At 72.7% G+C, this 57671-nt stretch carries 46 protein-coding genes and 2 tRNA genes (2 of these 48 cut by a window edge); 27 read left to right on the top strand and 21 right to left on the bottom strand.

Translation table 11 applies throughout. From position 1 onward, the window contains the following. A protein-coding gene (tig, locus tag ABTY59_RS05465; protein ID WP_352017585.1) for a trigger factor crosses the window boundary here: on the bottom strand, window positions 1-1080 show its 5' portion. 309 nt of this gene lie to the left of the window's left edge; the window shows 1080 of its 1389 coding nt (coding positions 1-1080); it begins with the start codon at window positions 1078-1080; its stop codon lies beyond the left edge, outside the window. A 171-nt stretch (window positions 1081-1251) separates the two neighbouring features. Beyond that, window positions 1252-1328, bottom strand: a tRNA-Pro gene (locus tag ABTY59_RS05460). A gap of 132 nt (window positions 1329-1460) precedes the next feature. On the opposite strand from ABTY59_RS05460, the gene ABTY59_RS05455 reads away from it, so the two are divergent. Continuing rightward, window positions 1461-1531, top strand: a tRNA-Gly gene (locus tag ABTY59_RS05455). A gap of 56 nt (window positions 1532-1587) precedes the next feature. On the opposite strand, the gene ABTY59_RS05450 is transcribed toward ABTY59_RS05455, so the two are convergent. Next, window positions 1588-1782 carry a hypothetical protein gene (locus tag ABTY59_RS05450; protein ID WP_030684996.1) on the bottom strand — a complete coding sequence of 65 codons (195 nt, stop codon included), beginning with the start codon at window positions 1780-1782 and terminating at the stop codon, window positions 1588-1590. Window positions 1783-2081: 299 nt separating this feature from the next. Here ABTY59_RS05450 and ABTY59_RS05445 point away from each other — a divergent pair, with 299 nt between their 5' ends. Then, window positions 2082-3176, top strand: coding sequence for an acyltransferase family protein (locus ABTY59_RS05445; RefSeq protein WP_352017584.1), 1095 nt, complete (start codon window positions 2082-2084; stop codon window positions 3174-3176). Here the strand turns inward: ABTY59_RS05445 and ABTY59_RS05440 are convergent. Next, window positions 3133-4278: a PP2C family protein-serine/threonine phosphatase gene (locus tag ABTY59_RS05440; RefSeq protein WP_352017583.1), complete on the bottom strand. Its 1146-nt coding sequence runs from the start codon at window positions 4276-4278 to the stop codon at window positions 3133-3135. The genes ABTY59_RS05445 and ABTY59_RS05440 overlap by 44 nt on opposite strands. Window positions 4279-4384: 106 nt before the next feature. On the opposite strand from ABTY59_RS05440, the gene ABTY59_RS05435 reads away from it, so the two are divergent. Continuing rightward, a complete protein-coding gene (locus ABTY59_RS05435; protein WP_352017582.1) occupies window positions 4385-5614 on the top strand; it encodes a GNAT family N-acetyltransferase in 1230 nt (409 codons plus the stop codon). 10 nt (window positions 5615-5624) lie between these two features. On the opposite strand, the gene ABTY59_RS05430 is transcribed toward ABTY59_RS05435, so the two are convergent. Further along, window positions 5625-6434 carry an Fpg/Nei family DNA glycosylase gene (locus tag ABTY59_RS05430; RefSeq protein ID WP_352017581.1) on the bottom strand — a complete coding sequence of 270 codons (810 nt, stop codon included), beginning with the start codon at window positions 6432-6434 and terminating at the stop codon, window positions 5625-5627. Further along, a complete protein-coding gene (locus ABTY59_RS05425; protein WP_352017580.1) occupies window positions 6434-6928 on the bottom strand; it encodes a ribose-5-phosphate isomerase in 495 nt (164 codons plus the stop codon). The genes ABTY59_RS05430 and ABTY59_RS05425 overlap by 1 nt, the downstream gene beginning before the upstream one ends. Before the next feature lie 196 nt (window positions 6929-7124). Between ABTY59_RS05425 and ABTY59_RS05420 the strand changes: the two genes are divergently transcribed. After that, window positions 7125-8579: an amino acid permease gene (locus tag ABTY59_RS05420; protein ID WP_352017579.1), complete on the top strand. Its 1455-nt coding sequence runs from the start codon at window positions 7125-7127 to the stop codon at window positions 8577-8579. A gap of 70 nt (window positions 8580-8649) precedes the next feature. Here ABTY59_RS05420 and ABTY59_RS05415 read toward each other — a convergent pair whose 3' ends face one another. Next, window positions 8650-9243, bottom strand: coding sequence for a biotin transporter BioY (locus ABTY59_RS05415; protein WP_352017578.1), 594 nt, complete (start codon window positions 9241-9243; stop codon window positions 8650-8652). A 265-nt stretch (window positions 9244-9508) separates the two neighbouring features. Between ABTY59_RS05415 and ABTY59_RS05410 the strand changes: the two genes are divergently transcribed. From ABTY59_RS05410 to ABTY59_RS05400, 3 genes are all read left to right on the top strand, one after another. Further along, window positions 9509-10891 (top strand): amino acid permease, encoded by a 1383-nt coding sequence (locus ABTY59_RS05410; protein WP_352017577.1) that lies wholly within the window; start codon window positions 9509-9511, stop codon window positions 10889-10891. 116 nt (window positions 10892-11007) lie between these two features. Further along, window positions 11008-12420, top strand: coding sequence for an amino acid permease (locus ABTY59_RS05405; protein ID WP_352017576.1), 1413 nt, complete (start codon window positions 11008-11010; stop codon window positions 12418-12420). Window positions 12421-12587: 167 nt separating this feature from the next. Then, entirely contained in the window at window positions 12588-13232 is a 645-nt protein-coding gene (locus ABTY59_RS05400; protein ID WP_352017575.1) for a superoxide dismutase, read from the top strand. 107 nt (window positions 13233-13339) lie between these two features. Here the strand turns inward: ABTY59_RS05400 and ABTY59_RS05395 are convergent, their stop codons facing one another. Next, entirely contained in the window at window positions 13340-13975 is a 636-nt protein-coding gene (locus ABTY59_RS05395) for a mycothiol-dependent nitroreductase Rv2466c family protein (RefSeq protein WP_352017574.1), read from the bottom strand. Window positions 13976-14122: 147 nt separating this feature from the next. Between ABTY59_RS05395 and pepN (ABTY59_RS05390) the strand changes: the two genes are divergently transcribed. Further along, window positions 14123-16672, top strand: a complete 2550-nt coding sequence (gene pepN, locus ABTY59_RS05390) for an aminopeptidase N (RefSeq protein ID WP_352017573.1) — start codon at window positions 14123-14125, stop codon at window positions 16670-16672. 145 nt (window positions 16673-16817) lie between these two features. Then, window positions 16818-17822, top strand: a complete 1005-nt coding sequence (locus ABTY59_RS05385; protein WP_352017572.1) for a hypothetical protein — start codon at window positions 16818-16820, stop codon at window positions 17820-17822. A gap of 4 nt (window positions 17823-17826) precedes the next feature. Here the strand turns inward: ABTY59_RS05385 and ABTY59_RS05380 are convergent, their stop codons facing one another. From ABTY59_RS05380 to ABTY59_RS05360, 5 genes are all read right to left on the bottom strand, one after another. Next, window positions 17827-19047 (bottom strand): serine hydrolase domain-containing protein, encoded by a 1221-nt coding sequence (locus ABTY59_RS05380; protein ID WP_352017571.1) that lies wholly within the window; start codon window positions 19045-19047, stop codon window positions 17827-17829. Between the two features lie 101 nt (window positions 19048-19148). Continuing rightward, a complete protein-coding gene (locus tag ABTY59_RS05375) occupies window positions 19149-19616 on the bottom strand; it encodes an NUDIX hydrolase (RefSeq protein ID WP_352017570.1) in 468 nt (155 codons plus the stop codon). Window positions 19617-19625: 9 nt separating this feature from the next. Beyond that, on the bottom strand, window positions 19626-20129 hold the full coding sequence (locus ABTY59_RS05370; RefSeq protein WP_502995338.1) for an HPP family protein: 504 nt from the start codon (window positions 20127-20129) through the stop codon (window positions 19626-19628). Between the two features lie 275 nt (window positions 20130-20404). Next, window positions 20405-21268: a pyridoxamine 5'-phosphate oxidase family protein gene (locus tag ABTY59_RS05365; RefSeq protein WP_352017569.1), complete on the bottom strand. Its 864-nt coding sequence runs from the start codon at window positions 21266-21268 to the stop codon at window positions 20405-20407. Window positions 21269-21316: 48 nt separating this feature from the next. Continuing rightward, entirely contained in the window at window positions 21317-21772 is a 456-nt protein-coding gene (locus tag ABTY59_RS05360; RefSeq protein WP_352017568.1) for a VOC family protein, read from the bottom strand. A 129-nt stretch (window positions 21773-21901) separates the two neighbouring features. On the opposite strand from ABTY59_RS05360, the gene ABTY59_RS05355 reads away from it, so the two are divergent. From ABTY59_RS05355 to pepN (ABTY59_RS05335), 5 genes are all read left to right on the top strand, one after another. Continuing rightward, window positions 21902-22444, top strand: coding sequence for a CGNR zinc finger domain-containing protein (locus tag ABTY59_RS05355; RefSeq protein ID WP_352017567.1), 543 nt, complete (start codon window positions 21902-21904; stop codon window positions 22442-22444). A gap of 193 nt (window positions 22445-22637) precedes the next feature. Further along, on the top strand, window positions 22638-25958 hold the full coding sequence (locus ABTY59_RS05350; RefSeq protein ID WP_352017566.1) for a S8 family serine peptidase: 3321 nt from the start codon (window positions 22638-22640) through the stop codon (window positions 25956-25958). Window positions 25959-26139: 181 nt separating this feature from the next. After that, window positions 26140-27156 carry an aspartate-semialdehyde dehydrogenase gene (locus ABTY59_RS05345; RefSeq protein WP_352017565.1) on the top strand — a complete coding sequence of 339 codons (1017 nt, stop codon included), beginning with the start codon at window positions 26140-26142 and terminating at the stop codon, window positions 27154-27156. 86 nt (window positions 27157-27242) lie between these two features. After that, window positions 27243-28427 carry a TerD family protein gene (locus tag ABTY59_RS05340; protein WP_352017564.1) on the top strand — a complete coding sequence of 395 codons (1185 nt, stop codon included), beginning with the start codon at window positions 27243-27245 and terminating at the stop codon, window positions 28425-28427. Between the two features lie 52 nt (window positions 28428-28479). Continuing rightward, complete coding sequence (gene pepN, locus ABTY59_RS05335; RefSeq protein ID WP_352017563.1) at window positions 28480-31056, top strand: aminopeptidase N; 2577 nt, start codon at window positions 28480-28482, stop codon at window positions 31054-31056. Between the two features lie 142 nt (window positions 31057-31198). Here pepN (ABTY59_RS05335) and alc read toward each other — a convergent pair whose 3' ends face one another. The 4 genes from alc to ABTY59_RS05315 are packed head-to-tail and all read right to left on the bottom strand — an operon-like array spanning window position 31199 to window position 35253. After that, entirely contained in the window at window positions 31199-32323 is a 1125-nt protein-coding gene (alc, locus tag ABTY59_RS05330) for an allantoicase (RefSeq protein WP_352017562.1), read from the bottom strand. Between the two features lie 60 nt (window positions 32324-32383). Then, a complete protein-coding gene (locus ABTY59_RS05325; RefSeq protein WP_352017561.1) occupies window positions 32384-33310 on the bottom strand; it encodes a LysR family transcriptional regulator in 927 nt (308 codons plus the stop codon). Window positions 33311-33334: 24 nt separating this feature from the next. Further along, window positions 33335-34273 carry a DMT family transporter gene (locus tag ABTY59_RS05320; protein WP_352017560.1) on the bottom strand — a complete coding sequence of 313 codons (939 nt, stop codon included), beginning with the start codon at window positions 34271-34273 and terminating at the stop codon, window positions 33335-33337. Between the two features lie 5 nt (window positions 34274-34278). Next, window positions 34279-35253, bottom strand: a complete 975-nt coding sequence (locus ABTY59_RS05315; RefSeq protein WP_352017559.1) for an EamA family transporter — start codon at window positions 35251-35253, stop codon at window positions 34279-34281. A gap of 164 nt (window positions 35254-35417) precedes the next feature. On the opposite strand from ABTY59_RS05315, the gene ABTY59_RS05310 reads away from it, so the two are divergent. Next, the gene (locus tag ABTY59_RS05310) at window positions 35418-35924 is read left to right on the top strand and encodes a MarR family winged helix-turn-helix transcriptional regulator (protein ID WP_352017558.1); all 507 of its coding nucleotides are present in this window, start codon (window positions 35418-35420) and stop codon (window positions 35922-35924) included. Between the two features lie 76 nt (window positions 35925-36000). Here ABTY59_RS05310 and ABTY59_RS05305 read toward each other — a convergent pair whose 3' ends face one another. The 3 genes from ABTY59_RS05305 to ABTY59_RS05295 are packed head-to-tail and all read right to left on the bottom strand — an operon-like array spanning window position 36001 to window position 38550. Then, on the bottom strand, window positions 36001-36228 hold the full coding sequence (locus ABTY59_RS05305) for a hypothetical protein (RefSeq protein WP_352017557.1): 228 nt from the start codon (window positions 36226-36228) through the stop codon (window positions 36001-36003). 20 nt (window positions 36229-36248) lie between these two features. Continuing rightward, window positions 36249-38348, bottom strand: a complete 2100-nt coding sequence (malQ, locus tag ABTY59_RS05300) for a 4-alpha-glucanotransferase (RefSeq protein WP_352017556.1) — start codon at window positions 38346-38348, stop codon at window positions 36249-36251. Window position 38349: 1 nt separating this feature from the next. After that, window positions 38350-38550 (bottom strand): hypothetical protein, encoded by a 201-nt coding sequence (locus ABTY59_RS05295; RefSeq protein WP_352017939.1) that lies wholly within the window; start codon window positions 38548-38550, stop codon window positions 38350-38352. Between the two features lie 233 nt (window positions 38551-38783). Between ABTY59_RS05295 and ABTY59_RS05290 the strand changes: the two genes are divergently transcribed. Then, window positions 38784-41948 (top strand): glycoside hydrolase family 84 protein, encoded by a 3165-nt coding sequence (locus ABTY59_RS05290; protein WP_352017555.1) that lies wholly within the window; start codon window positions 38784-38786, stop codon window positions 41946-41948. A 51-nt stretch (window positions 41949-41999) separates the two neighbouring features. On the opposite strand, the gene ABTY59_RS05285 is transcribed toward ABTY59_RS05290, so the two are convergent. Beyond that, the gene (locus ABTY59_RS05285) at window positions 42000-42563 is read right to left on the bottom strand and encodes an HNH endonuclease (protein ID WP_352017554.1); all 564 of its coding nucleotides are present in this window, start codon (window positions 42561-42563) and stop codon (window positions 42000-42002) included. Between the two features lie 239 nt (window positions 42564-42802). Here ABTY59_RS05285 and ABTY59_RS05280 point away from each other — a divergent pair, with 239 nt between their 5' ends. The 11 genes from ABTY59_RS05280 to ABTY59_RS05230 all read left to right on the top strand — a co-directional run. Further along, window positions 42803-43882: a mechanosensitive ion channel family protein gene (locus ABTY59_RS05280; RefSeq protein WP_403533653.1), complete on the top strand. Its 1080-nt coding sequence runs from the start codon at window positions 42803-42805 to the stop codon at window positions 43880-43882. A gap of 164 nt (window positions 43883-44046) precedes the next feature. Next, complete coding sequence (locus tag ABTY59_RS05275) at window positions 44047-45261, top strand: ROK family transcriptional regulator (protein WP_352017553.1); 1215 nt, start codon at window positions 44047-44049, stop codon at window positions 45259-45261. Between the two features lie 49 nt (window positions 45262-45310). After that, entirely contained in the window at window positions 45311-46657 is a 1347-nt protein-coding gene (locus ABTY59_RS05270; RefSeq protein ID WP_352017552.1) for an ABC transporter substrate-binding protein, read from the top strand. Window positions 46658-46790: 133 nt separating this feature from the next. Further along, the gene (locus ABTY59_RS05265; protein WP_352017918.1) at window positions 46791-47672 is read left to right on the top strand and encodes a carbohydrate ABC transporter permease; all 882 of its coding nucleotides are present in this window, start codon (window positions 46791-46793) and stop codon (window positions 47670-47672) included. 2 nt (window positions 47673-47674) lie between these two features. Then, window positions 47675-48559 (top strand): carbohydrate ABC transporter permease, encoded by an 885-nt coding sequence (locus ABTY59_RS05260; protein ID WP_352017551.1) that lies wholly within the window; start codon window positions 47675-47677, stop codon window positions 48557-48559. 7 nt (window positions 48560-48566) lie between these two features. Next, entirely contained in the window at window positions 48567-49832 is a 1266-nt protein-coding gene (locus tag ABTY59_RS05255; protein ID WP_352017550.1) for a 6-phospho-beta-glucosidase, read from the top strand. Further along, entirely contained in the window at window positions 49829-50803 is a 975-nt protein-coding gene (locus ABTY59_RS05250) for an N-acetylglucosamine kinase (RefSeq protein WP_502995337.1), read from the top strand. Before ABTY59_RS05255 ends, ABTY59_RS05250 begins: the two co-directional genes overlap by 4 nt. A 297-nt stretch (window positions 50804-51100) precedes the next feature. Next, the gene (locus ABTY59_RS05245) at window positions 51101-52528 is read left to right on the top strand and encodes a GlnX family signal transduction membrane protein (protein WP_352017548.1); all 1428 of its coding nucleotides are present in this window, start codon (window positions 51101-51103) and stop codon (window positions 52526-52528) included. Window positions 52529-52779: 251 nt separating this feature from the next. Continuing rightward, a complete protein-coding gene (locus ABTY59_RS05240) occupies window positions 52780-53739 on the top strand; it encodes a glutamate ABC transporter substrate-binding protein (RefSeq protein WP_502995336.1) in 960 nt (319 codons plus the stop codon). Between the two features lie 53 nt (window positions 53740-53792). After that, complete coding sequence (locus ABTY59_RS05235; RefSeq protein ID WP_352017546.1) at window positions 53793-55088, top strand: coiled-coil domain-containing protein; 1296 nt, start codon at window positions 53793-53795, stop codon at window positions 55086-55088. Between the two features lie 59 nt (window positions 55089-55147). Next, a protein-coding gene (locus tag ABTY59_RS05230; RefSeq protein ID WP_352017917.1) for a serine/threonine-protein kinase crosses the window boundary here: on the top strand, window positions 55148-57671 show its 5' portion. The gene runs 8 nt beyond the window's last position; 2524 of the gene's 2532 nt are visible here — the first part of the coding sequence; its start codon is at window positions 55148-55150; its stop codon lies off the right edge, out of view.

The raw sequence follows: 57671 nt of genomic DNA, 5'->3' as shown, positions 1-57671 counted from the left end.
CTCATCGAGGATGAACTGCGTCTTGATGCCCTTCTCGGCCTGCTCCTTGGTCTCGGCCAGGAACTCCTCCTCGGTCTTGCCCTGGATCTCCAGGTACTTCGCGAGGTCGAGGCCCATCTGGCCGAGCTGGTGGTGCTCCAGGTTGTGCTTGCGGGTGTTGATCTCGTCCTCGAGAAGCTTCTCGGGCATCGGGACCTCGACCAGCTTGAGGAGCTCGTCGAGGACGCGCTCCTGGGCCTGGGTGGCCTGGTCGAACTGCTTCATGTTCTCGAGGCGCTTGCGGCTGTCGGCCTTGAGCTCGTCGAGGGTGTCGAACTCCGACGCCATCTGCGCGAACTCGTCGTCGAGCTCGGGGAGCTCACGGGCGGCGACGGTGGTGACCTTGACGGTGACCTCCGCGTCCTTGCCCTCGGCGGAGCCGCCCTTCAGCTGCGAGGTGAAGGTGGCCTCGCCGCCGGCCTCCAGGCCCTTGACGGCCTCGTCGATGCCGTCGAGCAGCTCGCCGGAGCCGATGGTGTACGAGACGTCGCTGGCGACACCGTCGGGCAGGACCTCGCCGTCGACCTTGGCCTCGAGGTCGATGGTGACGACGTCGCCGTCCTGGGCGGCGCGCTCGACCGGGGAGGTCGACGCGAAGCGCTCGCGGAGCTGCTCCACGGACTTCTCGATGTCCTCGTCGGTGACCTCGACGGCGTCGACGGTGACCTCGATGCCCGAGTAGTCCGGGATCTCGATCGCCGGACGGATGTCGACCTCGGCGGTGAAGGCCAGCAGCTCGCCGTCCTTCAGCTCCGTGATGTCGACCTCGGGCTGACCCAGCGGGTTGACCTCGGCCTCGTTGACGGCCTCGGTGTAGAACTTCGGGAGCGCGTCGTTGACGGCCTCCTCCAGCACGGCGCCGCGGCCGAACCGCTGGTCGATCACGCGAGCCGGGATCTTGCCCTTGCGGAAGCCCTTGACCGTGACCTGCTGGTTGATCTTCTTGTACGCCGCGTCGAGGCTGTCCTTGAGCTCCTCGAAGGGCACCTCGACAGTGAGCCGAACCCGGGTCGGGTTCAGGGTCTCCACGGCGCTCTTCACGGTTCGGTCTCCTTGGTGGCTGATTCCTGGAATCCACCGGGCCGCGTGCAGCGGTTCCGGCGGGTCGGCCCGGTCAGAAAGACACACGGGCACGCAGCTTGCATAGTAACCGCTAGCGGGATGACGCCCACAACGTGATCAAGGAGGCGCGAGGTCCGCGCGTGATCGTCATGGTCGGGGTGGCGGGATTTGAACCCACGGCCTTCCGCTCCCAAAGCGGACGCGCTACCAAGCTGCGCCACACCCCGTCGGTGCGACACGTAGGGTACATGCACGGAGACTGTGCGGCGCCCCCTGTTTTCGGGGTGTGCGCGAAGGGCCACGGACCGGCTACCATGCTCTTCGTGCCGCGGTCCTCGTGACCTGCGGCGCGATGCCGTGCGGGTGTAGCTCAATGGTAGAGCACTAGTCTTCCAAACTAGCTACGCGGGTTCGATTCCCGTCACCCGCTCTTTCATACGGTCCGGGCCCGGTTCCTCGTCGAGGAACCGGGCCCGAGTCGTCTGCTCAGAACTTTATGGACCCCACGGTCTGCGTGATCGAGTCCAGGAAGCGCTGGATGTCGTCGGCCATGCCGGTGGAGGCGAGGAAGAAGCCGAAGAGGACCGCGACCACGGCGGGGCCGCCCTTGAGGTTCCCCCCTCGGATCAACACCACCAGGATGATTGCCAACAGCAACACCACAGACAGCGAAATGGCCACAACTGATCACACCCTCGGTCGGTCCCGCCTTGCCCACCAGGGAGCCCCTGTCTCGGAACACCCCCCGCTGTCTCCATCGTGCCACCAACCCCCTTGCCCCCGCTGCCGGGTGACGAATCGTCGGCGGTGTGCATCGCGAGGGGAGAGCATTGCCACATCCGTACAACCAGAGGGCGATTGCGGTGTTATAGGGCTTTCGCGAGGCCTCACACCGCCCTCTCTTCCACCCTTTTGTCCTTGAGTGAGCGCTATGCTCCCCCTCCTTTTCGGACAGCGGACTCACAGCTAGCGTCTCGGCAATGTCGTCCACCACTCACCCGGGAATCACCGCCGCTCCCCTGCGGACCGTGCCCGTCACCGTCGCCGCGCGGCGGCGTGACCCGTACTTCGACAACGCGAAGTACCTCGCCGTCCTGCTCGTGGCCGTCGGCCACGTGCTCCCCGTGGTGGTGGAGGGAAGCCGGGCGACCCGGGCCCTCTACATGCTGGTGTACGCGTTCCACATGCCGGCCTTCGTACTGATATCGGGCCACCTCTCGCGCAGCTACACCGGGCGGCCCGACCAGCTCCGGCGGCTGGTCACCGGGGTCGTCGTGCCGTACCTCGTCTTCGAGGTCGCGTACACGCTGCTGATCCGGTGGGGAGCGCAGCCCGAGCGGCCGTACAGCCTGCTCCACCCCTCGTACCTGATGTGGTTCCTGCTCGCGCTGTTCGTCTGGCGGGTGACGGCCCCGTTCTGGTCGGTCATCCGCATGCCCGTGGCCGTGTCCGTCGTGATCGCGGCGCTCGCGTCGATCACCCCCGGCCTCGACGGGGTCATCGGCATGCAGCGGGTGCTGCAGTTCCTGCCGTTCTTCGTGATCGGGCTGCGCATGCGGCCGGAGCACTTCCGGTTCCTGCGGCGGCGGCCGGTGCGGATCGTGGCCGCCCTGGTCCTCGCCGGCGCCGTGCCCTTCACGTACTGGGCGACCGCCAGCATCTACATGACCTGGTTCTACCGGACGGTGAGCGCCCAGGAGATGGGCGTGGCCTGGTGGCCCGGACTCGTCAGGGTCGGCGCCCTGTTCGTCTGCGCGCTGATCCTCACGGCGGCCTTCCTCGCGCTGGTGCCCGCCCGGAGGCTGTGGTGCACGGTGCTGGGGTCCGGGACCATCTGCGGCTATCTGCTGCACGGCCTCCTCATCCGGGGCGGGCAGTACTCGGGCCTCTTCGACCGCTGTCCGTCCCTGGGCACGCCGGGCGGCCGGGTCTTCCTGACGGTGACGGCGCTCGTGGTGATGACGCTGCTGTGCACCCCCGTGGTGCGCCGGATCACGAAGCCGTTGACGGAGCCTGAGCTGGCCTGGGCGTTCAGGAAGGACGGGACAGGAGCAGCAGGGCCCGGTCGTCGTTGACGTCCTTGGCGACGGCCTCGATCAGGTGCCAGGCGACGCCCTCGAAGCCTTCGGCGACACAGCGGTCGGCCTCGCCGGTGAGGCGGTCGATGCCCTCGGCGATGTCCCGGTCGGCGGCCTCGACGAGGCCGTCCGTGAAGAGCATCAGGACGTCGCCGGGGCGCAGCGAGCCCTTGACGGGGTGGAACTCGGCCCCGTCGTAGACGCCGAGGAGGGGTCCTTCGGCGGCCTTCTCCTCCCAGCGTCCGCTGCCCGCGTGGAGCTGGAGGGCGGGCAGGTGTCCGGCCGAGAAGAGTTCGTAGTCGCCGGACTCCAGGTCGAGGACGAGGTGGATCGAGGTGGCGAAGCCCTCGTCCCAGTTCTGGCGGAGGAGGTAGCCGTTCGCCGCCGGGAGGAAGCCGTGCGGCGGGAGCGAGCCGAGGAGTCCGCCGAAGGCGCCGGAGAGCAGCAGGGAGCGGGAGGCCGCGTCCATGCCCTTGCCGGAGACGTCGGTGAGGACGACTTCCAGGGTGCGTCCGCCGTGGGTGCGGGCGGCGACGACGAAGTCGCCCGAGAAGGACTGGCCGCCGGCCGGGCGCAGCGCCATCTCGCGGTGCCAGCCCTGGGGGAGCCGGGGCAGGGCGCTCTGGACGCGGATGCGCTCGCGCAGGTCGAAGAGCATGGTGCCGCCGCGCCGCCAGGGGACGCCGACCCGGGCGCGGAACTGGGCGATGAGCAGCCCGAAGAGTCCGCAGGCGGCGACGACCAGGACGGTGCCGGGGGTGACCCGGGCCGGGCCCTGGGTGTAGGGGCCGAGGACGACGGACTCGACGATGAGGGCGCCCGCTGCCGCCGCGTACAGGCCGAGCAGGCTGGCGGGGCGCAGCAGCAGGCCGCCCGCCACGATGGGCAGGACGAGCGCGGCCGGCGCGCACCAGACGGGGTCGAGGAGGGTCGCGCACGCGATGGCGGGGATCGTCAGGAGGAGTCCGGCGAGGGCGAGCCAGTCCGCGCCGTCGCCGCGGAAGTAGTCGACTCCGGATCTGCGCAGCGCGACGCGGGCCCGGCGCACGCGCCTGCGTGTCCGGGCCGCGTACGTGTTCATTCCGGCTCGCTGTCCCATTGGCCTGGACCCTATCCATCCCGTCGGACATCGTGCAGGGGTACCCCCGTGACAAGGTGCGTGAAATCGGGTCGCCTCGGGCGGGCGCCGCTGATATCGATGGCATATGACGACTGAACTGCGGGTTCTCGACCCGTCGGAGTGGGACCGCTGGTACGGGGTGCTGGAGCTCGCCTTCGGCGGTGTGCCGGAGGCGCCGGAGGAGCGGCAGCTGTGGCGCGACCTGACCGAGTTCGACCGTTCTCTGGGTGTCTGGGACGGCGAGCTGTGCGTGGGGACGGCGGGGGCGTTCAGCTTCCGGCTCACGGTGCCGGGCGGGGCGTCGGTCCCGGCGGGCGGGGTGACGATGGTGAGCGTGGCGGGCACGCACCGCCGGCGCGGGATCCTGACCTCGATGATGCGGCGGCAGCTGGACGACCTGCGGGCGGCGGGCGAGTGCCTGGCCGTGCTGACGGCGTCGGAGCCGGAGATCTACGGGCGGTTCGGCTACGGCGTCGGGGCGTACTCGGTGCACGCGGCGATCGACACGACCCGGGTGCGGCTGACGGTGCCGGAGGGCACGGACGGGGTCTCGCTGCGCCTCGCCGACCTGACGGAGTCCTCGGCGGTGTGCGAGGAGATCTACGCGAAGCGGGTGCCGGAGCGGCCCGGGATGCTCGCGCGGCTGCCGGAGTGGGAGCGACTGCCGCTGATGGACCCGGCGGGCGAGCGGGAGGGCGCGTCGCCCCGGCAGTGCCTGCTCGCGGAGCGGGACGGTGAGGTCGTGGGCTTCGCGCACTACGCGATCAAGCCGGACTGGTCGTACGCGGGGTCGAACGGGTCGGTGGAGGTGGTCCAGTTGATGGGGCTCGACCCGGTGGCCGAGGCGGCGCTGTGGCGGTTCCTCTGCTCGGTGGACCTGACCGCGTCGGTGCGGTTCCGCAGCAGGCCCGTGGACGACGGGTGGCAGCACCTGGTGAGCGATCTGCGGCGGTGCGAGCCGACGGTGCGGGACGCCCTGCACGTGCGGCTGGTGGAGGTGGGCGCGGCCCTGGAGGCGCGGACGTACCAGGCGCCGGTGGACGTGGTGCTGGAGGTGGAGGACGCGTTCTGTCCGTGGAACGCGGGGCGGTGGCGGCTCACGGGGGACGCGAAGGGCGCGGTGTGCGTCCGTACCGGCGACGCGCCGGATCTCCTGCTGTCCGCGCGGGAGTTGGGCGCCGCCTATCTGGGCGGGACCTCGCTGGTGTCGCTTGCCGCCGCCGGGCGGGTGCGGGAGCTGCGGGAGGGCGCGCTGGTGGAGGCGTCGGTGGCCTTCGGGTCGCCCGTCGCGCCGTGGCTGCCGCACGGGTTCTGACGGTGCCCCGTCAGCGCGTCTGGCAGCCGGGGCACCAGAAGAGGTTGCGGGCGGCGAGGTCGGCGGTGCGGATCTCGTCGCCGCAGATGTGGCAGGGCTGGTTCGCGCGTCGGTAGACGTAGACCTCGCCGCCGTGGTCGTCCACGCGGGGCGGGCGGCCCATGGCCTCGGGGGTGTGCTCGGGGCGGACGGTGTCGATGCGGTTGAGGCGGACGCCCTCGCGCATGAGGACCGCCAGGTCCTCCCAGATCAGCGTCCACTCCCCCGCCGTGAGGTCCTTGCCCGCGCGGTACGGGTCGATGCCGTGCCGGAAGAGGACCTCGGCGCGGTAGACGTTGCCGACGCCCGCGATGACCTTCTGGTCCATCAGGAGGGCGGCGACGGTCGTGCGGGACTTCGAGATCCGGCGCCAGGCCCGTGCCGGGTCGTCGTCCTCGCGGAGCGGGTCCGGGCCGAGCCGGTCGTGTATCGCGGCCTTCTCGGCGTCCGTGATCAGGGCGCAGGTGGTGGGGCCGCGCAGGTCGACGTACCCCTCGGGGTTCGTGAGGCGCAGCCGGACGGTGTCCGTGGGCGGCGGGGCGGGGGCGTCGCCGAAGTTCACCTTGCCGAAGAGGCCGAGGTGGATGTGGATCCATTCCTCGCCGGGGAAGCCCAGGAAGAGGTGCTTGCCGTGGGCCTCGGTCGTCTCCAGGACGCTGCCGTCGAGCAGGGCCGCCGAGTCGGCGAACTTGCCCTGGGGGCTGGAGACGCGCACGGGCCGGCCGCCGAACCGCTCGCGGTGGTCGGCGGCCAGCCGGTGGATGGTGTGCCCCTCGGGCATCAGGCGGTCGGCTCCTGCGGGTGGTGCGCCGGGATCGGGGGGAGCTCGCCGGTGGTCTCGTACGCGGTGAGCATGTCGATCCGGCGGGTGTGACGCTCGTCACCGGAGTACGGGGTGCCGAGGAAGATCTCGACGAACTTGGTCGCCTCTTCCTGCGTGTGCATCCGGCCGCCGACGGAGATCACGTTGGCGTTGTTGTGCTCGCGGCCGAGGGCGGCGGTCTGCTCGCTCCAGGCGAGGGCGGCGCGGACCCCCTTCACCTTGTTCGCGGCGATCTGCTCGCCGTTGCCGGAGCCGCCGATGACGATGCCCAGGCTGTCCGGGTCCGCGGCCGTCTTCTCGGCGGCGCGCAGGCAGAACGGCGGGTAGTCGTCCAGGGCGTCGTAGATGTGGGGACCGCAGTCGACGGGCTCGTGGCCGTGTGCCGTGAGCCACTCGACGAGGTGGTTCTTTAGTTCAAAGCCGGCGTGGTCGGAACCGATATAGACGCGCATGATGCCGAGTGTGGCACGTCAGGGCCCGGGTAGCAGGCAGCGGGGTCGGGACCTTCACCCGGCCTGGTACGGACCTTCGACTCTCGCGAGGTCGCCCGTACAACGATCCGGAATGAGGTCTTCCGATCATCCCCGTCCACAGTGTTCAATGCTCGGGCTCGCGACCCGAGCAGCCCCCACACACAAGGAAGCGTCGATGAACACGCAACCGACCCTGACGAAGGACGGCCAGGAGACCGGCACCACCGGTCCCGAGCAGTCCTCCGACGGCCTCAAGGCCGGGCTCAAGAACCGCCATCTGTCGATGATCGCGATCGGCGGCGTGATCGGCGCCGGTCTCTTCGTCGGCTCCGGCTCCGGCATCGCCGCGGCCGGCCCCGCGATCCTCCTGTCGTACGCACTCGTCGGCGCCATGGTCGTCTTCGTGATGCGGATGCTCGGCGAGATGGCCGCCGCCCGTCCCTCCTCCGGCTCCTTCTCCGCCTACGCGGACCAGGCCCTGGGCCGCTGGGCCGGTTTCAGCATCGGCTGGCTGTACTGGTTCTTCTGGGTCGTCGTGCTCGCCGTGGAGGCGACCGCCGGTGCCAAGATCCTGGAGAGCTGGGTCCCGGCCGTCCCGCAGTGGGGCTGGGCACTCATCGTGATGGTGGTGCTGACCGCGACCAACCTGGGCTCCGTCGCCTCGTACGGCGAGTTCGAGTTCTGGTTCGCCGGCATCAAGGTCGTCGCCATCGGCGCCTTCGTCGTCATCGGCCTGCTCGCCGTCTTCGGCGTGCTCCCCGGCTCGGACAACCCCGGCGCCGGATTCGCGCACCTCACCGACAGCGGGGGCTTCTTCCCGATGGGCGCGGGCGCGGTCCTCACCGGTGTGCTGATGGTCGTCTTCTCGTTCATGGGCAGCGAGATCGTCACGCTGGCCGCCGGTGAGTCCGAGAACCCGCAGAAGGCGGTCACCAAGGCCACCAACAGCGTGATCTGGCGGATCGGCGTCTTCTACCTGGGCTCGATCTTCGTCGTCCTGACGCTGCTGCCGTGGAACGACAAGTCGATCGTCGACAAGGGCTCGTACGTCGCCGCCCTCGACTCCATCGGGATCGCGCACGCCGGCCAGATCATGAACGTGATCGTCCTGACGGCCGTCCTGTCCTGCCTGAACTCGGGCCTCTACACCGCCTCCCGCATGGCCTTCTCGCTCGGGCAGCGCGGTGACGCGCCGAAGGCCTTCGCGAAGGTCAACAAGCGGGGCGTGCCGACGGCCGCGATCCTCGGGTCGGTCGTCTTCGGCTTCGTCGCGGTCTTCTTCAACTACAAGTGGCCGGACACGGTCTTCGCGTTCCTGCTGAACTCCTCCGGCGCGGTCGCGCTCTTCGTCTGGCTGGTCATCTGCGTGACCCAGCTGCGGATGCGCGGCATCATCCTGCGCGAGTCGCCGGAGAAGCTGATCGTGCGGATGTGGCTCTTCCCGTACCTGACGTGGGCGACCATCGTCATGATCGTCGGCGTCCTCGGCTACATGGTCTACGACGGCGGAAGCAACCGCGACCAGGTCGTGCTCTCGCTGCTCGTGGCCGCGCTCGTCATCGCGATCTCGCTGGTCCGGCAGCGCGTCGGCAAGGCCGACCGGCCCGCGGAGGTCTCCGAGCGCGTCTGACGCGACCACGGACACGAGAGGGCCCGCCGTTCCCCCGGGGAGCGGCGGGCCCTCTCGTGCGCGTACGGGCTCAGCCCTTGCGGCCCACGAGCTTCCACGCGGCCGGCAGGGCGCCCATGGCGAGCGCGGCCTTGAGGGCGTCGCCGATGAGGAACGGGGTGAGGCCGGCGGCGACGGCCTGGCCGAAGGTCATGCCGGTGGCGAGGGCCAGGTACGGCACGCCGACCGCGTAGATGATCGCGGAGCCGAGCACCATGGCGCCGGCGGTGCGCGGGACCGTGCGATCGGCGCCGCGGCGGGCGAGGGCGCCGACGACGGTCGAGGCCAGGAGCATGCCGAGGATGTAGCCGAAGGTCGGCATGGCGTAGCCGGAGGAGGCCTCGGCGAACCACGGGACGCCCGCCATGCCCGCGACCGCGTACAGGGCGAGGGCGAGGAAGCCGCGGCGGGCGCCGAGGGCGGTGCCGACGAGCAGGGCGGCGAAGGTCTGGCCGGAGACCGGGACCGGGGAGCCGGGGACCGGGACCGAGATCTGCGCGGCGAGGCCCGTGAGGGCGGCGCCGCCGACCACGAGGGCGATGTCGCGGGCGCGGCTCGCCGGGACGAGGTCGGCGAGGACGGTGCCCGCCCGGAGGGTGCGGGCGGGGGCGGCGGCGGTGCTCATCGGTACTCCGCGGGGTGAGGGTGGGAGGGACAGGTCGACGGTATGCCAGGAGTGAACGCCCGATCACCGTCAGCCGCCGACAAAGCGGCGGTCGAGCGCTTCGTGGAGATCGAACAAACCCCGCCGATCACACCTCGCGCCACGTGACGCTTGTCACTGGGCACTCGCGCGAGGAGGTCCCTTTTGCGCCAAGGGGCGTTCGCTGGAGAGACTGTGGAGTCTCCATAAACCGTCTCCATGAACGTCAGAGGACACGAGCCCCCACATGCACGACCCCCTCGTCCCCGAACCGGAGCCCCTCTCCCACGGTCTGAAGCAGCGTCACCTGACGATGCTGGGGCTGGGCGGGGTGATCGGAGCCGGTCTCTTCGTCGGCTCGGGCGCCGGCATCGCCGTCGCCGGACCCGGCATCGTGGTCTCGTACCTGATCGCCGGCGCGCTCGCGATGCTGATCATGCGGATGCTCGGCGAGATGTCGGCGGCGATGCCCGCCTCGGGCGCCTTCTCGGTGCACGCGGAGCGGGCGCTCGGCCGCTGGGCGGGGTTCTCGGTGGGCTGGCTGTACTGGTTCCTGCTCGTCGTGGTCCTCGCCGTGGAGGCGACGGGCGCGGCGCGGATCGCGCACGGCTGGGTGCCGGGGGTGCCGCAGTGGGGCTGGGTGCTGGTCTTCATGGTCGTGTTCACCCTCGCCAACCTGGCGGCGGTGAAGAACTTCGGCGAGTTCGAGTTCTGGTTCGCGGCCCTGAAGGTCGGCGCGATCGTCCTCTTCCTGGTGCTGGGCGTGCTCGCGATCCTCGGCCGGCTGCCCGACACGGACCCGGTGGGCCTGGCGAACCTGACCGGACAGGGCGGCTTCCTGCCGAACGGCTGGTCCGGGGTGATCTCGGGCGTGCTCGCCGTCGTGTTCGCCTTCGGCGGCCTGGAGGTCGTCACGATCGCGGCGGCGGAGTCCGACGACCCGGCGCGGAACGTGGCGCGGGCGGTGCGCAGCGCGGTCTGGCGGATCCTGCTCTTCTACGTGGGTTCGATGCTGGTCATCGTGACGCTGCTGCCGTGGACCTCGATGGAGCCGGGCGAGTCGCCGTACGTGGCGGTCCTGGACTCGATCGGGGTGCCCGCGGCGGGCCAGATCATGAACGTGGTGGTGTTCGTGGCGCTGCTCTCGGCGCTCAACGCGAACCTGTACGGCTCCTCGCGGATGGTGTTCTCGCTGGCGGAGCGCGGGGAGGCCCCGAAGGGGCTGCTGCGGACCACCGGCGGAGGGGTGCCGCGCCGGGCGGTGCTCGCCTCGGTGGCCTTCGGCTTCGTCTCCGTCCTGCTCAATCTGAAGTGGCCGGATTCCGTCTTCCTCTACATGCTCAACGCCGTCGGCGCCGTGCTCCTCTTCGTCTGGGCGCTGATCGCGGTCTCGCAGCTGCGGCTGCGGCGCCGGATCGAGCGCGACGCCCCGGAGACGCTGACGCTGCGGATGTGGGGCTTCCCGTGGCTGACCTGGGTGGCGCTCGCCGCGATGGGGGCGGTGCTCGTCCTCATGCTGATCGACGACGCGGCGCGGCCGCAGGTGCTGTGGTCGGCGGGTGCGACCGGGGCCGTACTGCTCGTGGCGTGGGCGCGGGAGCTGCGCGCTTCCTCAACGAAGCGGAACTGATTCTTCACCTTGTGTGAAGGTCGTGCCCGTATAGCGGACTGCTGTTCCCTCTGAGCGGTGCACCCACCCAGACTGTGGGCTCCCTCCCCGTCTCAGCTAGTGAACAGGGTTCGCCCATGTCTCGGACCACCGCGCCCGCGCCGGCCGACCGCAAGGACGGCGCGACCGGACCTGCCGAGGGCCTGTCGCACGGCCTCAAGCAGCGCCATCTGTCGATGATCGCCCTCGGCGGCGTCATCGGCGCCGGTCTCTTCGTCGGCTCCGGCGCCGGCATCGCCGCCGCCGGACCCTCGATCGTGATCGCCTACGCGATATCCGGCGTCCTCGTGATGCTCGTGATGCGGATGCTGGGCGAGATGTCGGCCGCGAACCCCGCGTCCGGCTCCTTCTCCGTCCACGCCGAGCGCGCCTTCGGCTCCTGGGCGGGCTTCACCTCCGGCTGGGCCTTCTGGTTCCTGCTCTGCGTGGCCGTCGGGCTGGAGGGCATCGGCGCCGCGAAGATCATGACCGGCTGGTTCCCCGGCAGCCCCGAGTGGGCCTGGGTCGCGCTCTTCATGGTGGTCTTCTGCGTCACCAACCTCGCGGCCGTGAAGAACTTCGGCGAGTTCGAGTTCTGGTTCGCGGCGCTCAAGGTCGGCGCGATCGTGCTCTTCCTCGGCATCGGGGTCCTCGCGATCGTCGGCGTCCTGCCCGGCACGGACGCCCCCGGCACGGCGAACCTCAGCGGCGACGGCGGCTTCTTCCCGCACGGCTCCGAGGGCCTGATCGTGGGCCTGCTGGCGTCGGTCTTCGCGTACGGCGGTCTGGAGACGGTCACCATCGCGGCGGCCGAGTCGGAGCACCCGGTGCAGGGCGTCGCCAAGGCCGTCCGTACGGCGATGTGGCGCATCGCGCTCTTCTACATCGGCTCCATGGCGGTCATCGTCACCCTCGTCCCGTGGGACGACAAGGCGGTCGTCGAGAAGGGCCCGTACGTCGCCGCCCTCGACCACCTGGGCATCCCCGCGGCCGGCCAGATCATGAACGTGGTCGTCCTGGTCGCCCTGCTCTCGGCGATGAACGCCAACATCTACGGCGCCTCCCGGATGGCCGGCTCGCTGGTCGCGCGCGACCAGGGACCGAAGGCGCTGGGCCGGCTGTACGGCGGGGTGCCCCGCCCGGCCGTGCTCGTCTCCTCGGTCGTCGGCTTCGGCTGTGTGCTGCTGAGCTACTGGTCGCCGGACAAGGCCTTCATCTGGCTACTCAACACCATCGGCGCGATCATCCTGGTCGTCTGGTTCTTCATCGCCGCCTCCCAGCTGGTGCTGCGTCGCCGCACCGAGCGCGAGGCGCCCGAGAAGCTGGTCGTGCGGATGTGGGCCTTCCCGGTGCTGACCTGGGTGGCGCTGGCCGGCATGGCGGCGATCTTCTTCCTGATGGCGCGCGAGGAGGGCACCCGCGTGCAGCTGTACTGGACGGGCGGCCTCACGCTGGTGCTCGCCGTCATCGGCTTCGTACGCCAGAAGGCTGCAGCGGGCCGCGCTTCCTGAGCTTGGGCCGCTCCCCCTCGAAACCCCTGGACCGACGCCCGGTTCGGGGGTTTCGCCATGCCGGGAACACGAGACCTAGGACGAAGGGCTGATCAACAACGGCTCCCACCTACTGTTAGCCTGCACCTGCATATTGGTTGCAATAAGCCATCGAAGGGCTCGGTCACATGGCGATCTACACGCTCCCGGAGCTGCCGTACGACTACGCGGCGCTGGAGCCGGTGATCAATCCGCAGATCATCGAGCTGCACCACGACAAGCACCACGCCGCGTACGTCAAGGGCGCGAACGACACCCTTGAGCAGCTGGAAGAGGCGCGCGACAAGGACCAGTGGGGCGCGATCAACGGCCTGGAGAAGAACCTCGCGTTCCACCTCTCCGGCCACATCCTCCACTCCATCTACTGGAACAACATGAACAGCCCGAAGGACGGGGGCGGTGGCGAGCCGCTCGCCGCCGACGGCGTCGGTGACCTCGCGGACGCGATCACCGAGTCCTTCGGCTCCTTCGCCAAGTTCAAGGCCCAGCTGACCAAGGCCTCGGCGACCACCCAGGGCTCCGGCTGGGGCGTCCTCGCGTACGAGCCCATCAGCGGCCGGCTCATCGTCGAGCAGGTCTACGACCACCAGGGGAACGTCGGCCAGGGCTCGGTCCCGGTCCTGGTCTTCGACGCCTGGGAGCACGCCTTCTACCTGCAGTACAAGAACCAGAAGGTCGACTTCATCGAGGCCATGTGGCAGGTCGTCAACTGGCAGGACGTGAACAGGCGCTACCGGTCGGCCAAGGCCTCGGTGCCGCTGATCTCGTTCTGACCCCGCGCTCCTGCTCGTGATCGTCTTCTCAACCTTCACCGGGCAGGCGGAAAAGAGGACGGCCCCCGCGATGACGTGAATCGCGGGGGCCGTCTGCTGTGCGGGGACTACTCGAAGCTGGGCGCCGCCGTCCGCGTGCGCTTGATCTCGTAGAAGCCCGGCGTCGACGCCACGAGCAGCGTGCCGTCCCACAGCCGGGCCGCCGCGTCGCCGCGCGGGGTCGGGGTGACGACGGGACCGAAGAAGGCGACCTCGTCGCCCGTCGGGCCGGGCACCGCGATGACCGGGGTGCCGACGTCCTGGCCGACCTTCTCTATGCCCTCCGTGTGGGAGGCGCGCAGCTCGGTGTCGTAGGTGTCCTTGTCGGCGAAGTCCGCCAGGTCCTCGGGCAGGCCGACGTCCTTCAGGGCACCGGCGATCGCCTCGCGGGTCGGACCCTCGCCGTTGTTGTGGAAGCGGGTGCCGAGCGCCGTGTAGAGCTTGCCGACGACCTCGTCGCCGTGCAGCTGCTGGGCGGCGATCACCACACGGACCGGGCCCCAGGCCTGGGTCTCCAGCATCTCGCGGTACTCGGCGGGGACCTCGTCGAGCCGGTTCTCGTTGAGCACGGCCAGGCTCATGACCTTCCAGCGGACGTCGACCGGGCGGACCTGCTCGACCTCCAGCATCCAGCGGGAGGTCATCCAGGCCCACGGGCACAGCGGGTCGAAGTAGAAGTCTGCGGTGGTCCTGCTCTCGGACATGTCACTCCTCGGTGCGGCCGTGGGAAGAAGAAGGTGGTGCGCCGAAAGAAGGGAACCCGCCCGGGCGCGGGCGCATTCCCGTGTCCCGGGTGACAGCTGCACATGGGAGGATCGGTGCTGTTTCGAACGCGCCACGAAGGAGTGACCGTGCCCGGTGAGAATCTGTCCCGCGACGAGGCCCACGAGCGGGCCGCGCTGCTGTCCGTCGACGGGTACGAGGTCGCCCTCGACCTCCGGTCGGCGGTCGGCGACTCGGACGAGGCGGTGCGCACCTTCCGCTCCGAGACCACGATCCGGTTCCGCCGCACCGGCGAGGGAACGAGCACGTTCGTCGACCTGATCGCCCCCTCGGTGACCTCGGTCACGCTCAACGGCCGGTCCCTCGACCCGGCGGTCGTCTTCGACGGCGCGCGGATCGCGCTCGACGGCCTCGCCGACGAGAACACGCTCGTGGTGGACGCCCAGTGCGCCTACAGCCGCACCGGCGAGGGCATGCACCGCTTCGTCGACCCGGAGGACGGCGAGGTCTACCTCTACACGCAGTACGAGCCGGCCGACGCCCGCCGCGTGTACGCCGACTTCGAGCAGCCCGACCTCAAGGCCCCGTACCGCTTCGCGGTGACCGCGCCGGAGGGCTGGACGGTCTGGTCGAACGGCGCGGGCGAGCAGGACGCCGAGGGGGTGTGGCGGTTCGCGGAGACGGCGCCGATCTCCACGTACATCACGTGTGTCGTGGCCGGCCCCTACCACTACGTGACGGACAGCTACACGCGCGGCGACCTGGAGATCCCGCTCGGCGCGATGTGCCGGAAGTCGCTCGCGAAGCACTTCGACGCGGACGACGTCTTCCTGATCACGAAGCAGGGATTCGACTTCTTCCACGACAACTTCGACTACCCGTACCCCTTCGGGAAGTACGACCAGGCCTTCGTCCCCGAGTACAACCTCGGCGCGATGGAGAACCCGGGCATGGTGACCTTCCGCGAGGAGTACATCTACCGGGGCAAGGTCACCCAGGCCGCGTACGAGAGCCGGGCCAACGTCATCCTCCACGAGATGGCGCACATGTGGTTCGGCGACCTGGTCACCATGGTGTGGTGGGACGACCTGTGGCTCAAGGAGTCCTTCGCGGACTTCATGGGCTCCTTCGTGAACGCCGAGGCGACCCGCTTCACCAACAGCTGGGTGACCTTCGCCAACAACCGCAAGTCCTGGGCGTACCGCGCCGACCAGCTGCCGTCCACGCACCCGATCACGGCCGACATCCGTGACCTGGAGGACGCCAAGCTCAACTTCGACGGCATCACGTACGCCAAGGGCGCCTCGGTGCTGAAGCAGCTCGTCGCGTACGCCGGGCGGGACGCGTTCCTGGAGGGCGCGCGCCGCTACTTCAAGCGCCACGCCTACGGCAACACGCGCCTGGCGGACCTCCTGTCGATCCTGGAGGAGACCTCCGGGCGGGACATGAAGGCCTGGGCGAAGTCCTGGCTCCAGACCTCCGGCGTCAACAGCCTGACCCCGGCCGTCACCTACGACGCGGAGGGCCGGATCACCGAGCTCGCCGTCCTCCAGGAGGGCGACGAGCTGCGCCCGCACCGGGCGGCCGTCGGCCTCTACCGGGTCGCGGGCGGGGAACTCGTGCGGTACGCGCGGGCCGAGGCCGACCTCACCGGCGCCCGGAGCGTCGTCGCCGAGCTCGCGGGCGAGGAGAAGCCCGACCTGGTGCTCGTCAACGACGACGACCTCACCTACTGCAAGATCCGCTTCGACGAGGGCTCGCTCGCGACCCTGCGGGCGCACCTCGGGGACATCACCGACCCGCTGGCCCGCGCCCTGTGCTGGTCGGCGCTGTGGAACCTGACCCGCGACGGGCTCATGCCGGCCCGGGACTTCGTCTCCGTCGTCCTCGCCTTCGCGGGCCGCGAGACCGACATCGGCGTCCTGCAGATGGTGCACGGCTGGACGAAGTCGGCCGTCACCCTCTACGCGACGCCCGCGTGGCGCGAGGAGGGCGGGCGGCTGCTCGCCGAGGGCGGGCTGCGCGAGCTGCGGCTGGCCGAGCCGGGCAGCGAGCACCAGCTGACCTGGGCGCGGTTCTTCGCGGCGACCGCCGCCTCCGACGCCGACTTCCAGCTCCTGGAGGGTCTGCTCGACGGCACGGCGAAGATCGACGGCCTCGACGTCGACCAGGAGCTGCGCTGGGCGCTGCTGTCCCCGCTGGCCGCGCACGGCCGTGCGGACGAGGCGCGGATCGGCGAGGAGCTGGCCCGGGACGACACGGCCACGGGCAAGCGCCACCAGACGCGTCTGCTGGCCTCGCGGCCCTCGGCGGCGGTCAAGGCGCAGGCCTGGGCTCAGGTCGTCGAGTCGGACACCCTGTCGAACGCGCTGGTCGAGGCGACCATCGCGGGCTTCGTGCAGCCCTCGCAGCGCGAGCTGATCGCGCCGTACGCCGAGAAGTACTTCGCGGCGATCGAGCGGCTGTGGGGCGAGCGGTCGATCCAGATCGGCATCGACGTGGTCCGGGGCCTGTTCCCGGGCCTCCAGGACGACGAGGCGACGCTGACCTCGACGGACGCCTGGCTGTCCGGGCACGAGTCGGCCCCGCCGGCGCTGCGCCGTCTCGTCCTTGAGGCGCGGGACGACCTGGCGCGGGCGCTGCGCGCGCAGGCCTGCGACGGCCGCGCGGCGGTCTAGCCGATACGGCGACGGGGGCGGCGCCCTTGCGGGTGCCGCCCCCATCGGCTGTCGAACGTGCGTACTTTAGGGCGAGGTTGTCCCGGAATGTCGACGAGCGTGTAACAGGGGTTAGGGGAGCCTTCGGAAGCGGAAGACCCCCGGCATGAACCACAACACCCCCATCACCCCCCGCCCCCTCCCCCTCTCCTCCCCCACCGGCCGCCCGCAACGCCTGGCGTCCGCCGACCAGTTGAGGGCCCAGGGCGTCCCCGCCGCGGAGGTCGCCGCGCACTGCCGGCCCGGCGGCTGGCAGCAGCTGCTGCCCGGCGTCTTCCTGCTCCAGCCCGGACCGCCCACCAGCGAGGACCGGCTCAAGGCCGCGCTGCTCTACGCCCGCAGGAACGGCACCCTCCCCCCGCAGGGCCCCGACGCGATGATCACCGGGCTCGCCGCCCTCACCCTGCACCGCTTCTCCTCCGCTCCCCCGCTCACCGCCCTGGACCGCGTCGACGTGCTGGTGCCGCGCACCCGGCGGCTGCGCTCGACCGGCTGGGTGCGGGTGGTGCGCGCCGCCGAGTCGCCGGAGCCGGTGGAGCTCACGGGTGTGCCCGTGGCCCCGGTCGCCCGCGCCGTCGCCGACGCGGTGTCGGCGCTTGACGACGCGGAGACCGTCCGCCGGCTGCTCACCGAGGCCGTCCGCGGCGGCCACTGCGAACCGGGCGCGGTCGTCAGGGAGTTGAGCCGGGCCCGGCTGCTCTCCCGGCCGCACGTGGTGGACGCGGTGGACTCGCTGCTGGCCGAGGGACGCGCGCTCTCCGAGCAGCGGCTGTACGAGATGGTGCGGGAGTTCGCGCTGCCCGACCCGCTGTGGAACGTGGACCTGCGGCTGCCCGGCGGCCCGCACCTGGGCGGGGTGGACGCCTACTGGCCGGACCAGGCGGTGGCCGTGGAGCTGGACACCAGGGCGCCCCGGCAGGACGACGACGAGCTGTGGACCGAGTACACCCGCAAGCGGGAGCACCTGGAGCGGCTCGGCATCACGGTCGTCCACCTGACCCCGCGCAAGCTGCGCGAGGCGATGGACCAGCAGGCCACCGTGGTCCGCACGGCCCTGATGGCCGCGCCGGAGCGGCAGCCCGCCGCGTACGTCGTCGTCCTGCCGAGGTGAGGGCCTACCCCCTCGGGGCGGTGGCGGTCGCTCCGGTCGCGGTGGCGGTCGCGCCGGTCGTGCCGGTCGTGCCGGTCGTGCCGCAGAACTCGGCCTCGACGACCTTCTGGGTGTCGCCGGTCCAGTCGGCGTTGAAGTTGCCGGCGAGGGAGTGCTCGCCGTCGCGGGTCACATGGGCCAGGGACGAGGAGCCGTGGATGCCGCCGCCGTGGCCCCAGACCTCCACCCCGCAGCTCAGCTTGTCCTTCATCAGGCCGAGGCCGTAGCTGACGTTCGGGACGTCGGGGGAGATCGGGACCGTGGTGGTCATCTCCTTCAGACCGTCCTTCGTGAGGAGCCGGCCCTTGAGCAGGGCCCGGTAGAAGGTCTGCAGATCGCGGGAGTCGGAGATCATCTCGCCCGCCGCGCCCGCGATGCTCGGGTTGAGCGCGGAGACGTCGTGGACGGGGGCGTTCAGGTCCCGGGAGAGCTTGGAGTACGCCGGGCTGCTGGGCTCCGGCATCGCCGAGCGGGTGCCCGGGACGGAGGTGGCGCGGAGCTTGAGCGGCTTGATGATCCGGTTCTCGACGGCCTTGCCGTAGGGGCGGCCCGTGACCTTCTCGATCACCATGCCGGCGAGGACGAAGTTGGTGTTGGAGTAGTTCCAGGAGGCACCGGGCTCGAAGTCGGGCCTGTGGGCCATGGCGACGCCGACGAGCTGCTTCGGGGTCCAGGTGTCGTAGCGGTGCTCCAGGAAGCCGGCGCCGAAGACCTTGGCCTGGAAATCGGGGTCCTCGGTGTAGCTGTAGATGCCGCTGGTGTGGTTGAGGAGCTGGCGGACCGTGATCTTCCGGCCGTCGTGGCCGTTGCCGCGGACGACGCCGGGGAGCCACTTCTCGACGCGGTCGTCGAGGTCGAGGCGGCCCTCGGACTGGAGCTGGAGGAGGACGGTGGCGGTGAAGGTCTTGGTGATGGAACCGACGCGGTAGCGGTCGTCGCCCCCGCGCTCGCCCGCGGTGCCGGTCCAGCGGTGGTGCCCGTCGCGGGCCTGGGCGACGGCGCCGGGCACACCGTCGGCGACGGCGGCGTCCAGGGCCTGCTGGGTGGCCGCGTGGTGCGCCTTCGCGGGCGCGGCCTCGGCGGGGGCCGCCGTGGCCGCGAGGGCGGGGGTGGCGAGGACGGTGGCCGTGAGGCCCGCGACGAGGGTGGCGGCGAGGACGGTACGGGTGGTGCGTGCGGCTGACATGCGGGCTCCCCTGACGTACGGACGTGAACGTGATCGGTCACGGGAGGGGACCGCGGGGGCCGCGCGGCCGGTTGAGAGCGATCTTGGTGGTTGAGTCCTTTTCAGCCGTTCGCCGGATCGGTGAGGCGGGAGCGGCCGGCCGGGGGCCTCTCGCGCCACAGGTCGAGGCCGATGTCGACGAGCTCGACACGGGTGAGGAAGGGCACGGAGTCGAGCGGATGCCAGGCGGCGAGGTCGGTGGAGCCGTCGGTCTCGTTGCGCAGGGCACCCCCGGTGACCTGGGCCTCGTAGATGATCCGCAGCCCCTGCCAGTCACCGGGAGCACCGAGCCGGCGGAGCCAGGACCGCCGGATGGAGTCGATGCCGAGGAGCGCCGTGGGCTCGGTCAGGTACCCGGTCTCCTCCTCGACCTCGCGGACGACGGTCCGGACGGGGTCCTCGCCGTGATCCATGCCGCCGCCCGGCAGGGTCCACCGCCTGGCGCCGTCCTTGGCGACCCAGCGGGCGAGGAGGATCTCGCCGTCCCGGACGCACACGGCGTAGGCCGCCACCCTCAACTCCTGCTGCATGGACCGAGATTAGAGCCAGTACGCGGGATACGTCCGCCCCGTGCCGCGGGCGGCCGCGAGTCCGGCGGCGACCAGGATCAGCGAGGCGAGGGCGAGAAGGCCGAGAAACGACCAGAGGGGCGGCGCCTGGAGGGCGACGATCACGGCCGTGGCCGCGGCGGGCGAGTGCGGGGTGCGGGCGAGCGTCATCGCGCCGAGCGCGAGCCCGCCCGCGACGGCGGCGCCCCACGGGCCCGGCCCGGCCAGGGCGAGGACCGCGAAGCCGGTGAGGGCGGAGAGCAGCTGGCCGCCGACGACCGAACGCGGCTGGGACAGCGGCAGATCGGGGGCGCCGGCCACGAGCGCCATGCTGGCGGCGAGGGGCGGGATCAGCAGGGGCTGGTGGAGGAGGGTGCCGACGGCGACCAGGAGGAGGAGCGCGGCGACGGCGGCCGCGGTGGAGGCGAGCACAGCGCGGGGGCGGGGACGGGGCGGCGGCCGACGGCGGGCGGGAGCGGGCGCCGCTGCCCCGATGGCTCCGGGGGCGGGCGCGGTGGCCTCGGGAGGTGGAGCGGTGGCGTCGGGGGCGGGTGCGGTGGGCCGGCGGGTGGGCGCGGCGGCTTCGGGGGCGGGTGCGGTGGGCCGGCGGGTGGGCGCGGCGGCTTCGGGGGCCGGGGTGGTGGGCCGGTGGGTGGGTGCGGCGGCTTCGGGGGCGGGTGCGGTGGGCCGGTGGGTGGGCGCGGTGGCTTCGGGGGCCGGGGTGGTGGTCACGGGCGGTCCTCGGGAGTCGGCGTGGGGCGGAGGCGGGGTCAGGGCAGGGCGGGGTTGGCCGGGGAGTACTCCGGGGGCGACCAGCGCAGGGGGCTGTCGGCCGGGAGTTCGACCGTGCGGTCGACGCGGAAGCGGGTCACGCGGCCCTCGGGGCCGTACTCGGTGTGCGCGAGGCCGCTCAGCCGGAGCGTGAGGCCCGTCCGCCAGTCGAGGAAGAGCAGTCCCGCCCGGCCGTCCTCCTCCAGGTTTCCCAGGGTCAGGAACATCGCGTTGCCCGGGTAGTCGCGCCAGCTGAGCTCCCGGGGCGAGTCGACCCGCACGAAGCCGGGGTTGCCGCCCCGGTGGCTGGTGTCGAGGCCGTCGGGGGCGGCGGTCGCGATGAAGAAGGTGTCGGCGTCCCCGATCAGGCGCGCCTGATCGGGGGTGAGCTCCTCGCCGTGCCGGGCGGCTCCGGCCCCCGGGCGGGCGGGTTCGGAGCCGTACCACTCCCGCTTCTGGAGGTACTTCGGGCAGTTGGAGAAGACCTGCTCGGCCTCGATCGTGAAGCCGCGCGCGCTGGTCCTCGCGGTGCCGTTGAGACGCATGCGGCGGCGGGTGCGGGGGTCGAGGGCGAGGGTGCCGACGGGGGCGCCGTCGGGCGTGCCCTCGGGGAGGGCCGCGGCCACGGAGACCGTGCGGGGGCCGGTGGCCCGGACGAAGCCGGGCGCACCGGTGAGCAGGCGGGCCCAGACGCGGCCCTCGGCGTCCGCCGCGCCGAGCAGCAGCATCGGCTGGGCCTCCAGGAAGGCGGCGGCGATGGGGCGGATGCCGGGGGTGATGGAGCGGCCTACGTGGGCGGCGAGGTCCTGGACGCCCTCGCGCGCCTGTATCGCCAGGGAGCCGGGGTGGTACGCGGTGTTCACGGGAGGCCTCCGTGCGTGCGGGGTCGGCGGGTGACTTTCGGACAGGCCCTAGAAGAAGCCGCAGGTGGGGGCCGTCTCGCTGGGGGCTTCGGCGCCCTCCGCGCCCTTCGGGACGGAGATCTCCAGGCGGGTGCCGTCCGGGTCGTGGAAGAAGATGCCGCCGGAGGCCGCGCCCTCGCGGTGGGCCACGACGCCCTCGTACGCGAAGGAGGCGCCGCGGGCGGTGAGCGCGGCCTCGGCGGCGCGGACGTGCGCGAGGGACTCGGCCTCGAAGGCGAGGTGGTGGAGGCCGGGGCGGCCGGAGTCGTAGGCGCCCTCGGCCTGCTGCCAGAGGGTGAGGACCAGGCGGCCGTCCTGGCCGAGGAAGGCGTACCGGCTGTCCTTCTCCTCGCCCTCGCCGAGGACGTCGAAGCCGAGGACGTCGCCGTAGAAGGCGAGCGAGCGGGTGAGGTCGGTGACGTTGAGGCCGACGTGATGGGTGGCGAGCGTGCCGATCGCGGACATGGAGGTTCCCTCTCTGGTGCGGCCGCCCCCTCGGGCTAACCTCTTAATTCGACTTTAGAGGTTAGACATGGAGAGAGTCAACCGCTCACGTACTCTTGAGGGGTTAGTTCACCGAGGAGGGTGCCCGCCATGACCGCCATCGACCCCCGGCCGCTCACCGGCGAGCCCGTCTCCCTGGACCTGCTGAACACCCGCTGGAACGAGGAAGGCGTCCGCCAGGACCTGCTGACCGACGTCGAGGGCCTCGCCGTCTGGCTCGCCGCCAACGGCCTGGAGGGGCGGTTCGCCGCCGACGCGACCACCCTGCGGCACACCCTCACCGCCCGGGACGCGCTCGCCGCGCTGGTCGACCGCCCCGGCGACCCCGCCGCCACCGCGCGCGTCGACGCCGTCCTGGACCACGGCCGCATCCGGGCCACGCTCACGACCGAGGGACCCGGCGAGGAGGCCGAGTTCGCGGACGCCGCCTGGGGCCCCGGCTGGACCGCCGCCCGCGACTACCTCGACCTGCTGCGCACCGCGCCCGACCGGATCCGCGGCTGCGCCCACGAGGCGTGCATCCTGCACTTCTTCGACACCTCGCGGAACGGCACCCGCCGCTGGTGCTCGATGGCGATCTGCGGCAACCGCGCCAAGGCGTCCCGCCACTACGCCCGCACGAAGGAGAGCTGAGCGCCCGCGGCGCCGACTCGCCCGCTTTCACGCGCATTCGTCCGTCGTGGCGCAACCACGGCGCTGGCGGGTTCCCGCCTCGGCGGCAATCCGACCCTGGGCAACTCTCCACAAACCCCTGTCACTTGCGAAAGGCTGAGCGGTCATCCGGCATCAGTATCCGGACACCCTCCTTTCACAAACAGGGATGTAGATGACCACCCCCGAAACTCGGAGCTCCATACCCGGAAGCGCGACGCACGGGCCCAGACGCGCGGCCCGCATCGCCGCCGCCGCCGGCCTCGTCGCCGCGCTCGTCGCCACCGGTGCCGCGCCCGTGCTCGCCGCGAAAGCCCCGGCGACCACTCCCCCGGTCAAGTCCTCGAACCCCGCCGACAAGCTCGGCGCCATCGACGCCCAGCGCCTCACCGAGGCCCAGGCGAGCGGCGAGAAGAACGTCACCGTCCTCGTCGCCACCGTCCCCGGTGCCACCGAGCAGGTCGCCGCGCAGCTCGACGCCGTCACCGGCGCCTCCGTCGGCAAGCAGCAGGACGCGCTCGGCTACGTCCGCGCCACCCTGCCGACCGCCAAGGCCGCCGCCGCCATCAAGGCCGCCACGCAGCTCTCCTCCGTCCAGTCCGTGGACCTCCAGGCGGAGATCCCGCTGGACGACCCGACCCCGGACGCGGGCGCCGCGACGGGTGCCGTCGCCGGCACCACCGTCACGACGACCTACCCGGCCCCGGGCCGCAACACCCCGGCGAAGAACCCGTACAACCCCTCGTACGAGACGGGCGCGGTCGACTTCGTCAAGGAGCACCCGAAGGCCGACGGCCGCGGCGTGACCATCGGCATCCTGGACTCCGGTGTCGACCTGGGCCACCCGGCCCTGCAGAAGACCACCACCGGCGAGCGCAAGATCGTCGACTGGGTCACCGCCACCGACCCGCTGACCGAGGGCGACGCCACCTGGCGCGCCCAGGTCACCCCGGTCACCGGCCCCGTCTTCACCGCCTCCGCGCAGAGCTGGACGGCCCCGGCGGGCTCGTACCAGTTCAGCCGCTTCTCCGAGGCGGCCACCGCGGGCGGCGACCCGAAGGGCGACATCAACCGGGACGGCGACACCACCGACGTCTTCGGCATGCTGTACGACCCGGCCGCCGGCACCGTCCGCGTGGACACCGACCAGAACAACGACTTCACGGACAACGCGCCGATGAAGCCGTACAAGGACGGGTACCAGGTCGGCTACTTCGGCACCGACAACCCGGTCACCGAGGTCGTCGAGAAGACCCCCTTCGTGGTGGAGATCCGCAAGGACGTCCCGATGGACCCGCTGGGCGGGACCTGGGTCGGCCAGAAGCGCGACTTCGTCAACATCGGTCTCGTCGAGTCCTCGCACGGCACCCACGTCGCCGGCATCACCGCCGCCCACAGCCTCTTCGGCGGGAAGATGAACGGCGCCGCGCCCGGCGCGAAGATCGTCTCCGCGCGCGCGTGCACCTGGTCCGGCGGCTGCACCAACACCGCCCTCACCGAGGGCATGACGGACCTCGTCGTCAACCGCGGCGTCGACATCGTCAACATGTCGATCGGCGGCCTGCCGCAGCAGAACGACGGCGACAACGTCCGCTCGCGCCTCTACACCCGCCTGATCGACCAGTACGGCGTCCAGCTGGTCATCTCGGCCGGCAACGAGGGCCCCGGCATCAACACGATCGGCGACCCCGGCCTGGCCGACAAGGTCCTCTCGGTCGGCGCGGCCGTCTCCAAGGAGACCTGGGCCGCCAACTACGGCTCGGCCGTCGAGAAGAAGTACGCCATGTTCCCCTTCTCCTCGCGCGGCCCGCGTGAGGACGGCGGCTTCACCCCGACCATCACCGCCCCGGGCTCGGCCGTGAACACCATCCCGACCTGGCAGCCGGGCGCCGGCGTCCCGGAGTCGGGCTACACGCTGCCCGCCGGCTACGGCATGCTCAACGGCACCTCGATGTCCTCGCCGCAGGCGGCGGGCGCGAGCGCGCTGCTGATCTCGGCCGCGAAGCAGAAGGGCATCGCGCTCTCCCCGCTCACCCTGCGGACCGCGCTCACCTCCACCGCCCAGCGCATCCCCGGTGTCGCCGCGCACGAGCAGGGCGCCGGCCTCATCGACATCGAGGAGGCCTGGGAGTCGATCAAGGACGGTGCCACCGCCCACGACTACAAGGTCGAGGCCCCGGTCGACACCGTGATCTTCCCGGCCCCGCACACCGGCACCGGTGTGTACGACCGCGAAGGCGGCCTCAAGGTCGGCCAGAAGCGGGTCTACGACGTCACCATCACGCGCACGAGCGGCCCGAACCGGCCGATCGAGCACGAGCTGGACCTCAAGTACAACGACGGCACCTTCCGCATCCTCGGCGACGACGAGATCGACCTGCCGCTGAACAAGCCGGTCACCGTCAAGCTCCAGGCCCGCGCCACCACCCCCGGTGCGCACAGCGTCATCCTGGAGGCCGACGACGAGCGCACCGAGGGCGTCGACAAGCAGATCCTCGCCACCTCGATCGTCTCCGCCGACCTGGCCGGTCCGGGCTACGGCTTCTCCGCCACCGGCTCGGTGCAGCGCAACAGCAGCAAGTCCTACTTCGTCACCGTGCCCGAGGGCGCCAAGACGCTGGAGGTCGCGCTCGGCGGTCTGAAGGAGAAGAGCCAGACCCGGTTCATCTCCATCCACCCCGTCGGCGTGGGCATGGAGGACAGCGCGACCACCATGTGCTACCCGCACTACAACCCGGCCAACACCTGCCGTCCGGACCTGCGGTCCTACGCGAACCCAACGCCCGGCGTCTGGGAGATCGAGGTCGAGGCCCGTCGCACGTCGCCGGACCTGAACAACCCGTACAAGCTGGACGTCACCGCCCTCGGCGCCGACTTCGACCCGGCCGTGCAGACGGTCCCGGAGGCGAAGATCGGCACCCCGGCCGCCGTCCAGTGGCAGGTCACCAACCGCTTCGCGGGCATCGCGGGCACCCTCAAGGGCGGCTCGCTCGGCTCTCAGAAGTCCGAGACGCCGACCATCCAGCACCACGAGCAGCAGACGAAGACCGTCACCATCGGTGCGGGCGTCGAGCGGCTCGACATCGCCATCGGCAACACCTCCGACAAGGCCGCCGACCTCGACCTGACGGTCACGCTGAACGGCAAGCAGGTCGGCCAGTCGGCGGACGGCGACTCGGAGGAGTCCGTCTCCCTCGTGAACCCGGCCCCGGGCACGTACACCGTCGTCATCGACGGCTACTCCGTCGGTGCCGCCGGCGGCACCACGTACGACTACAAGGACGTGTACTACTCGTCCGCGCTCGGCACCGTGAACGTCGACGCCTCGAAGCCGGTCGTCCTGGCGAACGGCGCCTCCGCCCCGGTGGCGGCCGAGGTCCTCGTGGCAGGCGCGGCCCCCGAGGGACGCCAGTTCTTCGGCGAGGTCCAGCTGCTCAACGCGCGCGGCACCGTCGCGGGCACCGGCAGCGTCCTGATCGGCTCGGTCACCCCGTAGCACCCCGCAGGTGAGGGGGCGGGTGCCGGAACCGGCACCCGCCCCTTTCGCGTCCCGCCACTCGTCCCGACGCTCGTCCCGCCACGCGTCCCGACCTGTGGACAATGGATTGGACAAGGCGCCCCGGGACATACGCATGATGGACCGGCAGCACCCTGCACACACGTACGGAGGAGTCCCCGTGAAGGTCGGAATCGTCGGAGCCACCGGTCAGGTCGGCACAGTCATGCGCAGCATCCTGGCCGAGCGCGAGTTCCCGCTCGACGAGCTGCGGCTCTTCGCCTCCGCCCGTTCCGCCGGCACCGTCGTGGACGGCGTCACGGTCGAGGACGCCTCCACCGCCGACTACACCGGCCTCGACATCGTGCTCTTCTCCGCCGGTGGCGCGACCTCCAAGGCCCTCGCCGAGAAGGTCGCCTCGCAGGGCGCCGTCGTGATCGACAACTCCTCCGCCTGGCGCCGCGACCCCGAGGTCCCGCTGGTCGTCTCCGAGGTCAACCCTCACGCGATCAAGGACCGCCCCAAGGGCATCATCGCCAACCCGAACTGCACCACGATGGCCGCCATGCCGGTCCTCAAGCCGCTCCACCAGGAGGCCGGCCTCACCGCGCTGATCGCCACCACCTACCAGGCCGTCTCCGGCTCGGGCGTGGCCGGTGTCGCCGAGCTGCGCACGCAGGCCTGCGCCGTGGCCGAGACCGCCGACCAGCTGGCCTTCGACGGCGAGGCCGTCGAGTTCCCCGAGCCCGCCGTCTACAAGCGCCCGATCGCGTTCAACGTGGTCCCGCTGGCCGGCTCGATCGTCGACGACGGCTCCTTCGAGACCGACGAGGAGCAGAAGCTCCGCAACGAGTCCCGCAAGATCCTGGAGATCCCTGAGCTCAAGGTCTCCGGCACCTGCGTCCGCGTCCCGGTCTTCTCCGGCCACTCCCTCCAGGTGAACGTGCGCTTCGAGCGGCCGATCAGCGTCGAGCGCGCCTACGAGCTGCTCAAGGACGCCGAGGGCGTCGTGCTCTCCGAGATCCCGACCCCGCTCCAGGCGGCCGGCAAGGACGCCTCGTACGTGGGCCGCATCCGCGTGGACGAGACCGTCGAGAACGGCCTGGCGCTGTTCCTCTCCAACGACAACCTGCGCAAGGGCGCGGCGCTGAACGCCGTGCAGATCGCGGAGCTCGTCGCGGCCGAGCTCAAGGGCTGACACCGGCTTCGTCCCTGACCGGAGGGGCGGCTTCCCGTTGCGGGGAGCCGCCCCTCCGGTGTGCCCGCCCGTGCCAGAGTGCCCCCATGAACCGGATACCCGAGGGGGCGCACGTCCCGGTGCCCCCGCAGGCCCTCCACGTCGCGGTCAGCTGGCGCACCGGGCACGGGGTGCCCGACGTGGACGTCTCCGCGCTGCTCCTCGGGGCCGGTCAGCGGGTGCGGGACGACGCCGACCTGGTCTTCTACAACCACGCCGAGCACCCCTCGGGGGCCGTCCGGCACCTGGGGAAGTCGGCCCCGGGCGCGCCCGGCAGCCCGGCCGCGGACTGGCTGTGGCTGGACCTGGCGCGCGTGGAGCCCGACGTCGGGCGTCTGGTGATCGCCGCCTCCTCGGACGGGGGCGCCTTCGGGCAGGTGCCCGGCCTCGACGTGCGGGTCACGGACGCGGCCGGGAACCCGGTGGCGTACTGCGCGCTCGGGGACGCGACCACGGAGACGGCCTTCGTCTGCGGCGAGTTCTCCCGGCGGGACGGCGGCTGGCGGTTCCGCGCGGTCGGCCAGGGGTACGCCTCGGGGCTCGCCGGGCTCGCGACGGACTTCGGCATCGTGGTGGAGTCCCCGCCGCCGCCGATCCCCGGCCCCGGCTACGTCCCGCCGCCCCCGCCCCCGGCGCCCGCCGCGCCGCCCGTGCCGGTGTCCGACCCGTACGGCGGGGAGCTCCGGCCCTCCGTGTACCAGGGGCGCGGCAAGGAGACCGTGCACTGCGACCCGGGGCTCCCCTCGGGGCACTGGGTGCTCCTGGAGATCGAGTCGTACCACTCGCTCTCGACCACGATCCAGTCCTGCGACGCGTACGGGCGGGCCGAGGACTACCTCCTCACGGCGTACGAGGACGACGTCCGCGCGCGGACCGTCGCCCTCGTCCCGCGGGCCCGCCCGCTCACCCTGCGCGTGGAGGCCGACACCCCGTGGACGCTGCGGGTGCTGCCGCTGTCCCACGCGCGCCGGTTCGACAGCCACGTGGAGGGCCTGGCGCACGATCTGGTGGTCTACGAGGGGCCGGCCGGGGTGCTGGACTTCGCGCACCACGGGGAGTCGAACGTCACCGTCCACCAGCACACGCCGCCGCTGGACCCGCTCTACGACGACGAGGAGCAGGACCTGCTGGTCAACGAGATCGGCGAGGTGCGGGTGAGCGCTCCGGTGCGGGGGCCGGGACTGCTGCGGATCAGCGGTGACGGGCCGTGGAAATGTTCGGTGCGCCGCTGAGCCGGCCCGTGGAAGGATGGCCCAAACGTCACGAAACCGAGGAGTTGACCGGGTGCCTGGGACCAACCTGACCCGTGAAGAGGCTCAGCAGCGGGCGGCGCTGCTGACCGTGGACGCGTACGAGGTCGACCTCGACCTCACCGGTGCGCAGGAGGGCGGCACCTACCGGTCCGTCACCACCGTCCGCTTCGATTCCGCCGAGGCCGGCGCCGAGACCTTCATCGATCTCGTCGCCCCCGCCGTCCACGAGGTCGTGCTCAACGGCCGCTCGCTGGACGTCGCCGCCGTCTTCCGCGACTCGCGGATCGCCCTGGCCCACCTGGCCCAGGGCCGCAACGAGCTCAAGGTCGTCGCCGACTGCGCGTACACCAACACCGGTGAGGGTCTGCACCGCTTCGTCGACCCGGTCGACGACCAGGCCTATCTGTACACCCAGTTCGAGGTGCCGGACGCGCGGCGGGTCTTCGCCTCGTTCGAGCAGCCCGACCTGAAGGCGACCTTCCAGTTCACCGTGAAGGCGCCGAGCGGCTGGTCGGTGATCTCGAACTCCCCCACTCCGAAGCCCGAGAACGACGTGTGGGTCTTCGAGCCGACCCCGCGCATCTCCACGTACATCACGGCCCTGATCGTCGGCCCGTACCACTCGGTGCACTCGACGTACGAGAAGGACGGCCAGGTCGTCCCGCTCGGCATCTACTGCCGTCCCTCGCTGGCCGAGTTCCTCGACGCGGACCACATCTTCGACGTGACCCGCCAGGGCTTCGAGTGGTTCCAGGAGAAGTTCGCCTACGACTACCCGTTCGCCAAGTACGACCAGCTGTTCGTGCCGGAGTTCAACGCGGGCGCGATGGAGAACGCGGGCGCGGTCACCATCCGCGACCAGTACGTCTTCCGCTCGAAGGTGACGGACGCGGCGTACGAGCGGCGTGCCGAGACCATCCTCCACGAGCTCGCCCACATGTGGTTCGGCGACCTCGTCACCATGGAGTGGTGGAACGACCTGTGGCTGAACGAGTCGTTCGCCACGTACACCTCGGTCGCCTGCCAGGCCGCGGTGCCCGGCACCCGCTGGCCGAACGCCTGGACGACCTTCGCCAACGCCGAGAAGACCTGGGCCTACCGCCAGGACCAACTGCCGTCGACGCACCCGATCATGGCCGAGATCAACGACCTGGAGGACGTGCTCGTCAACTTCGACGGCATCACGTACGCCAAGGGCGCCTCGGTCCTGAAGCAGCTCGTGGCCTACGTGGGCCAGGACGAGTTCTTCAAGGGCGTCCAGGCGTACTTCCAGGCGCACGCCTTCGGGAACACCCGCCTGTCCGACCTGCTCGGCGCCCTGGAGGAGACCTCCGGCCGCGACCTGAAGACCTGGTCGAAGGCGTGGCTGGAGACCGCCGGCATCAACATCCTCCGCCCGGAGATCGAGACCGACGAGAACGGCTCCATCACCGCCTTCGCCGTCAGGCAGGAGGCCCCGGCGCTGCCCGCCGGCGCCAAGGGCGAGGCCGTGCTGCGCCCGCACCGCATCGCGATCGGCTTCTACGACCTCGACGCGGCCGGCAAGCTGGTCCGCACCGACCGTCTGGAGCTGGACATCGCGGCGGCCGGGCTGACCGAGGTCCCGGCGCTGGTCGGCAAGGCCCGCCCGGCGGTCGTCCTCCTCAACGACGACGACCTGTCGTACGCGAAGGTCCGCCTCGACGAGGTGTCCCTGAAGAACGTCACCGCGCACCTCGGCGACTTCGCCGAGTCCCTGCCGCGCGCCCTGTGCTGGGCCTCCGCCTGGGACATGACCCGGGACGGCGAGCTGGCCACCCGCGACTACCTGGACCTGGTGCTCTCGGGCATCGCCAAGGAGTCCGACATCGGCGTGGTGCAGTCGCTCCAGGGCCAGGTGAAGGCGGCCCTCGACCTGTACGCGGCGCCGGAGTGGCGCGAGGCCGGTCTGACGCGCTGGACGGAGGCGACGCTGGCGCACCTGCAGGCCGCCGAGCCCGCCGGCGACCACCAGCTCGCGTGGGCGCGTGCCTTCGCGGCGACCGCCCGCACCCCGCAGCAGCTGGACCTGCTGGCGGCGCTCCTGGAGGGCCGCGAGTCCATCGAGGGCCTGGCGGTGGACACCGAGCTGCGCTGGGCGTTCGTGCAGCGCCTCGCGGCCACCGGCGTCTACGACGAGCCGGAGATCGCCGGCGAGCTGGAGCGCGACCGCACGGCCGCGGGCGAGCGGCACGCGGCGACCGCGCGCGCGGCGCGTCCGACGGAGGCGGCGAAGGCGGAGGCCTGGGCCTCGGTCGTCGAGTCCGACCAGCTGGCGAACGCCGTGCAGGAGGCCGTCATCGGCGGCTTCGTCCAGGCGGACCAGCGCGAGCTGCTCGCCGCGTACACGGCGAAGTACTTCGCGGCGATCAAGGGCGTCGCGGAGACCCGCAGCCACGAGATGATCCAGCAGATCGTGGTCGGTCTCTACCCGACGCTCCAGGTCTCGCAGGAGACGCTGGACGCGACGGACGCGTGGATCGCCGAGCACGACCCGGTCCCGGCGCTGCGGCGCATGGTGACGGAGTCCCGCGCGGGCGTCGAGCGCGCCCTGCGGGCGCGGGCGGCCGACGCGGCGGCCGCGAAGTAGGCCGAACCGGTTGAACGACGAAGGGGCGCCCTCCCCCACGGGGGCGCCCCTTCGCCGTGCTCGGACCGCCGGGGAGGCGGTGCTTGGAGTCCGCCCGGCGGGCGGGCGTCGGCGCGCGGCCGCGCCGCCGGGCGGAAGCGTGTCAGCCGCCGAGGCGGGCGTACCGGGCGCGCAGGTCGGCCGCGCCCTGCTCCGTGAGCGCACCGTGGAGCCGCATCCGGGCGACGCCGCCGTCGGGGAAGGCGTCGAGCCGGACGTGGGTGACGACGGCCTGCGCGGGCAGCTTGAAGCGGTGCAGGGTGTCGGGCTGCAGGCGGGTGCGCGGGATGATCTCGAACCACTCGCCCGTGTCGCCGTTGCGGCCCTGGAGCGCGATCCAGCCGGCCGAGTTGCCCTTGAGGTAGGCGGTGTCGATCTCGACGGCGCGGACGGCGCCCTGGGCGACGAGCTTGAAGCGGACCCAGTCGTTGGTGTCGCGGACCCGGCGGCGGCGGTTCTCCCAGCCGTCGTCCATCTTGCGGGAGGTGCCGGGCAGGATGATCTGGGTCGGCGAGGAGTAGAACTTGTCCGAGGCGTCCTCGTACGAGCCGCCGTTGAGCACGGCGATCAGGTCGAGCGTGCCGAGGAGCTCCAGCCACTCGGGGTCGGGCACGACCTCGCCGTGGACGCGGAGCCGGGCGACGCCGCCGTCGGGGTGCTGGCAGAGCCGTACGTGGGTGAAGCGGCGCTCGGCGTCGATCGTGAAGCCGTTGGCGGCGTGGCCCCGGACGGGGGTCTGCGGGACGAGCTCCTCCCACTTCGCGTCGAGCAGCTCGGCGGGGCTGGGCGAGCCCTCGACGGCGGTGGCCTGGATGCTGACCTTCTGCGGGTAGTTGCCGCGGAAGTGGGCGGTGTCGACGATGATCCCGCGGATGACGCCGGGGGCGCCGAGGCGGACGATCGCCCAGTCGTGGTCCTCGGGGGCGGGGAAGACGTTCTCGGCGTCGGCGCCACGGCGGCGGCGGGTCTCCCAGCCGTCCATGATCTTGCCCTTGTGGCCGAAGTGCTCCGGGTCGAACACGGCGCGCTCGCGGACGAGGAGGTTCTCGCGCTCGGCGAAGAACTCGTCGTTGGCGGCGACGACCCCGGCGCCGAGGCGGCGGTCGGCGAGGTCGACCAGCTCGGTGAAGGGGAAGTCACCGGTGCGGTAGTCGGCGTAGGGATCCCCGCCGGAGTAGGGGGCGGCGTCGTTGGCGTGCGGGTCCTGGTTCGCGTCGAGGCTGCTCATGTCGTCGACTCTGCCGCGCCGACGGCACCCTGGTCCATCGAATGTTTTCGACAGGCATGTTCAGTTCTGCTGAACGGTTTCGCGGGCCGCCGCCGCCTGCCGGAGCGCGGCGAGCACCCGGGCCACCGCCGGTCCCTCCTCCGCCCCGCTGCGCACCGCCGCGACGACGTGGCGCCGCGGCTGGTCGGCGGAGAGGACCCGCATAACGACCCCGCTGCCGCCCCGGCGGTCCGCGGAGGCCATCCGGGGCACGAGCGCGATCCCGAGACCGGCCTCGACCATGGCGAGGATCGCCGTCCAGCCGGAGGCGCTGTGGGCCTGCTCGGGCACGAATCCGGCGGCCTCGCAGGCGGCGGTGGTGATCTCGGACCAGGGTCCGGAGCCGCCGAAGATCCACGGTTCGGCGGCGAGGTCGGCGAGCCGCAGGCCCGGCGCGTCGGCGAGCGGGTGCCCGGCGGGCAGGGCGACGTCGAGGGGGTCGGCGAGCAGCGGCACCCGGCTGTACTTGGGGTCGCGCGCGGAGGGCGCGTGGGCGGCGAGCGAGAGGGCGAGGTCGACCTCGCCGGCGGTGAGCAGCTCGTACGCCTCCGCCGCCTCGGCCTCCCGGATCCGGACGTCGAGCCCGGGGTGGGCGGTGCGCAGCTGCCGCACGGCGGGCACGAGCAGCGCGGGCACGGACGTCGAGAAGGCCGCGACCCTGACCTGTCCCGCCTCGCCCCGCAGGTAGCCGTCGAGTTCGGCGTCGGCGCGCTCCAGCTGCGCGAAGACCACCTCGGCGTGGCGCAGCACCAGATGGGCGGCGTCGGTGAGGCGGACCCGGCGGCCCTGGGCCTCCAGGAGCCGCACGCCGAGCTGCTTGGCGAGGTTGGTGAGCTGCTGCGAGACGGCCGAGGGGGTCATGAGCAGCGCCTCCGCGGTCGCGGTGACGGTGCCGCGGTCGCGGAGGGTGCGGAGGATCTGGAGCTTCTTGATGTCCCACTCGGTCATGGGGCGCAACATATCCGGCCCCGGCTACTTCGCCGAGCTCAGCGCGACCCCGCCGAGGATGAGGACCATGCTCGCGCCGCCGAGGACGCCGAGCCGTTCGCCGAGGAGGGCGTACGAGAGCAGGGCGACGCAGACGGGCTGGAGGTAGTAGACGATCCCGGCGCGGGCCGCGCCGATCAGGGTGACGGCCTTGTTCCAGGCGAAGAAGGCGACGGCGGAGGAGAGGACGCCGACGTAGACGAGCGGGCCGACGGTGCCGGTGGTGGGCTGGAAGCCGCCCTGGACGGCGAGGCTGATCCCGTACGCGGGGAGCAGCATGAGCGCGCCGAGGGCGAAGGTGGTGAAGAGGAAGGCGAGGCCGCCGAGTTCGGCGGGGCGGCGCTTCAGCAGGGCGCTGTAGGAGGCGAAGCAGACGGCCGCGGCCGTGACCCAGAGGTCGCCGACGGCGAGGTCGGGGGCGAGGGAGCCCTTGCTGACGAGGAGCAGGACGCCGGCGCAGGCGATGAGCATGCCGGTGGTGCGGCGCGGGCCGAGGCGGGTGCCGCCGAGGCGGGCGAAGAGGGCCATGAGGACCGGGGACGCGGCCATGATCATGCCCATGTTGCCGGCGGAGGTGGCGGTCCCGGCCTGGTTGACCAGGGTGTTGTAGACGGTGATGCCCAGCAGTGAGGCGAGGGCGAGGAAGCGGAGGTGGCGGCGGATCAGGTGCCGCTGCCGCCAGGTCTCGCGGGCGGCGAGCGGGGCCACGGCGAGGAGGGCGACGATCCAGCGCCAGAAGGCGGCCTGCACCGGGGGAACGGTGTCGTGGAGGGCGCGGGCGACGACGAAGCTGCCGGACCAGACGACGGTGGCGAGGAGGGCGAGGAGCACGCCGAGGCCGGCGCCCTTGGCGGGTGCCGGCCTCTCGGTGGCTGCGGTGGTTCTGTCGGGGGCGGTCGGGTTCCGGGCGGTGTCCAGGCTCATGCCCGTTACCGTCGCACCTCCGAAACCTCCAGGTCCATCGAAACTTCCTGACCGTTCCGTTCAGCCTTGCTGAACGGTTCTGCGGTGGGGGCGTCCGCGGCCTCGGGGGCCTGGGCGGCCTTGGCGCCGCGGGGGCTCAGCTGGCCGGCCAGGGTGGCGCCGAAGGCGATCAGCATGCCCAGGACCTGCACCGGGCCGAGGGCCTGGCCGAGCGCCGCCCAGCCGATGACGGCCGCGGTGATCGGCGAGAGCGGGCCGAGCAGGGTGGCCGAGGAGGCGCTGAGCCGCTCGATGCCGCGGAACCAGAGGAAGTACGAGATCGCGGTGTTGCCGAAGGCGAGGTAGGCGTAGCCGGCCAGGTTGGTGCCGGTCAGGGCCGGCGGGGCGCCCTCGATCAGGAAGGCGATGGGCAGGATGACCAGGCCGCCCGCGGTGAGCTGCCAGCCGGTGAGCGCGAGGGCGCCGACGCCCTCGGGGCGGCCCCAGCGCTTGGTGAAGACGATGCCGGCGGACATCGAGAGGGAGGAGAGGAGTCCGGCGAGCACGCCGACCGTGTCGAACGCGGCCCCGGCCTTCAGGACGACCAGGCTGACGCCGAAGGCGGCGGTGACGGCGGTGAGCATGCTCCGCACCGTGGGCTTCTCGCCGAGGAAGAGGGCCGCGAGGCCGACGACGAAGAGCGGGCCGACGGAGCCGACGACCGCGGCGACGCCGCCGGGGAGCCGGTAGGCGGCGAGGAAGAGCAGCGGGAAGAACGCGCCGATGTTCAGGGCCCCGAGGACCGCGGACTTCCACCACCAGGCGCCCTGCGGGAGCTTGCGGGTGAGGGCGAGGAGGGCGAGGCCGGCGGGCAGGGCGCGCATGAGGCCGGTGAAGAGCGGCCGGTCGGGCGGCAGGAACTCGGTGGTGACGAAGTAGGTGGAGCCCCAGGAGATCGGAGCGAGGGCGGTCAGCGCTACGACGGCGGCCTTGCGGGACATGACGGTTCCCCCTGCGGTGGAGTGCCGGCCCGGCGGGCGCCGGACTGACTTCGTGATGAGTAACTTACCACTAAGCTACTTTCCCGCAAGAGGCTTTCTTGTAAGTGACTTCCTCGTAAGTGACTCTCTTGCGATCGAGGAGCGGAGAAGGGAACACTGAGGACATGGACACGCAGACCCCCGGCCACGACGCCGTCGACGCCATCACCGACCAGTGGGCGGCCGTCCGCCCCGATCTGGACACCGTCCCCATGGCGGTCTTCGGGCGGATCTACCGCCTGGCCAACGCCATGCGCGGCAGGGTGGACAAGGCGTACGCGCCCTACGGCATGGCACTCGGGGAGTTCGACGTGCTCGCGACGCTGCGCAGGTCAGGAGAGCCGTACACGCTCTCGCCGCGCGAGCTGACCGCCACGCTGATGATCACCACCGGCGGCATGACCGGCCGGCTGGACAAGCTGGAGAAGGCCGGGCTGCTCACGCGCAGCCCCGACCCCAACGACCGGCGCGGACTGCGCGTCACCCTCAGCGAGCGCGGCAGGGAGCTGGTGGACCAGGCCGTCGGGGCCGGCCTCGGGGAGCAGCGCGCCGCCCTGGAGTCCGCGCTCACCGCGGAGGAGGCGGACCAGCTGTCCGGGCTGCTCAGGAAGCTGCTCGCGACGACCGTGTGAACGGCCGCCACGCGCGCGAGGGCGCCGCGCGGTACCTCGTACCGTGCGGCGCCCTCGGCGAAGATCTGTGCGGCGGTTACGCCTTCTTGGACTTGTCGAGCACCATCACCAGACCGGCGATCACCGCGAACAGCACCAGCGGCGCCGCCACGTACAGGCCGAGGGTCTCGGCGACACTCAGCTTGGGGGCCGGGTCGTCACCGTCGTCGCGGGTGAGCGCGAGCGCGGGGGACGACATGAGCAGCATCATCAGCGTCGTACCGGCCGCGAGCGAGCCGGCGCGCAGAGCGTTCTTCTTGTCCACGGTGCAAACGTAGCGAACACCTAAACGGGCCGCGCGCCCGGGGGTGCCGAACGAGCGTCCGAGGCCTCGGTACGGTCCCTCAGCTCGCGCAGCAGGGCGTGCGCCCGGGGCGAGGCGGCGAGCTGCTCCAGGGTGACCGGCTGCCCGTCCGGGCCCGCGACCGGCAGCCGCCAGTTGGGGAACTCGTCCCAGGTGCCCGGCAGGTTCTGCGGTCTGCGGTCCCCCACGGCGTCCGGCAGCCACACGCCCACCATCCGCGCCGGGGTCGCGAGCAGGAACCGGTGGACGGCCCTGATCTCGGCCTCCTCGTCCCCCGGCCCCTCCGGAAGCAGCCCCGTCCGCTCGAAGAGGCCCAGCCACTCGGCGGTCTCCGCCGCGGCCGCCGCGCGCTCCCGGTCCAGATCGCCGGTGAGCAGCCCGAGCCGGTGCCGCAGGCCGACGTGCTCGCCGGAGAGCCGGGCGGCCGTGGAGGGCAGGTCGTGGGTGGTGGCGGTGGCGACGCACTCCGCCCGCCACTCCCCCGCGGGCAGCGGACGGCCGGTGCCCGCCCAGTCCCGCTCGAACCAGAGCACGGAGGTCCCGAACACCCCGCGCCGGGCCAGCTCCTCCCGTACGCCCGGCTCGACCGTGCCGAGGTCCTCGCCGATGACGAGGGCGCCGGCGCGGTGGGCCTCCAGGACGAGGACCGCGAGCATCGCCTCGGCGTCGTACCGGACGTAGGTGCCCTCGGTGGGCTCGCGGCCCTCCGGGACCCACCACAGGCGGAACAGGCCCATCACGTGGTCGATGCGCAACGCGCCCGCGTGGCGCAGGAGTTCGCGGAGGAGTCCCCGGTACGGGGCGTAGCCCGCGGCGGCGAGGGCGTCGGGCCGCCAGGGCGGCAGGCCCCAGTCCTGGCCGCGGGAGTTGAAGGCGTCGGGCGGGGCGCCGACCGACATGCCGGCCGCGAAGGCCTCCTGCTGCGCCCAGGCGTCCGAGCCCTCGGGGTGGACGCCGACCGCCAGGTCGTGGACGATCCCGATCGCCATGCCGGCCTCGCGGGCGGCGTGGGCGGCCGCGGCCAGCTGCCGGTCCGTCAGCCAGGCCAGCCGGCAGTGGAAGTCGACCCGGGCGGCCAGCGCGGGATCGTCGCGCACGACGGTCTCCGCCGCGCGCGGGGTGCGCAGCTCCTCGGGCCAGCTCCGCCAGTGCGGGCCGTGCCGCTCGGCGAGGGCCTGGTAGGTGGCGTGGTCCTCCAGGGCGCGGCCGCGCTCGGCGAGGAAGTCGTGGAAGTCGGCGCGGCGGCCGGGTCCGGGCTCGACGGAGCCGAGGACCAGCTCCAGGGCGCGCCGCTTGACCTCCCAGACGGCGTCCCGGTCGATCAGGGCGCCCTTGCCGAGCACCCGTTCGCGCAGTTCGGCGGCTTCGGAGAGGATCCGGTCGAGCTCCTCGCGCCGCTCGGGCCCCAGCAGGGCGTACTCGGGGATCTCCTCGATCCGGAGGTGGACGGGGTCCGGGAAGCGGCGCGAGGACGGGCGGTACGGGGAGGGGTCGCTCGGGGCGCCGGGCACGCCCGCGTGGAGCGGGTTGACCTGGACGAACCCGGCACCGTGCGTGCGGCCCGCCCAGGTGGCGAGCTCCCGCAGGTCGCCGAGGTCGCCCATGCCCCAGGAGCGGGCGGAGAGCAGCGAGTACAGCTGGACGAGCAGCCCGTAGGCGCGAGGCCCGGGCCCGGGCACGCGCGCGGGGCTCACGATCAGCGTGGCGGTGGCCGCGCGCCCGTCGGGGGCCTGCGCCTCGACCGTGTGGACGCCGAGCGGCAGCCCGGACCAGTCGGGGCCGGTGACGACGGCGCCGTCCTCGGTGGTGACGCGGAGGCGGGTGCCGGCCGGCAGGTCCGCCGGGGGGCCGGTGGGCTCCTCGCCGCCGTGGCGGACCAGGGTCGGGGGCAGCAGGCGCTCCCGGTCGGCCCGTTCGGCTTCGTCGAGGGCGGCGGCGACCGCCTCCGGGGTGGCGGCGTCGACGCCGAGGGCGGCGAGGACGGCGACCACGGTGGCGTCCGGCACGGGGACCGTGACGCCCTCCGAGGGGCTGTGGACGGTGGCGACGCCGTGACGGGCGGCGAGACGGGCCAGGGTCACTTCACACTCCGGGGGACTCCGGGCCGCCCGCGCTGCCGGGGGCGGTGGGTTCGCTGGTCAGGGGGGCCGCCACGGCCAGGGGCGGCTCGCTGGTGAGGGGTGACGCGTCGGGCAGGGGCGGCTCGCTGGTCAGCGGTTCGCCGGCCGGTGCCGACTGCTGGGGAATGCGTATCCGTCCGAGGTGAGGGGCGGTCGTGGTCACGGGGGTCTCCCGGTTTCGTCTCGACAGGTGGGACCTGGGCAACGACAGCCCTACCCACCGCACCTCGTTTTACCGGCGGAACGCGGTGAAGTGACGTCACCTCGCCGACGGCTCGCCGGGCAAAGGCGACACATCGGCCACCCGCATTGACACCTCCGTGCGACGGGTGGTGGGCTCGTGACCCGATCGTGACCAACCGGCGGAGTCGCCGGCCCCGGCCGAAGGGAGAGCCCGTGCACCTCGGGCGCAGGAAGCGGACCGCGACGGCCGTCGCCGCCGCCGTCATCGGCGGTCTGCTCGGCGGCGCGGTGCCGGGCTCGGCGCAGGCCCTCCCGACGGCTCCCACGACCCCGACGGCTCCGGTGACGCCGACGGCGCCCCCGGCCCCGGCGGCCACGGCTCCCGGCGCCCCCGTGCGGCCGGCCGCGCCCCGTACGGACGCCGCGGCCGGGCGCGTGCCCGCCGTCTGGCCCCGGCCGCAGTCGCTGGCCGCCGCCGGGTCCTCCGTACGCCTCGGGGACGAGGTGACGCTGCTCGCGGACGCCGACGCCGATCCGTACGCCCTCGCCGCCCTGCGCGAGCTGCTGCGGGCCGCCGGGGTGCGGACCGTGCACGGCGCGCTGCCCGGCCGGGGCCCGGTGCTGCGGCTCGCCGGGCCCAGCGGCGGGAGCGACGGCGAGGGCTCGGGCGCCCAGGAGGCCCTGTCCGCCCTGCGCGTGCCCGAGCGCCTCGACCTGCCGCGCGGCGGCTACCGGCTCGCGACGGGCCGCTTCCGGGGGCGGGACACCGTCGTCCTGGACGGGATCGGCGAGGACGGCCTGTTCCACGCCGTCCAGACGCTGCGTCAGCTCCTCGGCTCCGGGCGGGAGATCCCCGGCGTCGTCGTCCGCGACTGGCCCGGCACGGTCGAGCGCGGCATCACCGAGGGCTTCTACGGCCGCCCCTGGACCCGGGAACAGCGGCTCGCCCAGCTGGACTTCCTGGGCCGCACCAAGCAGAACCGCTATCTGTACGCGCCCGGCGACGACCCGTACCGCCAGGCGCAGTGGCGCGAGCCCTACCCGGCCGCGCAGCAGGAGGAGTTCCGCGCCCTCGCCCGGCGGGCCCGCGCCAACCACGTGACGCTCGGCTGGGCCGTGGCGCCCGCCCAGTCCATGTGCCTGGCCTCGGCCGGGGACGTGGCGGCCCTGACGGGGAAGCTGGACGCCATGTGGGAGCTGGGGGTGCGCTCCTTCCAGCTGCAGTTCCAGGACTCCTCGTACGACGAGTGGCACTGCGACGAGGACGCCGACACCTTCGGGCGCGGACCGGAGGCGGCGGCCACCGCCCACGCGCGCGTGGCGAACGCCGTCGCGCGGCACCTCGCCGCACGGCACCCGGACGCCGAGCCGCTGACGGTGATGCCGACGGAGTACTACCAGGACGGCACGACCGCGTACCGCGCGAAGCTCGCCGCGGCGCTCGACACGGACGTGCGGGTCGCCTGGACGGGCGTCGGCGTCGTCCCGCGCACGATCACCGGCGGCGAACTGGCGGGCACGCGCCGGGCCCTGGGCGGCCACCCGCTGGTCACCCTGGACAACTACCCGGTCAACGACTACGCGCAGGACCGGCTGTTCCTGGGCCCCGCCACCGGCCGGGACCCGGCCGTGGCCGCCGGTTCCGCCGCCTATCTCGCGCACGCCATGGAGCAGTCCGTGGCCTCCCGCATCCCGCTCTTCACCACCGCCGACTACGCCTGGAACCCGAAGGGCTACCGGCCCCGCGCCTCCTGGCTGGCGGCCGTCGACGACCTGGCGGGTCCCGACCCCGCCGCCCGCGAGGCGCTGCGCGCGCTCGCCGGGAACGGCTCCTCCTCGATCCTCGCCCCGGGCGGTGAATCCGCCTACCTGAAGCCGCTCCTGGCGGCCTTCTGGGCCTCCCGCACGGGCACCGGGACGGCCACGCGGGAGAAGGCGGCGCGCGAGCTGCGGGACGCGTTCACCGTGATGCGCCGGGCCCCCGAGCGGCTCACGGCCGCCGCCGGCGGCGCCCTGGGCGACGAGACGGCGCCCTGGCTGGAGCAGCTCTCCCGGTACGGCCGGGCCGGCGAGACGGCGGTCGACATGCTCCTCGCGCAGGACCGGGGCGACGGCGCGGCGGCCTGGCGGGCGCAGCTGGACCTGGAGGGGCAGCGGAAGGTCCTGGAGGCGGGCCGGGTGACGGTCGGCTCCGGAGTCCTCGATCCGTTCCTCACGCGCGCGGTGACGGAGTCGGCGGCCTGGACCGGCGCCGACCGGGCGCCGGCGGCGCGGGCGGACCGTGCCCCCGGCTCGTACACCGTGCGGCTCGACCGGGCGCGCGCCGTGGAGGCGCTGACGGTCATGACCGCGCCGGACACGGCCCGGGACGCGCGCGTGGAGGCGTACGTCCCCGGCGAGGGCTGGCGGCCGCTCGGCCCGCTGTCGGAGTCCGGGTGGACGCAGACCGAGCTGAAGGGGCTGCGGGCGGAGGCGCTGCGGGTGGTGTGGAGCGGCGCGGGTCCCGCGCCCGAGGTGCGCTCGCTCGTGCCGTGGTTCGCGGACGGGCCGCGCGCCGGACTCGCCCTGGCCAGGACCGAGACGGACGCGGAGATCGGCGGCCCGGCGCAGCGGGTGGACGTGGAGCTGACGGGCCGGCGCGCGGGCGAGGTCCGCGGGGCGCTGACGGCGAAGGCCCCGAAGGGCGTCGCGGTGCGGCTGCCGGAGCAGGTCGTGGTGGGCCGCGGCACGGGGACGACGGTGCCCCTGGAGGTGTCCGTGGCCGCGGGCGTGCCGGCCGGCTCCTACCGGGTGCCGGTGTCCTTCGCGGGCGAGGAGCGGGTCCTGACGGTGCGGGCCTTCCCCCGGACGGCGGGCCCGGACCTGGCGCGGGCGGCCACCGCGTCCTCCTCGGGCGACGAGACGCCGGACTTCCCCGCCGCGTCGGCCGTGGACGGCGACCCGGCGACCCGCTGGTCCTCCCCCGCGGAGGACGGCGCCTGGTGGCAGCTGGAGCTGCCCGAGCCGGCCCGGATAGGGCAGGTGGTGCTGCACTGGCAGGACGCGTACGCCTCCCGATACCGGGTGCAGGTCTCGGCCGACGGGCGGGTCTGGCGGACGGCGGCGACCGTCGCGGACGGCCGGGGCGGCCGGGAGTCGGTCCGCATGGACGCGGCGGACACCCGTTTCCTGCGGGTCCAGGGCGAGACGCGGGCGACCCGCTTCGGCTATTCGCTCTGGTCGGTGGAGACCTACGCGGTGGCCCCGCCCGAGAAGGAGCGGCAGGGCGCGCCCGAGGAGCGGAAGGACGCGCCGGACCAGCGGGAGGGCACGGGCGGGGAGCGGGAGGACACGGGCCGGGCGCGGGCGGGCACGCCGGAGGAGCGGCCCGCCCCCTGAGGGTCGCGCCGCTCCGTGCCGGAAGCCCCCCGCGTACGCGAAAGGCCCGGCTCAACCCGTCGTCAGCGCCCTCACGGGGGTGTCTGCGACGGAGTCGATCCGGGCCATGACGGCCTCGGCGCCGTACGGCTCCAGGTACGGCAGCCAGCGGGGGTCCCGGTGTCCGGTCCCGATGATCCGCCAGGCCAGGCCGGTCGGCGGGGCGGGTTGGTGCCGCAGCCGCCAGCCCAGCTCGCGCAGGTGCCGGTCGGCCTTGACGTGGTTGCAGCGGCGGCAGGCCGCCACCACGTTCTCCCAGGCGTGCGTGCCCCCGCGGCTGCGCGGGATGACGTGGTCGACGCTGGTCGCGACGCCCCCGCAGTACGCGCAGCGCCCGCCGTCGCGCGCGAAGAGCGCCCGGCGGGTCAAGGGAACGGGCCCCCGGTAGGGGACCCGCACGAAGCGCTTCAGTCGCACCACACTGGGAGCGGGGAGGACTTGGGTCTCGCTGTGCAGGAAGGCGCCGGACTCCTCGAGGCAGAGAGCCTTGTTCTCCAGGACGAGGACGAGTGCGCGGCGGAGCGGTACGACGCCGAGCGGCTCGTACGACGCGTTGAGGACCAGGACATGCGGCACGGATGCCTCCTATGACGCCGGCGGCGCGTGGCTCGCGCCGGGACGAACTGCTCTCAGTCTCTCCTCATGCCTGGTCGCGGCGCCACCACGTACCGGAATCGGGGTGACGGCGCACGGGGTGTTCTCGACCACATCGGCATGTCTCCCCGGTATGTGCCCAGGTGAGGTCCGTCTCTCCCTCGAACACGGCTACGGGACCACGTCCGACGCACCGTTACTGTGGATGGCCTGCGTACGCGATGCCTGGAGGTTGTCCCGTGTCCTGGTCCGCCCTGGCGGCTGCCACCGAACCCGATCCGATGCCGGTGACCCTGGACGAGGCCGCGGAGAAGGCCACCAACGCGGCGAGCTGGGTGGAGGAGAACTGGTCCACCTGGCTGAACACGGGACTGCGCATCCTGCTGATCCTGGTCGTCGCACTGCTGCTCCGGATGGCCGTGCGGCGGGCCCTGACGAAGCTGATCGAGCGGATGAACCGCTCGGCCCAGGCGGTGGAGGGGACCGCGCTCGGCGGGCTCCTGGTGAACACCGAGCGGCGGCGGCAGCGCTCGGAGGCGATCGGGTCGGTGCTCCGCTCGGTGGCGTCCTTCCTGATCCTCGGCACGGCCGGGCTGATGATCCTCGGCGCGTTCAAGATCGACCTGGCGCCGCTGCTCGCCTCGGCGGGTGTGGCCGGTGTGGCGATCGGTTTCGGCGCGCGGAACCTGGTGACGGACTTCCTGTCCGGCGTCTTCATGATCCTGGAGGACCAGTACGGCGTCGGTGACTCCGTCGACGCGGGCGTGGCCTCCGGCGAGGTCGTCGAGGTGGGCCTGCGGGTGACGAAGCTGCGCGGGGTGGACGGCGAGATCTGGTACGTCCGCAACGGCGAGATCAAGCGGATAGGGAACCTCAGCCAGGGCTGGGCGACGGCCGGGGTGGACGTCACGGTCCGGCCGACGGAGGACCTGGAGAAGGTGCGGGCCGTGATCGCCGGGGCGGGCGAGGTCATGGCGAAGGAGGAGCCCTGGAACGAGCGCCTCTGGGGCCCGGTGGAGGTGCTGGGTCTGAGCGAGGTGCTGCTCGACTCGATGACGGTCCGGGTCTCGGTGAAGACGATGCCGGGCAAGAAGCTGGGTGTGGAGCGCGAGCTGCGCTGGCGCATCAAGCGGGGTCTGGACGAGGCCGGGATCCGGATCGTCGGCGGGATTCCGCCGCAGGCCGAGGAGTCGGCGGCCGACCCGACGGCCGGCATGGCGGCCCCGTCGGCGTTCGCCTCGACGACCTCGCCGCAGTCGGCGGCGGCGACCCCGCTGCCGAAGCCGGACCTGGCGAAGTAGTCCCGTCCGTCCCGCACGCCCCCACGGGTAACGCTTTGGTTGCCTTCGGGGGCGTGTCGCGTTCCCGGGTATTGACGCCTTCGTGACGGCCGCCTTACCTTCCTCCCAACCCAATAGGAAAGTTTCCTAACAGTGTGGTCACCGACGAGGCAGGTGTGAGTCCCATGGCGGGTACGACCCCGGGAACCCCCGGTACACCGCGTGTCCTGCGGGCCATGAACGACCGCGCCGCCCTGGACCTGCTCCTGGAGCACGGCCCCCTCTCGCGCACCAGGATCGGCAACCTCACCGGCCTGTCCAAGCCGACCGCCTCCCAGCTGCTCGCCCGGCTCGAAGCGGCCGGGCTCGTCGTCGCCACCGGCACCACCGCGGGCCGGCCGGGACCCAACGCCCAGTTGTACGGGGTCAACCCGCGGGCCGGGTACGCCGCCGGACTCGACGTCGACCAGCACCGGGTCCGCGCCGCCGTCGCCGACATCACGGGCGAGATCGTCGGCGAGTTCGAGATCCGCACCCCCGGCCGCTCCGCCTCCGGCGTGGTCCGCCAGGTCACCGACGCCCTCGACGGGGCCGTCAAGGCGGCCGGGATCGCCCGCGAGGAGGTCCGGCGCCTCGTCATCGGCACCCCCGGCGCCTTCGACCCGGCCACCGGGCGCCTGCGGTACGCCTCCCACCTGCCCGGCTGGCACTCGCCCACCCTCCTGGAGGAGCTGGCCGCCGCCCTGCCCATGCCCTTCGAGTACGAGAACGACGTGAACCTCGTCGCCGTCGCCGAACAGCGCCTGGGCGCCGCGCGGGGCCACGGGGACTTCGCCCTGCTGTGGAACGAGTGGGGCCTCGGTGCCGCCCTCGTCCTCGGCGGGCGGCTGCACCGCGGCTTCACCGGCGGCGCCGGCGAGCTCGGCTTCATGCCCGTGCCCGGCACCCCGCTCGTACGGCAGGTCACCAAGGCCAACTCCGGCGGCTTCCAGGAGCTCGCCGGCATCCAGTCCGTGCCCCGGATCGCCCGCGCCGCCGGCATCGAGACCCCCGACCACCCCTTCGTACCGGTGGTGACCGGGCTGCTCTCGCACGCCGCCGCGGCGCACGAGGAGGACCCCCGGTACGCGGAACTGCTCGACCGGTACGCCGAGCGCCTCGCCACCGGACTCGCCGCCCTGGTGGCGGTCCTCGACCCCGAGCTGATCGTGCTGTCCGGGGACGCCCTCGTCCCCGGCGGCGAGCCGCTCCGCGCGCGCGTGCAGGCCGAACTCGCCGACCTCGCCCCGTCCCGGCCGCGGCTCGTCCTCTCCGCCGTCCGCCGGAGCCCCGTCCTGCGCGGGGCCCTCGAAAGCGCCCTCGCCACCACGCGCGACGAGGTCTTCGACACCTCGCGCTGACCGTCCTCGCCCCTCGCCGAAGCCCGAACCCCTCCAGGGAGACACCGTCATGCCCGTTCGTCCGCGCAGAGCCGCCACCGCGCTCGCCGCCACCGCCTCGATAGCCCTCTTCGCCTCCGCCTGTACCGGCTCCGCGGGCAACGCGGCCGCCGACGACCCCAAGGCCGAGACGACCATCACCTTCTGGCACGGCTGGGCGGCGCCCGCCGAGGTCAAGGCGATCGAGGACAACGTCGCCCGCTTCGAGAAGGCCCACCCGAACATCAAGGTGAAGGTCGTCGGCGGCATCAACGACGACAAGCTGGGCCAGGCGCTGCGCGCGGGCGGGTCGAACGGCCCGGACGTCGTCTCCTCCTTCACGACGGCCAACGTCGGCAAGTTCTGCGCCTCGGGCGCGCTCGCCGACCTCAAGCCGTTCATCGAGAAGGACAAGCTGGACCTCGACGCGATCTTCCCGAAGGTCCTCCAGTCGTACACGCAGTTCGAGGGCAAGCGCTGCTCCCTGCCGCTGCTCTCCGACGCGTACGGCCTCTACTACAACAAGGACCAGTTCAAGGCCGCCGGCCTCGACCCGGAGGCCCCGCCGAAGACCTGGTCCCAGTTCACCGAGGTCGCCAAGAAGCTCACCAAGGCCAAGGGCGACTCGTACGAGAGGCTCGGCTTCATGCCGAACTACCTCGGCTACGAGACCGTCCTCTCCCACTACATGTCGCAGTGGAAGCACGGCGGGTACTTCGGCACGGACGGGAAGTCGACCGTCGCGAAGGACCCGGCGTTCGCCGAGGCGATCACCTACCAGAAGTCCCTGGTCGACGCCCTGGGCGGATTCGAGAAGCTCGACAAGTACCGCACCACCTTCGGCGACGAGTGGGGCGCCCAGCACCCGTTCCAGACCGGTCAGGTCGCCATGCAGCTGGACGGCGAGTGGCGGCTGAACTTCGTCAAGGACGCCAAGGTGGGCTTCGAGGTCGGCGTCGCGCCGCTGCCCGTCGCCGACGACGAGATCGGCGAGTACGGCAAGGGCTACCTCTCCGGCACGATCATGGGCATCGCCCCGCAGAGCCGGAAGCAGAACGCGGCCTGGGAGCTGGTCAAGTACATGACCACGGACACCGACGCCGTGGTCGGCTTCGCCAACGGCATCGGCAACGTCCCCTCCACCCTGGAGGCGCTGAAGTCCCCGAACCTGAAGTTCGACGCGCGCTTCAAGACCTTCCTGGACATCGCCCGGCACCCCGCGTCCACCACCTCCGACGGCGCCGTCAACGGCTCCGCCTACCAGGAGACCCTGCAGAAGTTCGCCGGACAGTACGAGAAGGGCCAGGTCACGGACCTGAAGAAGGGCCTCGCCGACACGGCCGCCCAGATCGACCGCGACATCGCCGCGGCGAAGTGACGGCCGGAAACCGCCCATGAGCACGGACACCCTGCCCGCGAAGGAGGCGGCCGCCCCGGCCGCCTCCTCCCCGGAGGCGCGCAACACCCTGCGGTCGAAGCGCCGGCGCAACGCACTGCGCACCGCGCTGTTCATGTCGCCCTGGCTGATCGGCTTCGGCTTCTTCTTCGCCTACCCGCTCGTCTCCACCCTGTACTTCTCCTTCATGCGGTACGACGGCCTCAACGCGCCGACCTGGCGGGGCCTCGACAACTGGTCGTACGTCTTCTCGGACTTCCCCCAGTTCTGGCCGGCCCTGCAGAACACCCTCTGGCTGGCCGTCGTGATGGTCTCCTGCCGGGTGCTCTTCGGCCTCGGCATCGGCCTGCTGATCACCAAGATCAAGACGGGCGCCGGTGTCTTCCGCACCCTCTTCTACCTGCCGTACCTGGCCCCGCCGGTGGCGGCGACGCTCGCCTTCGTCTTCCTCCTGAACCCCGGCACCGGACCGGTCAACGCGCTCCTGGAGGCGGTCGGCATCCCCGCCCCCTCCTGGTTCAACGACGCGGACTGGGCCAAGCCGGCCCTCACCGTCCTCGCCGTGTGGGGCGTCGGCGACCTCATGGTCATCTTCATGGCCGCCCTGCTCGACGTGCCGAAGGAGCAGTACGAGGCGGCCGAGCTGGACGGCGCGTCCGCCTGGCAGCGCTTCCGCTACATCACCCTGCCGAACATCTCGCCGATCGTGCTCTTCGCGGTCGTCACCGGGATCATCGGCGCGATGCAGTACTACACGCAGCCGATCGTGGCCTCCAAGGTCGCCTCGGGCGTGATGGGCGGCTCGGGCGTCACCTTCGTCCCCGGCTACCCGGACGACTCCACGCTCACCCTGCCGCAGCTCGTCTACAGCCTCGGCTTCAGCCAGTTCAACTACGGCGCCTCCTGCGTCGTGGCGCTGGTGCTCTTCGCACTCTCCATGGCCTTCACCGCCCTGCTCATGCGCAGGCGCGGCGGCCTGATCGGCTCGGGTGACTGACGATGACGACCACGACCGCCCCCGTCCCCGCCGTGACGGGCCCCGCCGAGAGGCGGGCCCGCCGCAAGGCGCTGCTGCACTGGATCGCCGTGCACGCGCTCGGCATCGCCGCCGCCCTGTTCTTCGTGCTCCCGTTCGTCTTCGTCTTCCTGACGTCCCTGATGAGCGACCAGCAGGCGCTGACCCGGGACCTGACGCCCGACTCCTGGCACTGGGAGAACTACGTCAAGGTCTTCGACACGCCCGGGTTCCTCACCTGGTGGAAGAACTCCCTGCTGTACGCGGGACTCGGCACCGTCCTGGTCGTCGTGTCCTCGGTCCCCGTGGCGTACGCGCTCGCGAAGTTCCGCTTCCGCGGCCGCCACCTGTCGCTGCTGCTCGTCATCGCGATGATGATGCTGCCGCCGCAGGTCGTGATCATCCCCATGTACCTGTTCTGGGCCAAGCAGATGGACCTCTCCGGAACGCTCTGGCCGCTGATCATCCCGATGGCCTTCGGCGACGCCTTCGCCATCTTCCTGCTGCGCCAGTTCCTCCTGACCATCCCCGACGAGTACGTCGAGGCCGCGCGCATCGACGGGTGCGGCGAGTTCCGCACCCTGATCCGGGTCGTGCTCCCGATGGCGAAGCCCGGCATCGCCGCCGTCGCCCTGTTCCAGTTCTTCTACTGCTGGAACGACTACTTCGGGCCGCAGATCTACGCCTCCGAGAACCCCGGCGCCTGGACGCTCAGTTACGGCCTGGAGTCCTTCAAGGGCGCGCACCACACCGACTGGAATCTGACCATGGCCGCGACCGTCCTGGTCATGGCCCCCGTGATCCTCGTGTTCTTCTTCGCGCAGAAGGCGTTCGTCGAAGGAGTCACCCTGACCGGAGTGAAGGGCTGAATCACCAATGAAGCTCGCTGTCGTGGGGGGCGGTTCGACCTACACCCCCGAACTGATCGACGGATTCGCGCGTCTGCGCGACACCCTGCCCATCACCGAACTCGTCCTCGTCGACCCGGCCGCCGAGCGCCTGGAGCTCGTCGGCGGACTGGCCCGGCGGATCTTCGCCAGGCAGGACCACGACGGGAAGATCGTCACCACCACCGACCTCGACGCCGGGGTCGAGGGCGCCGACGCCGTCCTGCTCCAGCTGCGCGTCGGCGGACAGGCCGCCCGCGAACAGGACGAGACCTGGCCGCTGGAGTGCGGCTGCGTCGGCCAGGAGACCACCGGCGCCGGCGGCCTCGCCAAGGCGCTGCGCACCGTCCCGGTCGTCCTGGACATCGCCGAGCGGGTCCGGCGCACCAACCCGGACGCCTGGATCATCGACTTCACCAACCCCGTCGGCATCGTCACCCGCGCGCTGCTCCAGGCCGGGCACAAGGCCGTCGGCCTGTGCAACGTCGCCATCGGCTTCCAGCGGAAGTTCGCGGGGCTCCTCGGCGTGGCCCCGTCCGACGTCCACCTCGACCACGTCGGGCTCAACCACCTGACCTGGGAGCGGGGCGTGCGGATCGGGGGCCCCGAGGGCGAGGACGTGCTGCCCCGGCTGCTCGCCGAGCACGGCGACGCCGTCGCCGACGACCTGCGCCTGCCGCGCCCCGTCCTGGACCGGCTCGGCGTCGTCCCCTCGTACTACCTGCGGTACTTCTACGCGCACGACGAGGTGGTCCGGGAGCTCGGCACCAAGCCCTCGCGGGCCGCCGAGGTCGCGGCGATGGAGCGGGAGCTCCTGGAGATGTACGGGGACCCGGCGCTCGACGAGAAGCCGGCGCTGCTCGCCAAGCGGGGCGGCGCCTTCTACTCGGAGGCGGCGGTGGACCTGGCGGCCTCCCTGCTGGGCGGGGGCGGTTCGCCGTACCAGGTGGTGAACACGTACAACAACGGCACGCTGCCGTTCCTGCCGGACGACGCCGTCATCGAGACGCAGGCCGTGGTCGGCTCCGGCGGCGCCACGCCGCTGCCGGTCGCGCCGGTGGACCCGCTGTTCGCCGGTCTGATCGCGAACGTCACGGCCTACGAGGACCTGGCCCTTGAGGCGGCGCTGCGCGGCGGCCGCGACCGGGTGTTCAAGGCGCTGCTCGCGCACCCCCTGGTCGGGCAGTACGCCTACGCCGACGGGCTCACCGACCGGCTGATCGCACACAACCGGGAGCACCTCGCGTGGGCGTGAACCTGAACGGCACGCTCCTCGCGGTCGACGCGGGGAACAGCAAGACCGACGTCGCGGTGCTCGCCCAGGACGGCACCGTCCTGGGGTCGGCGCGCGGCGGCGGGTTCCAGCCGCCGGTGGTGGGGGTGGAGACGGCGGTCGACGGGCTCGCGGAGATCGTGAGGCGGGCGGGCGCCGAGGCCGGTGTGCCGCTGGACTTCGCCCACGTCGCGGCCTGCCTGGCCAACGCCGACCTGCCGGTGGAGGAGGACGCGCTCCAGGCGGCGCTGCTCGCCCGGGGCTGGAGCCCTTCCGTGCAGGTGCGCAACGACACCTTCGCGATCCTGCGGGCCGGGCTCGACGAGCCGCGGGGCGTGGCCGTGGTGTGCGGGGCGGGGATCAACTGCGTCGGAATGACCCCGGACGGGCGGACCGCGCGCTTCCCCGCGATCGGGAAGATCTCCGGGGACTGGGGCGGGGGCGGCGGTCTCGCCGACGAGGCCCTGTGGTGCGCGGCGCGCTCCGAGGACGGCCGTGGCCTGTCGACGGCCCTCGCGGACGCGCTGCCCGCGCACTTCGGCCTGGAGTCGATGTACGCGCTGATCGAGGCGCTGCACCTGGGGCGGATCACCATGGATCGGCGGCACGAGCTGACGCCGGTGCTGTTCGCGGTCGCGGCCGCGGGTGACCCGGTGGCGCTGTCGCTGGTGCACCGGCTCGCCGAGGAGGTCGTCGCCATGTCGTACGTCGCGCTCCGCCGGCTGGGGCTGCACCACGAGGAGGCGCCGGTGATGCTGGGCGGGAGTGTGCTCGCCGCCCGTCACCCGCAGCTGGAGGAGCGGATCCGTGAGCTCCTTGCGGCGCGGGCGCCGAAGGCCGTGATCGGCTTCGTGACCGCGCCGCCGGTCCTCGGGGCGGGGCTGCTCGCCCTGGACGAGGTGGCCGCGGGCCCCGCGGCGGCGGCACGGCTGCGGAAGCGGTACGAGCGCTGATCGTGGGGGTGGGTGCGGGGTGTCTCGTCGGGGCGACGGGGCACCCCGCAGGCATGTTCACCTGTTCGAGCGACGGCCGGGACGGAACCGATTCCGGCCGGGCGACGTATTCAAGGTGAGGGGGTTCACCTGCTGACGCACGGGAGGCATGGGGCACGATAAGCACAAGATCCAGTCAATCCCGGTGTGCGGACGGCCCCCTGAGGCCATACTGCTGGCCGGGTGGTCCTCCACCGGAACCGGTCCCGCCGGACCCCGGCCGGACGGGCCGACGTCAGCGACCGAGGGGGAGGTCAAGTGACACACCCGCCGACCGCGTCCGCCGCCTCGGCGGCGCTGGGCACGGCGCCGGCGCCCGCGCGCCCGGGCACGGTGCCCGCGCAGCCGTCGCCCGCTTCCGCCGCCCCGCCGCCCGCGGGGCGCGGCGCCTGGGCCGTGGGCCGGGAGCGGCTGCGGGAGGCCGCGACCACCGAGCCCGGCCGTCTGCAGATCCTCGGGGCCGTACTGGCGCTGCTCGTCGTCGCGTTCGGGGCCGTCACCGCCCTGGAGGTCACCGACCGGGCCTCCGCCGCCGACGACGTCGTCAGCCGCAGCCAGCCCCTGAGCGCCGACGCGGCCGCCGTCTACCGCTCCCTCGCCGACGCCGACACCACCGCGGCGAGCGGGTTCCTCGCGGGCACCCTGGAGCCCGCCGAGTCCCGCGCGCGGTACACCCGGGACATCACCACCGCGTCCCGGCTGCTCGTCAAGGCCGCGGCGAACACGGACGGTTCGTCCGCCTCGGCCCGCGAGATCGCCACGCTGAACGAGCAGCTCCCGCGCTACACGGGCCTGATCGAGCGGGCCCGCGCCGCCAACCGGCAGGGCCTGCCCCTCGGCGGCGCCTATCTGCGGTACGCCAACCAGCAGATGTCCAGCTCGCTGCTGCCGGCCGCCGAGCGGCTGTACGCGGCGGAGACGGAGCGGCTGCACCGGGACGACGACGCGGCCCGCGGCTGGCCCTACCTGTCGCTCGCGCTGGGGCTGCTCACCCTCGCCGTCCTCCTCTGGGCCCAGCGCCGCACCTACGTCCGGACCAACCGGGTGTTCAACCACGGGCTGCTCGCGGCCACCGCCGCCACCGCCGCCGTCCTGCTCTGGCTGGTCGCCGCCCACACCGTGACGCGGACCGAGCTGAACAGCGCGCGGGCGCACGGGCAGGAGTCCCTCCAGGTCCTCAACTCGGCCCGGATCAGCTCCCTCACCGCCCGTGCCAACGAGAACCTGACCCTGGTCGCCCGGGGCGCCGTCCTCACCGAGGACGGCAAGAACGACAAGTACGAGGCGGACTACACCGCGAGCATGGGCGCCCTGACGACGGCGCTCGCCGCGGCCCGCGAGCTCGCCGACGACGACGCCGGGCGCGGCCCGGTCGACGAGTCCTCGGCGCACGCCGCCGAGTGGCGCGAGCGCCACAAGGACGCCCGCGCCAAGGACGAGGCCGGCGACTACGAGGGCGCCCTCGGCAGGGTCGTCGGCGCGCAGGGCTCCACCGGCCGGTCCTTCGACGAGGTGGACTCCGCCCTGGAGAAGGCCCTCGCGCACGAGCAGCGCGAGTTCACCCGCTCCGCCGGGGACGCCAGGGACGCGCTGACGGGGCTGCCGCTGGGCGCGGCCGCCCTCGGGATCCTGGGCGCGGCGGGAGCCGTGCTCGGCATCAACCGCAGACTGTCGGAGTACCGGTGAGAGGGGGCGGCATGCCGGACAAGGGCACGGACCCGCTGGTGCGGCGCACGGCGAACGGCGCGGACCCCTCGGCCCGGCGGACCCCGAGCGGCGCGGAGCAGCTGGTGCGGCGGACCCCGGGCGGTGCGGAGCAGCTGGTGCGGCAGACCCCGGGCGGCGCGGAGCAGCTGGTGCGGCAGACCCCGGGCGGCGCGGAGCCGCTGGTGCGGCGGGTGGCCGGGCGGCTGCGCGGCTGGGGCGGGGTGGCCGCCATGGCCGTGGCCTGCGCGCTCACCGCCTCGCTCACCCTGCTGCCCCTCGCGCAGGACGGGAGCGGTGTGGCGGCCGCGCCCCGGACGGGGAGCCCCGGCGTGGGCACCGGCGTCCAGATCAAGGCCGACACCTGCGAGCACCCCGAGGCCTCCCTCACGCCCTCCCCGGCGGACGGCCCGTCGATCCGGGCGATCAAGGCGCGCGGCAAGCTGATCGTGGGCGTCGACCAGTCCAGCTACCGCTGGGGCTACCGGAACCCGGAGAAGGGCGTCCTGGAGGGCTTCGACATCGACCTGGCCCGGGCCATCGCCAAGGACGTCCTCGGCGACCCGGAAGCGGTCATCTTCCGGGCGATCCCCACCAACCAGCGGATCGCCGCGCTGGACGGCGGCAAGGTCGACCTCGTCGTGCGCACCATGACGATCAACTGCAAGAGGATCGAACAGGTCGCCTTCTCCACGGCGTACTTCCGGGCCGGGCAGCAGGTCCTCGCGCCCAAGCTCGACCGGAGCATCACGGGCTACGACTCCTCGCTGAGCGGCAAGCGGGTCTGCACCGCCGAGGGTTCCACGGCCTACGACGCCCTGGAGGAGAAGTCCTTCGGCGCGGTCTTCAAGGACGAGGGCGACGGCACCAAGGACGACGAGGACCGGCTCACCGTCCCCAACCAGCTGGACTGTCTGGCCCGGCTCCAGATGGGCGAGGTCGACGCCGTCGTCACGGACAACGCGCTCGCCGCCGGTCAGGCCGCGCAGGACCCGGCGGTGGAGCTCAAGGGCCGGCCGTTCACCGAGGAGTACTACGGGGTGGCGGCCAAGCTCGGCAACGACGACCTGGTCCGGCGGGTCAACCAGGTGCTGGTGGGCTACCGGCAGGGCCCCTGGCAGAAGGCGTACCAGCAGTGGCTGGCGAAGGACCTGCCCGGGATCACCGGGCCGCCCGAGCCGCTGTACAAGTAGCCCGGCGCGCCCCCGAAGGACCAACCCTGTACACGAAGCGGAAGAGGTGACCGATGGGCGTCACGGATCCTCCCGGGCCGGTGATGGACCGGGACGAGGTGGACCGTGCGCTGGCGCGGCTCGGCGCCGAGCACAAGGCGGTCGAGGACTCGCTCCTCGCGCTCCAGGACCACGCGGGCCGCAGGCTGCTCGAAGGGGCCGAACTGACCGGCACGACGCGGGACCGCTGGGCGGCCGCCGAGCGGACCATCACCCTGCTCTGGACCTGCTTCGACGTGTACACGGCCGCCCTGCGGGAGGCCCGTGAGCTGCGCGCCCGGCGGCGCTGGCCCGGCCGGGACGAGCTCCTGGAGCTGACCGACCGGCTGCGCGGCGACGCCGTGCTCGTCCCGGGCGGGGCCGCCGAGGAGGCCCTGCTCACCGAGCGGTTCAGCCTGGGGGGCCTGGTCCGGCGGATGAACGAGCTGTACGCCTCCTCGCTCGACCTGGTCGTCACGGCCGACGCCGTCTGGTCGGCGCTGCCCGCGCGGATAGACCTGCTCGCCGCCGAGCTGGGCCGGACCCGTTCGCTCGCGCACTCGGTCGGCGTGCGGCCCGGGGAGCATCCGGCGGGGGACGATCTGGAGGAGATCACGGCCGAGCTGACCTCGCTGCGCTCCCAGGTCGTGACCGACCCGCTGGCGTTCTGGCGGCCGGCCGCGGGGAGTTCGGCGCCCGGCGGCGGCCGTCCCGACACCGAGCGGTACGACCGGGCCGCGCTGGCCCTGGAGGAGATCCGGCGCGAGATCGAGGCGGTCCTCGCGGTCCGGCAGGACTCCGAGGACCGGCTGCTGCGGCTGCGGGACGTGCTCTCGCGGGCGGACCGGACGCTGGCCGAGGCCCGTTCGGCGCGGGGCGAGGTCCTCGCGAAGATCGCCGCTTCCGAGGTGCCGGCCGTCAGCGGGCCGCCGATCGTGCTCCAGGAGCGGCTCGCGGCGGCCGCCGAGTACCGCAGGCACGCCCAGTGGCACCGGCTCTCCCCGCTCCTGGAGTCCCTGGAGCGGGAGGCGGAGGACGAACTGCTGCGGGCCCGCGCGTCGTTGACGGCGGTCACCGCGCCGCTCGCGGTCCGGGCCGAGCTGCGCGGCCGGCTCGACGCGTACAAGGCGAAGGTGGCGCGGCTCGGCGCGGCGGAGGACCCGCTGCTCACCGAGCGGTACGACGCGGCGCGCCGGATGCTGTGGAGCGCGCCCTGCGATCTGCGGGTCGCGGAGCAGGCGGTGCTGCGCTATCAGCAGGCGGCGGCGGACGTGCTGTCCGGGCCGCGGGGCGCGGGAGACGCCGGGGACGCGGAAGGACGACAGTGGTGAGCGGGGAGACGGGTGTGGGGAGCTGTCAGCGTCCCTCGTGCGAGGGTTCGTACGAGGACATGGGGGGCGGCGAGCTGTACTGCGACACCTGCGGGCTCGCGCCGGTCGTCGCGCCCGGGGGGATGCTGAACTCGACGCCGACCGGGATGGCCGTGCCCGGCAAGGGGACGGGCGGGGTCGGGGGGCCGGACTCCGGTTCCTCGCGGAGCGGTTCGCGGGCCTCCTCGCGTGCCTCGTCCCGCTCGTCGTCGTCCCGGCGCTCGGTCTCCGGCCGGCTCTCGCGCTCGCTCTCGGGGGCCTCCGGCGCCTCCACGGGCCGCTCGGTGTCGGTGCGCAGCTCGGGCTCGTCGACGGGGCAGTCCGCCCGGAACCGGCTGGGCGCGGGCCTGGTCACGATCCCCGAGGTGCCGCGGCCCGACCCGCGCGGCGCGGTGATGGCGAACGCCGAGGTTCCCGAGCGGAAGCGTTTCTGCTCCCGTTCGGACTGCGGTGCTCCGGTGGGCCGTTCTCGCGGCGACCGGGCGGGCCGCACCGAGGGCTTCTGCACCACGTGCGGGCACCCGTACTCCTTCGTGCCGAAGCTGCGCGCCGGGGACATCGTGCACGGCCAGTACGAGGTCGCGGGCTGCCTCGCGCACGGCGGGCTCGGCTGGATCTACCTCGCCGTGGACCGGGCCGTCTCCGACCGGTGGGTGGTCCTCAAGGGCCTGCTCGACACCGGCGACCAGGACGCCATGGCCGCCGCGATCTCCGAGCGCCGCTTCCTCGCCGAGATCGAGCACTCCAACATCGTCCGCATCTACAACTTCGTGGAGCACCTCGACCAGCGCACCGGCTCCCTCGACGGCTACATCGTCATGGAGTACGTCGGCGGCAAGTCGCTCAAGGAGATCGCCAACGACCGGCGCACCCGCGACGGCCGGCGCGACCCCCTGCCGGTGGAGCAGGCCTGCGCCTACGGCATCGAGGCCCTGGAGGCGCTCGGGCACCTGCACAGCCGGAACCTGCTGTACTGCGACTTCAAGGTCGACAACGCCATCCAGTCCGAGGACCAGCTGAAGCTCATCGACATGGGCGCGGTCCGGCGGATGGACGACGACGAGTCCGCGATCTACGGCACCGTCGGCTACCAGGCGCCCGAGGTGGCCGAGGTCGGCCCGTCGGTGGCGAGCGACCTGTACACGGTGGCGCGCACGCTCGCCGTGATGACCTTCGACTTCCAGGGCTACACGAACGTCTTCGTGGACTCGCTGCCCGACCCCGAGCACATCGAGGTCTTCCGGACGTACGAGTCGTACTACCGCTTCCTGGTCCGCGCGACCGACCCGGATCCGGCCCGCAGGTTCGCCTCCGCGCAGGAGATGGCCGAGCAGCTGACCGGTGTGCTCCGCGAGGTCGTGGCGCTCCAGTCCGGACGGCCGCGCCCGGCCCTGTCGACGCTGTTCGGCACGGAGGTGCGGGTCACGGACACCGCGCTGTTCGCCGAACCGACGGAGGACGTGTCGCTGCTGGGCGCGCGGAGGACCGGGCGGAAGCGGCCCGGACGCCCCTCGACCGCGGGGGTCCCGGCGGCGGCCGGAACCTCGTCGGCGCCCGGAGCGCCCTCGGCGGCCGGACTCCCACCGGCCCCGGGGGGTGTGCGGGCGGCCGGGCTCGGGGACGCGCTCGCACCGCTGGACGCGCCCGCCACCGCGCTCGCGCTGCCCGTGCCGCGCGTCGACACGCACGACCCCAACGCCGGTTTCCTCGCAGGCCTCGCGGCCGCCGCCCCCGGCGAGCTCCTCGGGGCGCTCCAGGGCGCGCCCGCTCCCTCCGCCGAGCTGCGGCTGCGCACCCTGCGGGCCCAGCTGGAGCTGCGCGACCTGCCCGCCGCCGCTCGGACCCTCACCGGTCTGGAGGAGCGGGACCCGGACGACTGGCGGGTCGTCTGGTGCCGGGGCGTCGCCTCCCTGGTGACGGGCGACCACGAGCACGCGGCGCTGGCCTTCGACGCGGTGTACGACGCCTTCCCCGGCGAGCCCGCGCCGAAGCTGGCGCTCGGGATCTGCGCCGAGGTGCTGGGCCAGCTGGACAACGCCGCCGAGTACTACCGCCTGGTGTGGGCGACGGACCCCAGCTTCGTCAGCGCGGCCTTCGGGCTCGCCCGGGTGCGGCTCGCGGCGGGCGACCGCATCGGAGCCGTACAGGCCCTGGAGTCCGTACCCGAGGCGTCGATCCACTACACGGCGGCGCGGGTCGCGGCCGTGCGGGCACGGCTGCGGCGGCGCCCGGCGCACGAGCCGCTCGGCGCCGATCTGACGGCCGCCGCCGCGCAGGTCTCCGCGCTCCAGGGCTTCGGTCTGGACGCGGTGCGCCGGGAGCGGTTGTCGACGGAAGTCCTCGGGACGGCCCTCGACTGGGTACTCTCCGGGAGTCCCGGCGCGGCACCGGGCGGCGGCGCGCTGCTGCTCGGCAGTGAACTGGACGAGCGCGGACTGCGCTTCGGCCTCGAACGGTCGTACCGGGTGCTGGCCCGGCTCGCCCAGCGAGGCGAGGAGAGGATCGAACTGGTGGAGCGGGCCAACCGCTTCCGCCCGAGGACGT

It is taken from the genome of Streptomyces sp. NPDC096079, assembly GCF_040303145.1.
Taxonomy (GTDB): Bacteria; Actinomycetota; Actinomycetes; order Streptomycetales; family Streptomycetaceae; genus Streptomyces.
This window is presented reverse-complemented; position numbering and strand designations above follow the sequence as displayed.

What these genes read in the sequence shown, in the direction of transcription:
- ABTY59_RS05275 (WP_352017553.1), top strand. Translation starts at nt 44,047, where the DNA reads ATGGCGGGTACGACCCCGGGAACCCCCGGTACACCGCGTGTCCTGCGG.
- ABTY59_RS05340 (WP_352017564.1), top strand. Translation starts at nt 27,243, where the DNA reads ATGAACCGGATACCCGAGGGGGCGCACGTCCCGGTGCCCCCGCAGGCC.
- ABTY59_RS05425 (WP_352017580.1), bottom strand. Translation starts at nt 6,928, where the DNA reads ATGCGCGTCTATATCGGTTCCGACCACGCCGGCTTTGAACTAAAGAAC.
- ABTY59_RS05235 (WP_352017546.1), top strand. Translation starts at nt 53,793, where the DNA reads ATGGGCGTCACGGATCCTCCCGGGCCGGTGATGGACCGGGACGAGGTG.
- ABTY59_RS05400 (WP_352017575.1), top strand. Translation starts at nt 12,588, where the DNA reads ATGGCGATCTACACGCTCCCGGAGCTGCCGTACGACTACGCGGCGCTG.
- ABTY59_RS05420 (WP_352017579.1), top strand. Translation starts at nt 7,125, where the DNA reads ATGAACACGCAACCGACCCTGACGAAGGACGGCCAGGAGACCGGCACC.
- ABTY59_RS05240 (WP_502995336.1), top strand. Translation starts at nt 52,780, where the DNA reads ATGGCCGTGGCCTGCGCGCTCACCGCCTCGCTCACCCTGCTGCCCCTC.
- ABTY59_RS05355 (WP_352017567.1), top strand. Translation starts at nt 21,902, where the DNA reads ATGACCGCCATCGACCCCCGGCCGCTCACCGGCGAGCCCGTCTCCCTG.
- ABTY59_RS05265 (WP_352017918.1), top strand. Translation starts at nt 46,791, where the DNA reads ATGTCGCCCTGGCTGATCGGCTTCGGCTTCTTCTTCGCCTACCCGCTC.
- ABTY59_RS05445 (WP_352017584.1), top strand. Translation starts at nt 2,082, where the DNA reads ATGTCGTCCACCACTCACCCGGGAATCACCGCCGCTCCCCTGCGGACC.
- ABTY59_RS05405 (WP_352017576.1), top strand. Translation starts at nt 11,008, where the DNA reads ATGTCTCGGACCACCGCGCCCGCGCCGGCCGACCGCAAGGACGGCGCG.
- ABTY59_RS05430 (WP_352017581.1), bottom strand. Translation starts at nt 6,434, where the DNA reads ATGCCCGAGGGGCACACCATCCACCGGCTGGCCGCCGACCACCGCGAG.
- ABTY59_RS05375 (WP_352017570.1), bottom strand. Translation starts at nt 19,616, where the DNA reads ATGCAGCAGGAGTTGAGGGTGGCGGCCTACGCCGTGTGCGTCCGGGAC.
- ABTY59_RS05360 (WP_352017568.1), bottom strand. Translation starts at nt 21,772, where the DNA reads ATGTCCGCGATCGGCACGCTCGCCACCCATCACGTCGGCCTCAACGTC.
- ABTY59_RS05270 (WP_352017552.1), top strand. Translation starts at nt 45,311, where the DNA reads ATGCCCGTTCGTCCGCGCAGAGCCGCCACCGCGCTCGCCGCCACCGCC.
- ABTY59_RS05415 (WP_352017578.1), bottom strand. Translation starts at nt 9,243, where the DNA reads ATGAGCACCGCCGCCGCCCCCGCCCGCACCCTCCGGGCGGGCACCGTC.
- ABTY59_RS05385 (WP_352017572.1), top strand. Translation starts at nt 16,818, where the DNA reads ATGAACCACAACACCCCCATCACCCCCCGCCCCCTCCCCCTCTCCTCC.
- ABTY59_RS05260 (WP_352017551.1), top strand. Translation starts at nt 47,675, where the DNA reads ATGACGACCACGACCGCCCCCGTCCCCGCCGTGACGGGCCCCGCCGAG.
- ABTY59_RS05280 (WP_403533653.1), top strand. Translation starts at nt 42,803, where the DNA reads ATGCCTGGAGGTTGTCCCGTGTCCTGGTCCGCCCTGGCGGCTGCCACC.
- ABTY59_RS05435 (WP_352017582.1), top strand. Translation starts at nt 4,385, where the DNA reads ATGACGACTGAACTGCGGGTTCTCGACCCGTCGGAGTGGGACCGCTGG.
- ABTY59_RS05325 (WP_352017561.1), bottom strand. Translation starts at nt 33,310, where the DNA reads ATGACCGAGTGGGACATCAAGAAGCTCCAGATCCTCCGCACCCTCCGC.
- ABTY59_RS05350 (WP_352017566.1), top strand. Translation starts at nt 22,638, where the DNA reads ATGACCACCCCCGAAACTCGGAGCTCCATACCCGGAAGCGCGACGCAC.
- ABTY59_RS05380 (WP_352017571.1), bottom strand. Translation starts at nt 19,047, where the DNA reads ATGTCAGCCGCACGCACCACCCGTACCGTCCTCGCCGCCACCCTCGTC.
- ABTY59_RS05315 (WP_352017559.1), bottom strand. Translation starts at nt 35,253, where the DNA reads ATGTCCCGCAAGGCCGCCGTCGTAGCGCTGACCGCCCTCGCTCCGATC.
- ABTY59_RS05410 (WP_352017577.1), top strand. Translation starts at nt 9,509, where the DNA reads ATGCACGACCCCCTCGTCCCCGAACCGGAGCCCCTCTCCCACGGTCTG.
- alc (WP_352017562.1), bottom strand. Translation starts at nt 32,323, where the DNA reads ATGAGCAGCCTCGACGCGAACCAGGACCCGCACGCCAACGACGCCGCC.
- ABTY59_RS05310 (WP_352017558.1), top strand. Translation starts at nt 35,418, where the DNA reads ATGGACACGCAGACCCCCGGCCACGACGCCGTCGACGCCATCACCGAC.
- ABTY59_RS05255 (WP_352017550.1), top strand. Translation starts at nt 48,567, where the DNA reads ATGAAGCTCGCTGTCGTGGGGGGCGGTTCGACCTACACCCCCGAACTG.
- ABTY59_RS05440 (WP_352017583.1), bottom strand. Translation starts at nt 4,278, where the DNA reads ATGGGACAGCGAGCCGGAATGAACACGTACGCGGCCCGGACACGCAGG.
- ABTY59_RS05320 (WP_352017560.1), bottom strand. Translation starts at nt 34,273, where the DNA reads ATGAGCCTGGACACCGCCCGGAACCCGACCGCCCCCGACAGAACCACC.
- ABTY59_RS05395 (WP_352017574.1), bottom strand. Translation starts at nt 13,975, where the DNA reads ATGTCCGAGAGCAGGACCACCGCAGACTTCTACTTCGACCCGCTGTGC.